This window comes from Novosphingobium sp. NFX11 (assembly GCF_057376415.1).
Map to the genome: position 1 here is coordinate 2266576 of NZ_CP080384.1, position 54415 is coordinate 2320990.

Here is a 54415-nt window from a genome sequence, read left to right on the forward strand (position 1 = left end):
TGTACACTGACCGTGCGCGCATCGTTGGCGCTCATGACCGTGACGTGCCAGCGCAAGGTGCCGTCGAGCGAGTTGCCGCCGGTGAAAGTGCGCGCGTCCGCAGGCGGCGTACCCGGAGGCGGCGCGTCCGGGCGCCGGCCGCATTTCGCGACCCGCGCGGTGAGCATGTCGGGCTCCGGCAAAGCGCTCGGCAGGGTGTCGCCGTGGTCGAGCACCCAGCGATACTCGCCCTTCTTCTGCCGCTGCCAGATCGTGGTGTACCAGCCGACCGAACCGTCCGGGCGCTGCCAGGCGCCCTTGGTGACGCCCAGCGTGCCGTCGCAGCTCATCCAGACCTGATGCGGCTCCCACTGCACAGGAGCGGCGGGATCGGCCTGCTTCTTCAGCCAGTCCTGCGCCTGCACTTCCTGCGGCACGAACATGATTGCGGTATCGTCCGCGAATTCGCGGAACGCCTTCCACTGACCCTTCTCGCGCGCGAGCCGGGCGAAGGCGATCTCCTCGGCAACGAGGGCGCTGGGGTTGGCCGTTCCCGTACCGGGCGGGAGGCGGCGCCTGGGCCGCGCATCGGTCTGGGCTGACGCAGCGAAAACCGCTACCAGCGCTAGACCGAGCGCGATCCGCTTCAAAGGCCAGTCTCGTCGAAGGCGAGGCCCGCATTGCGGTGCGCGGCGACGATGGTGTTACGCAGAAGTACCGCGATAGTCATCGGCCCGACCCCGCCCGGAACCGGCGTGATCGCACCCGCGACTTCGGCGGCCGAGGCGAAATCGACGTCGCCGACGAGCTTCGTCTTGCCTTCCTCGGCACCGGGAACGCGGTTGATGCCCACGTCGATCACGGTCGCGCCGGGCTTGAGCCAGTCGCCCTTGACCATCTCGGGACGGCCGACCGCCGCCACCACGATGTCGGCGCGGCGCACCACCTCGGGCAGATCCTTGGTGCGGCTGTGCGCGACAGTGACGGTGCAGCTTTCCGCGATCAGCAACTGCGCCATCGGCTTGCCGACGATGTTGGAGCGGCCGATCACCACCGCGTCGAGGCCCGAGAGCGAACCCAGCCGGTCCTTCAGCAGCATCACGCAGCCCAGCGGCGTGCAGGGCACGAAGCCCGGCAGGCCGGTCGCCAGACGGCCGACGTTGACGACATGGAAGCCGTCGACGTCCTTGTCCGGGTTGATCGTGGCGATGACCTTCTGCTCGTTCATGTGCGCGGGCAGCGGCAGCTGGACGAGGATGCCGTCCACAGCCGGGTCATTGTTGAGCTGCTCGACCACGGCCAGCAGATCCGCTTCGGACGTGTCTGCGGGCAGCTTGTGCTCGAAGCTGTTCATGCCCGCCGCGAGCGTCTGCTTGCCCTTGTTGCGCACGTAGACCTGGCTGGCCGGGTCCTCGCCCACCAGCACCACGGCGAGACCCGCCTTGCGGCCGCTCTTCGCCTCGAAGCCCACCGCAGCGGTGCCGACGCGGGCGCGCAGGCCCTCGGCGAAAGCCTTTCCGTCGATGACCTGGCTCATCAGTAGCCCGCCATGGCAAGGTTGCCGAAGATGATCTGCAGGATCTTGAGACCGATGATCAGCACCATCGGCGAGAAGTCGATCGCGCCGGTGTTGGGCATGATCTTGCGGATCGGCCGCAGGAGCGGCTCGAGGATCGCGTTCAGCGCGGTATAGACCGCCGACACGAACTGGTTGTGCATGTTGACTACGTTGAACGCGATCAGCAGCCCGAGCACGAACTGCACGATCACCACGAAGACGATGATGTCGATCAGGTAGCTGACGATCTGGAAAATGGTGAGGAACAGCAAGGCCGGCTCCTAGAATGACGTTGGGACAGCACGTTCGCACATGCGGCATGGTTCTGCGCGCGCTGATAGCCGAGCGGGTGGTCGGTGGGCAAGGGCGCGTCTGCAGGAGTTGGATCGGGATCGACCACCGCCAACCAGCCTACCTCGTCATTGCGAGCGAAGCGAAGCAATCCAGGGCCGAGTAAGCCGCTCTGGATTGCTTCGCTTCGCTCGCAATGACGAAACGAGGTATTACTGCGTAAGCGTCGAAGTCCGCTCGATCCGCCAGTTGAGCTGGCTGCCGCTGGCGCCCGGCACGTCGTTCACGCGGCGCAGAACGATGGTTCCGCGCTTCGAGGTGCGCCCGTCGCCGAAGTCCACGACGATCGGCGCCTCGTAATAGAGCGAGCCCGCCGCGCCCTCCATGTCGCCCTTGCCGACCGCGAGGCGGGGCTTGGAACCGCCGAATTCGCCCTGCAGCTTTTGCGCCGTCATCTCGGCATCGAGGCTCCAGGCCTGAGCCGCGGCGTTCCAGTCGCCGATGCGCACGGCACTGACGTAGTAGCGCAGCAGTCGTTCGGGATCGCGGCGCTCGGTCAGGGCGGGGGTGTCGAGCGTGCTTGCGGCAGGCGCTGCCACGGACGTCGCGCCGTCCACCGGCCCGACATCGACCACCGCATCGCCGGCATCCGCCGCCGCACTTGCGCTGTCGAGCACGGCCGGGTCCTCTCCCGCCTTACCGCAGGCGGCAAGGGCCAGCAACGAGCCGGAGAGCAGGACGGCGAGTGCAGCTTTGGTGCGCATGTGCTTCGAGACGCCTTTCAGTTCCTTGATCCCCTCGCAAGGGTAGTTCAGCCCGCCCGGATGAGCGTACCTGCACCTTCCTGCGTGAATATTTCCAGCAACATGGCATGCGAAACCCGTCCGTCAAGGACGACGGCCGCCTCGCAGCCCGCCTCGACCGCGTGAATGCAGGTCTCCAGCTTGGGGATCATGCCGCCCGAGATGGTGCCGTCTTCCTTCAGGCCCGCGATCGCGGCGGGGGTCAGGTCGGTCAGCAGCTCGCCCTGCTTGTCGAGCACGCCGGGCACGTCGGTCAGCAGGAACAGGCGCGATGCACCCAGCGCCGCGGCGATGGCGCCCGCCATCGTGTCGGCGTTGACGTTGTAGGTGCCGCCGTCCGGCCCGGCCGCGATCGGGGCGATGACCGGGATCATCCCCGCGCCCGAGATCGTCTCGATCACCCGGGTGTCGATGTGTTCGGGCTCGCCCACGAAGCCGAGATCGACCACCTGCTCGATCAGGCTGTCGGGGTCCTTGCGGGTGCGCGAGACCTTGCGCGCGGTGACCATCCCGCCGTCCTTGCCCGACACGCCCATCGCCTTGCCGCCGGCCTTGGCGATCCAGCCGACGATTTCCTTGTTGATCGCGCCCGACAGCACCATCTCGGCCACTTCGGCGGTCGCCTTGTCGGTAATGCGCAGGCCATCGACGAACTGGCTCTCGACGCCGACCTTCTTGAGCATCGCGCCGATCTGCGGCCCGCCGCCGTGCACGACGACGACGTTGATGCCCACCGCCTTCAGCAGCACCACGTCCTCGGCGAAGTCCACCGCCTTTTCGGGATCGCCCATGGCGTGGCCGCCGTATTTGACCACGAACGTGCGCCCCGCATATCGCTGCATGTAGGGCAGCGCATCGACGAGGGTTTCGGCCTTGGCCAGCAGGGCGGGGTGGTGCGGATTCGACATGAGGGCGCTAATACGCCCCCACGCGCAATTTTGAACCCGCTTAACGTGATTTTTTCGGCGTAATCGTGCCGTTAATCGGCTCAGGAATCCAGTTTCCTGCCCAGCTTCACGAAGAACCAGATGAACGGCGGCACCATGATCGTCGAGAGCACCAGCTTCGAGATGATCTGGCCCTCCATGATCTGCACGATCGGCAACCCGGTTCCGACGAAGGAAATGGTGATGAACAGCACCGTGTCGATCACCTGCGACAGCATCGAGGCGATCCACGCGCGCACCAGCAGCAGCTTGCCGCCAGCCTGCGACAGCTTGGAGAAGATCAGGACGTTCAGCGTCTGCGACACGCCGTAGGAGATCAGCCCGGCGAACTGCATCCGTGCGCCCTGCCCGAGCAGGCGGGCATAGGCCTCCTGGTCGCCCCAGAACGCAGCCGGCGGGACCACGTGGATCACGAAGGTCAGCAGCAGCATCGAGACGATCAGCGGGATGAACCCGAAGCGCACCAGCTTGTTGGCGGTGTCCGGGCCGTGGAGTTCGGCGATGGCGCTGGAAAGCACAACCAGCAACAGGAACGCGAAGATCCCCGATCCGACCGCGAGGTCGCCCAGCACCGGCCAGTGGCCGAGCGAAGCCAGCTTGGTCCCGAGCACTCCCGCCAGCACGACGAGGCCGCCGTAGAGCAGCGAGAAGACGAAAAGCGAGCGGGTGATGATGGGCGCGGGCGCAGTGACGGATCGATCCATCGCCTCCCTGTAACGGGCAAAGCGGCGTTGGACTAGGGTTCGGTGGAGAAAATGCGAGCCCCGTCGCATCCTCCCTGTCGCGAAGCGATGGGGAGGTGGCAGGCGCGCAGCGACTGACGGAGGGGCTTTCCGACTCCTCCACCACCGACTGCGTCGGCGGTCCCCTCCCCATTGCTGCGCAACGGGGAGGATGCGGCGGGGTCATCGCTATCGTCTAGCCGCCGTGCTAGCCGCCTCGCCATGACCGAAGACGAAGACAATGCCCTCACCCGCCCCCAGCGCCGCCTGCTGCGCCGCCTCTACAACGGCCGCACCGAGCCTGTCGTCGCGGATGACAAGCCTTTCCTGACTTACAAGGAGGCCAGTCGCTACCTCCTGTCGCTTGACGCCGAAGCGCGCGAGGCAGCCTATCTGGAGATGAAGCGGCAGGCGGGGTAATCCCGACGTCGTCATTGCGAGCGTAGCGAAGCAATCCAGGGCAGCCTGACACCGCCCTGGATTGCTTCGCTACGCTCGCAATGACGAAAGAGGGTAGGCGGACGCGATACCCTGTCCGGTAAGCCATGGTTTCCTACAAGGGCGCCGCCGCGTACTATTCCCGTCGCCCGTCCCCCGGCCACAAGGTTACACCCGATGCCCCGCAAGGTGACACATCGCTGTCCCCAGGTTACACTTTTCACGCACAAGGTGACACCCGCACTCACGCATTTGCGCCAATCACGCCCCTACCCCGTCGCAAGGTGACACCTTCTTCGCCCTGGACAGTGTAAACCGTGTAAACCTGTCACCTTGCGGGGCACCCGCCGCAAAACCCTCTAGCCCTGCGTCCGTCGCGCCTCTAGGGTCGGCGGCTGTTTCCCCTTCCTCTCCCGGAGCCAAGCGCCTCGATGCATGTCGCCTACAGCCTGATCGGCATCGTTCTCATCATGGCGGCAGCCTTCCTGCTCTCGACCGACCGCAAGGCGATCCGCCCGCGCGTCGTCTGCGCGGCCTTCGCGCTGCAGGCGGGCCTTGCCGCGCTGGTGCTCTACGTGCCGTTCGGCAACCGCATGCTGCGCGGCGCCGCCTCGGGCGTCGAGGGGCTGCTGAGCTACGCGCATGAAGGCGTGACCTTCCTGTTCGGCCCGCTCGCCTCGCCGGAAATCGGCGGCACCAGCTTCGCCATCGCGGCGCTGCCGGTGATCATCTTCTTCGCCTCGCTGATCTCCATCCTCTACTACCTGAAGATCATGCCGCTGGTGGTGCGCTGGCTGGGCGGTGCGCTGGAGAAGGTGACCGGGATCAGCAAGGTCGAAAGCCTTTGCGCGGCCTCCAACATCTTCGTGGGCCAGAGCGAGGCGCCGCTGGTGATCCGCCCCTACCTCGCCTCGCTGAACCCCTCGCAGCTGTTCTGCGTGATGACGGTGGGCCTGGCAGGCGTGGCGGGCACGATCCTGGCCGCCTATGCCTCGATGGGCATCCGCATCGACTACCTCGTCGCCGCCGCCTTCATGTCGGCACCGGGCGGCATCTTCATGGCCAAGATGATCATGCCCGATCCGCGGCCCGGCGTGGCTTCGAACGCCGAGGTCCATGAGAGCACCCTGCCCCCGCAGGCGCCGCCGCCGCCGCGATGAACCGCGCCGACGTCACCCATCTCCCCGGCGTCCACGTCGACGAGCCCGAAGCCGTCGAGCACGAGGAGGAAAAGCCCGCCAACATCATCATGGCCGCATCGCAGGGCGCGCAGACCGGCGTGAAGCTGGCGGTCGCGGTGGGCGCGATGGTTCTCGCATTCGTGGCGCTGATCGCGCTCGCCAACGGCTTCGTCGGCTGGGCGGCGGGGCTCTTCGGCTTCCAGGGGGTGACGTTCCAGTCGCTGCTGGGCTACATCTTCGCGCCGATCTTCTACCTGCTGGCGACCCCCGACTGGACCGAGGCGCTGCACGCAGGCGGCCTGTTCGGCACCAAGATCGTGCTCAACGAATTCGTCTCGTTCATCGAACTGGGCAAGGACGGCCTGCTTTCGCCCCGCACCGTGGCGGTGGTGACGTTCGCGCTGTGCGGCTTCGCCAACTTCTCCTCGATCGCGATCCAGATGGCCGTGACCGGCGGACTTGCCCCCAACCAGCGCCCGATCATCGCGAAGCTGGGCATCCGCGCGCTGGCGGCGGGCAGCCTGTCGAACCTGATGAGCGCGGCGCTGGCGGGGCTGTTCCTCACCGTCGCCTGAAGCATTTTCTAATCAGGTGGAAACACCTGATGACTCGGAAAATGCGATAAACAATTGACTTAGAGCGGTCCGTCCCGGCGATGTTGCCCCGGGGAAACTGGACACCGGCCTGAGGCTTGGGTCTTCTCTCCCCTTGAGAGGACCAGAGCATGACCGACCGATTCCGCGAGACTTACGGCCCCACCGCGCTGGTGACGGGCGCTTCTTCAGGGATCGGCCTCGCCTTCGCCGAGGAACTGGCCGACCGGGGCTTCCACCTCGTCCTCACCGCGCGCCGGACCGACCCGCTCGATGCGCTGGCGGAGCGGCTGGCGTCCTCGCACGGCACCCGGACCACCGTGCTCGGTGCGGACCTCGGTGACCCGGCGACTCCCGCGCGGATACTCGAGGCGACCGAGGGCACCGACATCGGCCTCGTCGTCAGCAATGCCGGCTTCAACATCAAGGGCGCGTTCGAGGCGCAGGACCCGGCCGCGATGGCGCGGATGCTCACCGTCAACTGCCACGCGCCGATGCAGCTGGCCCACGGTCTGATCCCCGCCTCAAGGCACGGGCGAGCGGAGGTCTGATCTTCACCGCCTCGGTCGAGGGCCTGATCGGCTGCCCGTACTCAGCCGCATACTCCGCCACCAAGGCACTGGTCGTGGCGCTGGGCGAGGCGCTCTGGGGCGAGATGCAGGGCAGCGGCGTGGACGTGCTGACGCTCTGCCCCGGCGCTACCGAGACAGAGGCGACCGCCGGGATGGAGGGCATCGCCAACCTGCAAAGCCCGGCCGAAGTCGCGCGCCTAGCCCTCGACAACGTGCGCGAGGGACCGACCTTCGTACCACACGCGCATTACCGCGCCATGTTCGATGCGCTCCGCGCCCGTCCCCGCCGCGAGGCACTGGCGGGCATGGCGGAAGGGATGCGCCAACGCCTCGGCTGAGCCGCCTCAGACGGAACGCCTGCGCATCAGTTCCGCGGGCGACAGCACGATCCCCGCGAGGATCAACGCCATGCCGAGGAAGTGGTAGCCTTCCAGCCGCTCGCCCAGCAGCAGCGCGGAGAGCAGTGCACCGAACAGCGGCATCAGCGTGATCGCCTGCCCGGCCCGCGCCGCGCCGAGTTGCACTGTAGCGGCGTTGTAGATGAAGTAGGCCAACACCGACGGAAAAATGCCGACGTAGAGGAAGGCCGAGAGCACCTTCGGGCTCCAGGCGACTGCAAGCCCCTGCGCCGCTTCCCAAGCTGCCAAAGGCGCCATGAACACCGCGCCGATCAGGAACACCATAAGCAAGAAGCTCGCCGGCGCGATCGGCGGCCGCTTGCGCAGGAGCACAGTGTAGAGCCCCCATACCACGACGCCGCACAGCACCAGCGCATCGCCGATGCCAAGCCGCAATGTCGCCAGCGCGGATACGTCCCCCGGAACACGATGGCGACGACCCCGACGGTGGACAGTGCGACGCCCGCCTGGTGCAGCACCCCCGCCCGCGTTCCGAAGATCATGCGATCGAGCACCAGTACCAGAGCCGGAATCGACGCCTGCAGCAGCAGGGCATTGGCCGCGCTCGTATGATGTAGCCCGGAGTAGACGAACGAATTGAAGCAGACGATGCCGAGGAACCCCAGCGCCGCGATCCAGCGCCATCCCGCGACTATCGCCGCGCGCTCCGCCCAGGCCTGCCGCGCCGCGAACGGCAGCAGGATCAGCACCGCGATGAGCCAGCGCCCGAACGCGAGCGTGAACGGCGGAATGTCGTCCCGCACCGCGCGGCCGGTGATCGAATTGCCAGCCCAGAACAGCATCACAAGGCCGAGCAGCAGAAACGCGCGGGTGTGAGAGGGAGACTTGGGCACGGCTGCTCCATTCGTCGTCCCGGACTTGATCCGGGACCGTTGGCTATCTTTAGGCACAACCTCGCTGCCGACGCCGCAGGATGGGCTGTTCACGGCCAGCGGTCCCGGATCAAGTCCGGGACGACGCCATTATGCCAGCGCCTTGTCGAGCATCTGCGCCAGACGCAGCCCCGCCCGCTCGATGCGTTCATCGACGATCGGAATCGTCTGTTCGATCGCTGCGTTGGTCCAGACGATCTTCTGCGGCTCCTTGACGTCGCCCCCACGTGACAGGGCAGCTTGCCGCCGAACGCCAGCGGATAGAGCACGTCGCGGCTGATCTCGTAGCTCTCGCGGGTCCAGTCTTCCAGCGTGCCGGTCGCCAGCCGCGCCTTTTCGGCCGCGCTGTAGACGCGCACCAGCGGCGGGCGGGCGGAGGTGATCGCGCGCTCGGCCAAGGTCGTGTCCCAGATCGAGTGCAGGTTGCGACCCGGCGCGTCGCCGTAATCGGCCTTCACCGCGTTGCCGCCCTGGTCCTCGTTCTCGCCGATATGCAGCGGCTGGTGGATGTCGCCGACGAAGTGGACGAGGAAGACCAGCGCCTCAAGCCGCAGCACCGGCGCCAGCTTGTGGTTGGCCAGCAGCTTCTCGTCGCGCTCGATCTGCGCGGTGGCGCACATGCCGTCGCGGCACAGTTGCTTGAGGTCGAACGTCCCGCAGACCGGCTGGTCGTGGTAGTGCCAGGAATTCTGGTAGGCCCAGCGCCAGCGCTCGCCCTTGATGCAGTCGGGCCAGGTCGCGGCGTCCTCGATCGTGCGCATCGAGCACTTGGGCGTGTCCATCTCGCGCTCATGGGCGAGCAGCTTGCGGATGGCGACGCGGGTGGCAGGGCGAACGTTGGCCATGGCGATGCCCGCCACGGTTCGGTGCCCCATCGCACCCCAGGCGAAGGCCGGGCTGGATACGATCGTCGCAAGAGCGGCTAGGAGAAGGAGAACTTTGCGCATCATCAGACCACCGGGTGCTCGTACTGTTCGATGACCCAGTCCTCCGCCTCGGCCGCGGCGATCCAGGCCTGCATCCATTCGTGCTCCCACACCGCCTGCATGTAGGCCTGCGCGAAGCCGGGCACGCCGATGCCGTACGTCAGGAAGCGGCTGACGACGGGGGCGTAGAACACGTCCGCCGCGCCGAAGGTGCCGAACAGGAACGGCCCGCCTTTGCCGAACCGCGCCCGCGCCTCGGCCCAGAGGGTGAGGATGCGCACGATGTCGGTGCGGGTCTCGTCCTCCAGCCCCGGCAGTTCGACGCGCGAGCGGATGTTCATCGGGCAATTGCGGCGCAGCGACAGATAGCCGGAGTGCATCTCCGCCACCATCGATCGCGCCATGGCGCGCGCCGCGTCGTCCTTGGGCCAGAAGCGATCGCGGCCGACCTTGTCGGCAAGATAGTCGACGATGGCGAGCGAATCCCACACCACCGCCTCGCCATCCCACAGGATCGGCACTTTGCCGTGGCTGGGGGCGAGGTCGTCGGAGGACTTCTTGAAGGCTTCCCATTCCTCGCCGAACAGGGGGACGGTGATCTCGTCGAAATGCAGGCCCGACTGTTTGCAGGCGAGCCAGCCGCGCAGCGACCAGCTGGAGTAGTTCTTGTTGCCGATGATGAGCTTCACGGGGCGGCGTTCCTCGGGATTGCTGAACGAGCGGCCTAGAGGCTGGGGCGCGATGTGTCGAGCCTGACCCTTCGACAAGCTCAGGGTGAGCGGACGTTGGCTGATGCCCCCTCAAATCCGCTCAGGCTGAGTGCCGAGCCTGTCGAAGCACCGAAGCCCCGCCGCCCTCAGAACGCCCGCGTTATCAGATAGAACAGCGCGCCCACCGCCGCGCTGGCGGGGATCGTCACGAACCATGCCACGATCACCCGGCTCGCCACCGACCAGCGCACCGCGCTCGACCGCCGCGCCGCGCCGGTGCCGACGATCGACCCGGTGATGGCATGCGTGGTCGAAACCGGAATGCCCAGCGCCGAAGCCCCGAACACCACGATCGAACCGGCGGTCGAAGCGCAGAAGCCCGAGTGGTGATTGAGCTTGGTCAGCTTGGAACCCATCGTCTTGATGATCTTCCACCCGCCCGACAGCGTCCCCAGCGAAATCGCCAGATAGCACGACAGCACAACCCAGTGCGGCACATGGAAGCCCCCGACATGTGCCCGGTCGAGTAGAGCAGCACCGCGATGATCCCCATCGTCTTCTGCGCATCGTTGCCGCCGTGGCTGATCGAATAGGCGGCGCTGGAGAGCAGGTGGAGGCTCTTGAAGATGCCGTTCGACTGGCGCGGGGACGTGCCCTTGAACAGCCAACTCGTCACCAGCATCAGCAACATGGCGATGGCAAAGCCCAGCACCGGCGAGACGAAGATCGCCGCGATGGTCTTCACCGTGCCCGAGCTTTCGACCACCGCGAAGCCGCCATGCGCGATCCCGGCGCCCAGCAACCCGCCGATCAGCGCGTGGCTGGAGCTGGAAGGAATGCCCTTGATCCAAGTCAGCACGTTCCAGAACATCGCACCGACCAAGGCGCCGAACACCACGGCCGGGGTGACGGCATCGACGTCGATGATGCCCTTCCCCACCGTCTCGGCGACGTGGAGGCCGACGAAGAAATAGGCGAGGAAGTTGCCGGCAGCGGCGAACAGCACCGCGAAGACCGGCGAGAGCAGACGCGTCGCCACCACCGTCGCGATGGCATTGGCCGCATCGTGCAGGCCGTTGAGGAAATCGAACGCCAGCGCGAGCGCGACGAGGCCGATCAGCAGCGGCAGGGCAAGGCTGTGGTCCACGAAGTTAAGCCCCTGGCTTCGTCATTGCGAGGAGGTGAAACCGACGAAGCAATCCAGGCCTGCGCAAACCGCCCTGGGTTGCTTCGCTACGCTCGCAATGACGAGGAATGGTGATGAACATCGATCCGGCTTCGCGCTTACGAGTGGTCGATGACCAGCCCGTCGATCTCGTTCGCGAGGTCTTCGAAACGATCGACCACGCGCTCGAGGCGCTTGAACATCTCCTGCCGCACGAAGAAGTGCATCGGGTTGGTCAGGTCCGCCTTGAACAGGCGCTTGAGCCCGGCCGCGTGGATTTCGTCGGCATGGCCTTCCATGCGGACCAGACGCTCGGTCAGTTCGTGGAGGCGGTGGCCGTTGTCGCCGATCTTGCGCAGCAGCGGGATCGCTTCGGCGGTCAGGCGTGCGGCATCGACGATGATCGCGGCCATGTCGATCATCTCCGGCTCGAACTCGCTCACCTCGTAGAGATCGCAGGCGTTGGCCGTCTGCTGCATCTCGTCGATGGCATCGTCCATCGTGTTGATGAGGCTGGTGATGGCCGAGCGATCAAACGGCGTCAGGAAGCTGCGGCGCACCGTCTGCAGCACTTCGCGGGTGATGTCGTCGGCGTCGTGCTCGCGCTCGGCGATCTCGCGGATGTGCTGGGCGCGGCCCGGACCACCCTGCGCGAGGCGGGCGAGCGCGTCGGCGCCGGCCACCAGCGTGGCGGCCTGCTTCTCGAACAGGTCGAAGAAGTTGCCCTGCTCGGGCAGCAGCTTCTGGAACCAGGCGAACATGGCATTGACCCCTGTCTTGCTTGCCACCGTGTCCACGGCTGCGCCCAGGAAGCGCGCGGGACTGGCGGCGGCGCGGAATTCACGTGCGCCGAAGGAACGTATGAGGGCGCGAAGGTCCTCTTCGTCGACCGCCCTAGCCGCTTCCTCCAGCGAGAACCAGCGTCGTTCGCGCTGGTGCTGCTCGTCCCATGTGGAAAGCTCGTCGGTGACCGCGAAGGGATAGACATCGACGTCCGCCCATACCGAAGCGCCCGAATTGCGCTGCTTACGGTAGCGGTAAGAGCCCAGCGGCACCGGGCAGGTCGCGCCCAGCACGCCTGCTTCCTCTTCCGCTTCCTTCGAGGCGGCGGCATGCGGTTGCAGGCCCTTCATCAGCCCGCCCTTGGGAATCACCCAGCGACGAGTGCTGCGCGAAGTGATGAGCAGTATCTGGATGGGCGCGTCGACGGCGGGACCGACGGTGCGGTAAGGAAGAACGGCAATCTGGCGCATATGGGCGAGATTCCTTTCATCCCTCGACGCGTGAAGCTGCGCCCCATAGGGGACGGCGCGCCGTCATGCAAATGTCACAAATAGAGACGCGGTCTCGATTGTGGACTCGAATGATGAAAGGATGATTTCCAAGGGCTGGGCAATTTACCGAAGGCCGTCCCGTCCGTCATTGCGAGCGAAGCGAAGCAACCCAGGGCGGCGTAGTGCTGCCCTGGGTTGCTTCGCTTCGCTCGCAATGACGAAAGTGTGAAATCAGAGTTCCGAATCGCCCAGCACGGCGGCGCGCAGTTCCTCGATCCCCATGCCCTTTTCAGAGCTGGTGACGTGGACCACGGGGAACGCGGCGGGATGCTTGCGGGCTTCGGCGATGGTGGCGGCGTGGACCGCCTCCAGTTCGCTGGCCTTGATCTTGTCCGCCTTGGTCAGGACGAGGCGGTAGCCCACCGCCGCCTGATCCAGCATCTCCATCATGTCGAGATCGACCTGCTTCACGCCGTGGCGCGAATCGATCAGCACCAGCGTGCGCTTGAGTTCCACACGGCCACGCAGGTAGTCGCGCACCAGACGGCGCCAGGTCTCGACGACCTTGGGCGGCGCCTTGGCGAAGCCGTAGCCCGGCATGTCGACGAGACGGAACTTGAGCGGCTCGGCCACGTCGAAGAAGTTCAACTCCTGCGTGCGGCCCGGCGTCACCGAAGTACGCGCGATCGCCTTGCGGCCGACCAGTGCGTTCAGCAGCGAGGACTTGCCCACGTTCGACCGGCCCGCAAAGGCGATCTCCGGCGCATCGGGATCGGGCAGGAACTGCAGCGACGGTGCCGACTTCAGGAACGTCACCGGTCCCGAGAACAGCTTGCGCGCGCGCTCCGTCAGTTCTGCCATTTCTTCATTCACGCGATCATCACTCACTTTGTACGGGCCGCCGCGCGTGCCTTGTCGGCCGTATCCTTCTCGGCTTGCGCCTTGAGCTGCGGATGGCGGCTGTAGAGGAACTTCTGCTGCGCGATGGTCAGGATGTTGGAGGTGATCCAGTAGACCAGCAGGCCCGAGGCGAAAGGCGCCATCACGAACATCATGAACCACGGCATCAGCTTGAACACCTGCTGCTGCGCCGGGTCCATCTGGGCCGGGTTGAGCTGGAACTGCAGGTACATCGTCGCGCCGAGCAGCAGGGCGAGCAGGCCGATCGCCAGGAAGCTGGGCGGATCGAAGGGCAGCAGGCCGAACAGGTTCAGGATGTGCAGCGGATCGGGCGCGGACAAGTCCTTGATCCACAGCACGAAGGGCTGGTGGCGCATCTCGATGGCCAGGATCAGCGTCTTATAGAGCGCGAAGAACACCGGGATCTGCAGAAACATCGGCAGACAGCCTGCGAGGGGATTGACCTTCTCCTGCTTGTAGAGGGCCATGATCTCCTGCTGCTGCTTCTGCTTGTCGTCCTTGTAGCGCTCCTGGATCGCCTTCATCTTCGGCTGGATCGCGCGCATCGCCGCCATCGAGGCGAACTGGCGCTGGGCGACCGGGAACATCATGCCGCGCACGATGAGGGTCAGCAGGATGATGGCGACGCCGAAGTTGCCGACAAGGCTGAACAGCTTGGTGAGCAGCCAGAAGATCGGCTTCTCGAACCAGCGGAACCAGCCCCAGTCTATCGCGAGGCCGAAGTTGGCGATGCCCTGCGCCTCGTAGGCGTCGAGCACCTTGTGCTCCTTGGCGCCCGCGAAGATCTTGGTCGTCACGCTCTGGCGCGTGCGCGGCTGGATCACGGCCTGATCGTATACCACGTCGGCGCGGAAGATCTGGTTGCCGAGCGAACGGAACGTGCTCTCCGCCTTCGCGCCCACGGGAATGAGGGCCGACATCCAGTAGATGTCGGTGAAGCCGATCCAGTCGGTGCGGCCCGCTTCGTTGACGGTGCCGGCTTCGGCCACGTCCTTGTAGTTGGTGCCGAAGGTCACCGAACCGTCGAAGGCGCCGATCGGCCCCGAATGGACGTTCCAGGTATCGAGGCTTGCAGTCTTCTCGGTACGGTTGACGAGCGCGAAGGGCTTGACCGAAACCGCGCCGCCGCCCGCGTTCTCGACGGTCTGCTGCGCGGTGATCATGTAGTTCTGGTCGATCGAGTACGTGATCGCGAAGCGCTGGCCGGTGGGGTTCGCCCAGGTCAGGGTCACCGGGGTGGTCGGGGTCAGCGTGGCGTTCGCGGGCGCGGTCCAGACGGTCGAGGCGGTCGGCGCGGCGACGCCGCCCTCACCCAGCCAGCCGACTTGCGCGAATTGCTGCGCGGGGGTGCCCGCGGGCGAGAAGATCCGGACCGGGCCGGAATTCTTCTCGACCGTCTCGCGGTGGCGATTGATCACGAGGTCGTCGACGATCGCACCGGTCAGGTTGATCGAGCCCGAGAGGCCGGGCGCGGAAATCTTCACGCGGCCCGGAGCAGCCAGCTCGGTCTTGAGGTCGGTAGCTTCCAGCGTGCGGTCGGCGGCATCCATCAGGCCACCTTCGCGCGTCGGCTTGGTGGGACTGGAGGCGTTCTTGGCGCCGCCGGACTCGACGATCTGCGTCGGGGTCTTGGCCTGCGGATAGAAATAGCCGACCCCGGCCTCCCAGCCGAAGAGCACGAGCGCGGTCAGTACGACCGCAAGGATGATGTTACGCTGGTTTTCCACGAAAGCCTGTTTCCTGCCCGTATCTTCGTCTCGGCGGCGGCCATGTGGGGCCGCCGGCATCACTTCGCCAGTATCTAAGGTTCAGTCCGGCACGGGATCGTGCCCGTGCCCACCCCAAGGATTGCAGCGCAATAGACGCCACAGCGCCAGCAATCCACCCTTGATCGCACCATGCTTGCGAACCGCGATAATCGCGTACTGCGAACAGGAGGGGGAGTAGCGGCAGGTGGGCGGCATGATCGCCGAAGGACCGAGTTGCCACAATCGCGCGACACCGATGATCGCCAGCCCCGGAAGCGAGACGAGGAAGGCGAGAACCTTGGTCATTTGCGAGGGCCACGCCTGCGATTCGGCTGGCGGGGCGCATCACCCTTCCCGTCCCGCGCCCGCCCCAGAGCGGCGACGAGTTCGCCGCGCAGCTTGTCGAAGTCGCGCTCGACCCCGCCTTCACGGCCGATCAGCACATGGTCGGTGTCGGCAAGGCCATGCTCGGGCAGCAATTCGCGAAGCAGCGCGCGGAAACGCCGTTTCATGCGGTTGCGCACGACGGCATTGCCGATCTTCTTGGTCACCGTGATCCCGGCGCGCCGCCCCAGCCCGTCATTGCGGTTGGCCAGCAGCACGAAACCGGGGCGCGCGACTCGCAGGCCGCGATTGGCAGCGAGAAAGTCCGAACGACGGCTCAGGACCGTGTAGGCGTCAGCCTGCTTCATGACAGCTCGAACGTCGGGACATGGCGATTCGCGCCAAAGCAAAACGGCGCCAGCCCATGCCCTCGCGCAAGGCGAGAGCGTGGGCTGGCGCCGCTTATGGCAGGAGCTTTGCGCCCCTGCCGATCCCGGCGGATTAGGCCGAGAGCTTGGCGCGGCCGCGAGCGCGACGCGCGCGCAGAACCTTGCGGCCACCGACGGTCGCGGTGCGGGCACGGAAGCCGTGACGACGGGCGCGAACAAGGTTGCTCGGCTGGAAAGTGCGCTTCATGTCAGTCCTCGAAAATCTAACAAAAAGGGCCGCCCAAACCGGACGACCATGGAAATCGTTGGCCGCCGTTACTGGAACGACGGGATTGAGTCAACAACAGCCGCAAGCTGGAGGAACTGAAAACGCGGACTCACATCCACTTTCACCTCGTCCAGTTGCACCCACGCACTCATCTCCCCCGCGTCGAGCCAGCGCGCCGAAGCGAAGGGCACGGAATTAGTCATGGCATAGAACGCCTGCGCCTCGGCCGCATTCATGCCCATGGCGCGGTAGTAGTCGATGTAGCGACGATTCTCGGGCGCATTGGCGGCATAGTCCGAGGGCTCGAGCCCGGTGTCGTCCTGCCAGGAATGCACCGCGAACTCGGAGCCCGGATCGGCGTAGCGCCGCGCGCCCGCCAGGAACAGTTCTACCCCGCCCGAACGCACCGACCCTCCCGCCGGAACATGGGTGACGATGCCGCTGCGGCGAATCATCTGGCCGACCTGCAGGTTGGCGAGGTCGTCCTCGGTGCCGGGGCAGTCGATCATCTCGATCGTGGCAATTCCGGGATGGTCGCGCAGCATCGCGGTGAACTGCCCGGGCGTGCGCGCGTCGGTGACATCGACCAGCGCCGCCCGGCCCTCGTCCAGCACGCGGAACGGACCGTAGGCCGGACCTTGCGGCATCGCAGGCGCTTCGATCGCGGTAGTGAAGAGGGTGCGCTCGCCCCCGGTAACGACGGAATCGGTGACCTCGTCGACAGTCTCGTACTCGATCACCTGCGCCGACAGGGGGACACGGCGAAAAGGGCGACCAGAGCAAGACTTGCGGAAAGCGAGCGCATCACAAGTCTATGCCGGGAACACCCTTACCCTCTTCCTCACGGGTCCGGTTAAAGTGCTGTAAGGTATATTTTTGAACATGGCGCCGCCGCGAGCGGGCCTTACTAGACGAGGTCTTCTTCGCAATTCTTGCAGAAAGGCCCTTCCCTTGGTCGCCATCGTCTCGACCGTCGCGTACCTCGGGCTCGAGGCGCGTGCCGTCGAGGTGCAGTGCCAAATCGCACCGGGAATGCCCGGCTTCACGCTCGTCGGCCTGCCCGACAAGGCGGTGCGCGAAAGCACCCAGCGGGTGAGCGCGGCGCTCACCGCGATGGGGTTGGCGTTGCCGCCCAAGCGAATCATCGTCAACCTCTCCCCCGCCGACCTGCCCAAGGAAGGCTCGCACTTCGACCTGCCGGTAGCGCTGGCGTTGCTGGCGGCGATGGGCGTGGTCGATGCCGAGCAACTGGGCGATTTCGTGGCGGTGGGCGAACTCGCGCTCGATGGCCGGGTGATCCCTCTCCCGGCGTATTGCTGGCGGCGATCCACGCCAGCGAGCACGAGAAGGGTCTGATCTGCCCGGCCTCGCAAGGCTCGGAAGCGCGCTGGGCCAGCGGGGTGCCAGTGGTCGCGGCGCCCAATCTCATCAGCCTGCTCAACCACTTGCGCGGCATCCGAGTGCTGCAGACGCCACCGCTGGGCGAGGTCGAAACGCGGGCAGGCGGCCCCGATCTCCGGCAGGTCAAGGGACAGGAAACCGCCCGCCGCGCACTAGAGATCGCGGCTGCGGGCGCGCACAACCTGTTGATGGTCGGGCCACCGGGCGCGGGCAAGTCGCTGCTCGCATCGTGCCTGCCCGGCGTCTTGCCCGAACTCACCCCGGCCGAAGCGCTGGAGGTATCGATGGTCGCCTCGGTAGCGGGCACGCTGGAGGGCGGGCGGATCAGCCGTGCCCGGCCGTTCCGCGCGCCGCATCACTCCGCCTCGATCGCCGCTCTGACCGGTGGCGGGATCAAGGTGCGGCCGGGTGAAGTTTCGATGGCGCACCTCGGCGTCCTGTTCCTCGACGAACTGCCTGAATTCCAGCGGCAGGCCCTCGATTCGCTGCGCCAGCCGCTGGAATGCGGCGAAGTCACCGTCGCCCGCGCCAATGCCCATCTCACGTATCCCGCACGAGTCCAGTTGATCGCGGCGATGAACCCATGCCGGTGCGGCTACATGGGCGACCCCGCCCTTGCCTGCAGCCGCGCGCCGCGCTGCGGGGCGGATTACCAGAGCAAGGTTTCCGGGCCGCTGCTCGACCGGATCGATCTTCACGTCGAGGTAGATCCCGTCCGCGCCGTCGATCTCGCCCTCCCGCCACCAAGCGAAGGCAGCGTGCAGGTCGCCGCCCGGGTGGCTCAGGCGCGCGAGATTCAGGCGGAGCGACTGAACGGCACCAAGGCGCGCACCAATGCCGAACTCGACGGCGACCTGCTGGAAGCCCACGCCACTCCGGACGAGGCCGGACGCCGCCTGCTGATACAGGCCGCCGAAACGATGCGCCTCTCCGCGCGCGGCTACACCCGCATCCTGCGCACCAGCCGGACGATCGCCGATCTGGCGGGGGCGGGTCAGGTCACCCGCATCCATGTCGCCGAGGCGCTGAGCTATCGCCGCCGTGCTCCGGTGGGGTGAGAGCCCGCGCAAGGTGACAGGGTTTACACGGTTGACACGGTCCAGAGAGAAAAGGTGTCACCTTAGAGCCGGAAAGTGTCACCTTAGAGCCGCAAGGTGACACATTTTGCGTGCGATGTGTCACCTTGTGCGAGTGAGGTGTCACCTTGCGGTGTAACCTTGTGATGGGAGTTGAGCGACGGACGGTCATGAGCGCAGTGTATCGGAGTGCCCGTTGTGTAGGAAAGCCGACCTTCGGCAAGCGCCCCGTTGCGGTCGTTGATGCCCATTGCCTATGCGCGTATTGCAGCCGCTGTTAACCGAAGGCACACAAGGTGGCATGAAGCATGATTTATCTGCCGATCTACGCCGCGAGCGCCGCGCTGTCCTGCGATTGTATTCGGCATCTTTCATGTCGAATACTAAGTGGCGGTCTGTCTTCACTGCCTTAGAGAACGATGGCCTTGGCATACGACAGCTTGTCATCAAGTTCATCGAGGCCGAGAACGAAAAAGCTATCAGTCTACCATGGCTCAATGCGCCCCATGCTTTCGTGGACAGTATCGATTTCGGCCCATTTCCTCTTGTCGGGATCGAATGGATGGAGGTTCCAGCGGTAGCTATTTTTCCACGAAAAAATAATGTGCCCGCCGAGCACTACCCGCAAGATATTGCGGCCGTCCGTTCTGCGCTTTTGGCGCTCGGCAGGAAACTTCCTTTGGAGGATACCTCGACTGGCTTACGGATTGTTGGTCACGCTCGCTGAAGCATCCAATACAGTCTGTCGGCCATCCACACTTTGCCGTCATTCCCGCGAAGGCGGGAACCCATCTTCTGACGCTTCGTGTTGCACGGGCATCAGTTGGGTCCCCGCTTTCGCGGAAATGACGGGGTTGGTTTAGAGCCGTTAAAACGGCAGATAACCACTCAAATCCGTTATTCGAACACCGTCGTCATCCCAGCGAAGGCTGGGACCGCTATGACCATGATATGCAATCTCGGCAGAGTTGCGGCAGCTTTTTCCCAGCCTAGCCGAGATGTCGCGACAGAACGAGAGCGGTCCCGGCCTTTGCCGGGATGACGGTCTGGTTCTGAGACGGCAGATAGCCCTTACTCCCGCACATCCAGTTGCCGCAGGACCTCCGCCACTACCTTGGGCGAACTCGAAAAGTCGAGGTGGCTGCAGCGTATCGCCACCGCACGATCGCGCTCGTGCGGCCAGCCCGCAGCGGCGCGGGGCTGGATGATGCCGTCGCGCGGGCTCCATAGGGCGATCGTCGGTACGGCGGGTTTCTCCGAGAAATCGCAGTCGATCGGCGGGCTGTCCACCGAATGGCCGGTCACCACCTGATAGGCCTTCCACGCATTGTTGGCCCGCGGATCGCCCGAAAAGGGCGTGCCCATGGTAATGACCTTGGCCACCAGATGCGGCTCGCGCCGGGCGATCTCGCGCGCGAAGAGGCCGCCGAGCGACCAGCCGACCAATGCGACCGGGTGCCAGTTCTCCCGCGCGATGATCGCCACCCGGCGCATGAGGTAGGAGAAATTGCGCTCGTTCGGCCCGAGGTTGAGGCCCAGGCCCCACTGGTGGACATGGTGCCCGGCGGCGGAGAGCGCGTCGGCCATCGGCTTCATCCGCTTGGGATGCGCGCCGAAGCCGGGCAGCAGCATGACCGGCATCGGGCTGACTGCCGGCTGCACCCGCTGCCCCGTGAACCGCACCTTGTGGCCGCCCCGATAGAGCGAGCGCAGTTCCGCCCACAGCAGCTCGAGCGGCGGCTTGCCGACCCCCTCGGGGTGCTGCTCGCGCGCGAAGGCGGCGCGCCGCGCGATCGCGGCGCGCAGGGATCCCGCGAAGCGTTCCTGTTCCTCGTTCAGCGGATCCATCGCTCTCTTCGCGTTACCCCATCATGTCTTGCAGTCGCCGAGGCGAGTGGTGGTCAGGTGCATCGTCATCTTCATTGAACCCGTGGGCGCAGGTCCGCCGGTGGTATCCATGTCGACCGTGACATCTGAACCATCGCGCCTGACCGTGCCATTAAGCGTCATCGTCGATTTGCCATCACCGGCGGACTGGCAATCCATCTGGGCATCAAGCCTGCCGCCATCAACGTCGAACTTCGAATAGGAGCACTCGTTCCCCTTGCCCACACCCCTGAACATGTCGCGATAGCCTTTTTCGGCGTCCGCCCTGGTCAGGCAGATGGTGCTTTCCTGCTTCGCCGCCATCATCGACTTCATCTGTTCGGCGGCTTCCTTCGGCATGCCCGGCACTTCGAGACGGGTGATCTCCACCGTCTGCCGATACTGGCCCGGCTGCGGAGTATCGAGCTTGGCCGCCTCGTGCTTCACCTCCTCCGCCGACTTCGGTGCACCGCCGCTCCCGGCTTGCTCGCCGTCGTCCTTCGATCCGCAGCCGCCCAGAACCAGCGCGCCCGTCATCATGCTCAGCGCCGCGATCATGATCCTGCCCTTCATGGCCTTCTCCTCTCCCTGAGATGCACCGAGGGCTATCACCGCCCTGCCCCAACGCCAACGCCCTGTTGCCGCGGGAACGGATATACCCCATATGTTCCGCCATGGCAGAGATCATCATCCGGCGCGGCCTCGAAGAACCCGATACTTCGGAGAACTTCGTCCCCCACAAACCGCAGCGGCCCGAGAAATCGATGCCGGGCAAGCCGTTCAAGATCGTCTCGGACTATGCCCCGGCGGGCGACCAGCCGACCGCCATCGCCGAACTCGTCGCCAGCGCGGCCGATGGCGAGAAGACTCAGGTGCTGCTGGGGGTCACCGGCTCGGGCAAGACCTTCACGATGGCCAAGGTGATCGAGGAACTGCAGCGCCCCGCGCTGATCCTGGCGCCGAACAAGATCCTGGCCGCGCAGCTCTACGGCGAGTTCAAGGACTTCTTCCCGGACAACGCGGTCGAATATTTCGTCTCGTACTACGATTATTACCAGCCCGAGGCCTACGTGCCCCGGTCGGACACCTACATCGAGAAGGAAAGCTCGGTGAACGAGGCGATCGACCGGATGCGCCACTCGGCCACCCGCGCGCTGCTGGAGCGCGACGACGTCATCATCGTCGCCTCGGTGTCGTGCCTCTACGGCATCGGTTCGGTCGAGACCTATTCGGCGATGATCTTCGACCTCGTCACCGGCAAGGCGCAGGACCAGACCGAGATCATCCGCAAGCTCGTCGCCCTGCAGTACAAGCGCAACGACGTGGCGTTTGCGCGCGGCAACTTCCGCGTCCGCGGCGACAATCTGGAGCTGTTCCCCAGCCATCTGGAAGACGTGGCCTGGCGCATCAGCTTCTTCGGCGACGATATCGAGGAGATCGCCGAATTCGATCCCCTCACCGGCAAGAAGGGCGCGGTGCTGGAAAAGGTGCGCGTCTATGCGAACTCGCACTACGTCACGCCCGGCCCGACGATGCGGCAGGCAAGCGAGGCGATCCGCTTCGAGCTGACCGAGCGGCTCAAGGAACTGGAGGCCGAGGGCAAACTGCTGGAGGCCCAGCGGCTTGAGCAGCGCACCAACTTCGACCTGGAGATGATCGCCGCCACCGGATCGTGCAATGGCATCGAGAACTACAGCCGCTTCCTGACCGGGCGCATCCCCGGCGAGCCGCCGCCGACCCTGTTCGAGTACCTGCCTGACAACGCCCTGCTCTTCGTCGACGAAAGCCACCAGACGGTGCCGCAGATCGGCGCCATGTCCAAGGGCGACCACCGCCGCAAGATCACGCTGGCCGAATACGGCTTCCGCCTGCCCAGTTGCATCGACAACCGCCCTCTCCGCTTCAACGAGTGGGACGCGATGCGTCCGCAGACTTTCGCCGTCTCGGCCACCCCCGGCCACTGGGAGATGGACCAGACCGGAGGCGTCTTCGCCGAGCAGGTCATCCGTCCGACCGGCCTGATCGACCCGCCGGTGGAAATCCGCCCGGTCGAGGATCAGGTGCAGGACTGCATCGCCCAGTGCAAGGACGTGGCGGCCAAGGGCTACCGCACTCTCGTCACCACCCTCACCAAGCGCATGGCCGAGGACCTGACCGAGTTCATGCACGAGCAGGGCGTGCGGGTGCGCTACATGCACTCCGACGTGGAGACGCTGGAGCGCATCGAACTGATCCGGGACTTGCGCATGGGCGTCTACGACGTGCTGATCGGCATCAACCTGCTGCGCGAGGGGCTCGACATTCCCGAATGCGGCCTCGTGTGCATCCTAGACGCGGATAAGGAAGGCTTCCTGCGCAGCGAGACTTCGCTGATCCAGACGATCGGCCGCGCCGCGCGCAACGTGGACGGGCGGGTGATCCTCTACGCCGACCGCATGACCGGATCGATGGAGCGCGCGATCGCCGAAACCGACCGCCGCCGCGCCCGGCAGGAGCAGTTCAACCTCGAAAACGGCATCACCCCGCAAACGATCAAGCGCCGCATCGCCGACATCGTGGCGGATACCGCCAGCCGCGACGGCGTGGTGGTGGACCTCGAGGATGACAGCACCAGCAACCTCGTCGGCCACAACCTGCGCTCGTACATCGAGGACCTGGAGAAGCGCATGCGCGCGGCCGCCGCGGACCTGGAGTTCGAAGAGGCCGGACGCCTGCGCGACGAGATCAGGCGGCTTGAGCAGAATGAGCTTGGTTTGCCCGAGGCGGAGCACAAGGCGCCGAGGGTGGGGCGTAGCAACGAGGGCAAGCCGGGCACACGCAAGATGCGGTACGGGAAGACGCAGCGGAAGTTCGGGAAGTAGCCGGCTTTTCCATAAGGGGGCTTGTTGCGAATCACTTAGTGGCCAGTATTAAAAGTGCTGCGCATTACTGAGGGCAGCCATGATAAAACCGACAAGACTTTACACTCAACTCCTCGAATCCCGAAACCGAACCGTCGCCTTCCGGGATTTCGAGCGGTTGCTGAAAGCCTTCGGCTTCGAGCATGTCCGCACGAAGGGCAGTCACCAGATCTGGACGCATCCGTCCCTGCAACGGCCCTTCCCCGTCCAGCCCAGCGACAAGGACGCGAAGCCCTATCAGGTTCGCGAGTTCCTTGAACTGGTTGAGCAACACGGGCTATATATCGTCCTGTGAACGAGCCACATTACCACATCAACCTGTTTTGGTCGGACGAGGACGCGAGCTGGATCGCGGACGTTCCCGACCTCAAGCCCTGTTCCGCGCACGGCGATACGCGCGCCGAAGCGCTCGCCAACATCGACGATGCCATCGCAGGCTGGCTGGACGTGGCGGCCGAAAAGGGCTTGGCCATTCCCGAGCCCCGGTATCGGCCCGCGATCTACGCGGCGGTCTGATCCCTCACACCGCCACCCCGCGCGCCTTCGCGAAGGCCGCCAGCTTCGCCTGATAGTTCGCCTTGCGCTCGGGCGTGATCCACGCCGTGTCGAAGGCATTGCGCGAAATCCGCACCAGTTCCGCCTTCGTCAGCGATGAGCGCGTCTGCGCCTCGATCATGGCCTGGGTGATGTAATTGCTGCCCATGTAGGCCGGGTCGTCCGAGTTGATCGAGACCTTCAGTCCCTGATCCAGCATCCCGCGCACCACCTCCACCGGCTGCCCGTCCACCACGACCTTGCCCGAGAACGAGGGGCAGACGGTGAAGGCCATGTCCTTCGCCTTGGCGATGGCGATCAGTTCGGGCGACTGCAGGATGTTGCCGCCGTGGTCGATGCGATCGACGGCGATGTCGACCAGCGCCTCGCGCAAGTGTTCCAGCGTATCCTTCTGGTTGACGTCGCAATGCGCCGTCACCTTCAGCCCGGCCGCGCGGGCCTTGGCGAAGTGGGCGGCGAACTTGGCGGGCGGGTTGTCCTTCTCGTCCGAATCGAGGCCGACGCCGACCAGCTTGTCCTTGTAGGGCAGCGCCGCGTCGAGCGCGGCCATCGCGTTGTCCGCCGTCAGGTCGCGCATGAAACACAGGATCAGCTGTGAGCCGATGCCCAGCTTCGCCTCGGCATCGGCGCGGGCGCGGGTGATGCCGCCGATCACCGCCGCGATCGGCACGCCCCGGTCGATGTGCTGCTGGGGGTCGAAGAACATCTCGGCATAGAGCACGTTCTGCGAATGGGCCTTGGCGAGATAGGCGTAGCACAGATCGTAGAAGTCCTGCTCGGTCAGCAGCACGTTCATGCCCTCGTAGTAGACCTTCAGGAAGGTGGGCAGGTCGTGGAACACGTAGCTGCGCTTCATCGCCGCGACGTCGGCATAAGGCAGCTTCACGCCGTTGCGCCTGGCGAGGGCGAACTTCATCTCGGCTTCCAGCGTGCCTTCGAGGTGCACGTGGTACTCGGCCTTGGGCATGGCGGCGATGAAGGTGGCCATGTCATCCGGCGCGGCGAGGGCACGCATCGGCAGCAGCGGCATGGCGGCAGCGCACAGCGCGCCGCCGATGAGGGAACGTCGATCCAGATTCATGTTGATGGCCCACCCCTGAGTTAACGAGGCGGATCATCGAGGCCGGCGCAGGGCTTGTCCAACCGAGAAAACCGGGCGCGGCGTTGCAGAAAACGGCGAGGCCGAGGGACGCCATCGCAGTGTCGAAATCGACCTGCCGCGTTCCCCTTCATCGTCATTCCCGCGAAGGCGGGAACCCATCTCCTGACGGTGCCTGCATCACTGGAATCAGTTGGGTCCCCGCCTTCGCGGGGATGACGGGATTGAGTCAGGGCTGCCGGCGATGCACTCTAATACCTCAGCTCCAGGTCGCTTCGGGCGGCAGACTCATCAGGATCGCGTCGATATTGCCGCCGGTCTTCAGGCCGAACAGCGTGCCCCGGTCATAGACGAGGTTGAATTCGGCATAGCGCCCGCGCCATTCCAGCTGCTGCGCCTTGTCGGCGGGGGTGAAGTCCATGCCCATGCGGCGGCGCACCAGCCGGGGAATACCGCAAGGAATGCCTCGCCCACCGCCTTGGTGAAGGCGAAGTTCGCCTCCCACGCGGCTTCGTCGCCGCATTCGAGGTGGTCGTAGAAGATGCCGCCGACGCCGCGATGGACCTTGCGGTGGGGGATGTAGAAATACTCGTCCGCCCAGGCCCTGAAGCGGTCGTAGTAATCCCCGCCGTGGACATCGCAGGCGGCCTTGAATTCCGCATGGAACTCGGCCGTGTCCTCCTCATAGGGCAATGGTGGGTTGAGATCGGCGCCGCCGCCGAACCACGCCTTGGTCGTCGTCAGGAAGCGCGTGTTCATGTGAACCGCCGGGACATGCGGGTTCGCCATGTGCGCGACGAGGCTGATGCCGGTGGCGGTGAAGCCGTTGTTCTCGGCCGAGGCCCCGTTGATGGTCGCGGCGAAGTCCTTGGCCAATCCGCCCGAGACGGTCGAGATGTTGACGCCGACCTTCTCGAACACACGCCCTTTCATGAGCCCGCGTGTGCCGCCTCCGGTTTCGCCGCCCTGTTTGTCTTCGGCACCCTCCACGGCGGCGCGCTGCCAGGGCGTGTAGCCGAACACCGCATCGGAGCCCGCCTCGCGCTCGATCGCCTCGAATTCAGCGCAAATGCGATCGCGCAAGGTGCGGAACCAGTCGCTGGCGCGCGTCGTGTAGGGGGTCCAGTCCGTCATCCGTGTCCTCATGGCAGGTTGCCGTAACGTGGCACCCTTCGCTTTGCACGGCGCTTGCCAAATTGGACAAGCTGCGGCAAGGAAAAGCCATGGTTCCCTTTTCGTTCTGCGGTCAGGAGATGGTTCTGGTGGACGGCGCCATGCGGGGTGCCTGCGCGCTCTACTGGCCGCGCGAACAGGCGCTGCTGGTCGCAGACCTCCATCTGGAGAAGGCCAGCTTCTTCGCCCGCACCGGCCAGATGCTGCCCCCTACGACAGCCGCGAGACGCTGGAACGGCTTGCCTCGGCAGTGCGGACCACGGGCGCGCGGCGGGTCTTCGCACTGGGGGACAATTTCCACGACAGCGCCGGACCGGACCGGCTGGAGCCGCACGCCGCCGGGATGCTCGCCGCGCTGACCCGCGCGCTCGACTGGGTGTGGATCGCCGGCAATCACGACCCGCATCTGGGCGCCGAGGCAGGTGGCACCCGAGTCGAGGAACTGATGCTGGCAGGCCTTGCCCTGCGCCACCAGGCTTTGCCGGGCACATGCGAAGCGGAAGTCTCGGGCCACTTCCATCCGCGCCTGATGATCGAGGCGCGCGGACGGCGGATTGCGCGCCCTTGTGCGGTGCGCAGCGAGAAACGGCTGATCCTGCCGGCCTTTGGAGCGTTGACCGGCGGTATGAATGCGGCCGATCCGGCGATCCTGTCCGCGCTTCAGCCGGCCGATGCGATCGAGGCGCTGGTGCCTGCTCGCGGGCAGTTGATACGCTATCCGCTCTGGCGCAAAGCGGCCTGAATACCTATATGGCGCGCAAGGCCGGTTTTCCGGTCGGGGCGTTCCATCTGCAATCTCGTGAAATCGCGCTTTGCGCGCGAGGACGAATCGCATTAATGACCGCCGAATCCAGCCACGTCGACTGTAACGACTCAGGAGAACGCATATAGCACCCCCACCCCGGCGCATGATGACGCCACCGGTCAAGAGTGGACCGCGCTACAATAACATGATCCAGTCGGACAAGGTCCGCGTCATCGACCATGAGGGCGAGAACCTGGGCGTCATGTACACGCGCCAGGCGATCGAGCAGGCAGCTGAGGTCGGTCTCGACCTCGTTGAGGTCTCCCCGAACGCCGATCCGCCGGTGTGCAAGTTCCTCGACGTGGGCAAGTACCGTTACGAGGCGCAGAAGAAGGCAAACGCCGCTCGAAAGACGCAGAAGACGCAGGAGATCAAAGAGATCAAGATGCGTCCGAACATCGACGACCATGACTACGACACGAAGATGCGCAATGTCGTGCGCTTCATCGAGGACGGCGACAAGGTCAAGGTGACGCTACGCTTCCGTGGTCGCGAGCTTTCGCACCAGCAGCTTGGCATGGACCTCCTGCGCCGTGTGCAGCAGGATGTGGAAGAGATCGCCAAGATCGAAGCCTATCCGCGCATGGAAGGCCGCCAGATGCTGATGGTGCTGTCGCCGAAGTAAGCGATAGCTGTCGGTTTCGACGCAAACGAGGGGCGTGGCCGATGGCCGCGCCTTTTGTCGTTTGAGGATGGGGCTTCGAGACGGCAGAGCGCCATGATCATACCTCCAATCGTCATTGCGAGCGAAGCGAAGCAATCCAGGGCGGTTTATGCTGCCCTGGATTGCTTCGCTTCGCTCGCAATGACGAAGGGTGGCTTAATCCGATACCATCTCAACCCCGCTCAGGCTGAGCTTGTCAAAGCCCCGTGAGCGAAAAGCCGCCGCTCAGCCCTTCCACTCGCGGCGTTCTTCCGCCGCGCGCAGGACTTCGTAGGCAAGTTGGTACGTCTGGAACGCCTTCGCCGCCTCGGCATCATTGGGCTTCACGTCCGGGTGGACTTCCTTGGCCCTGGTGCGCCACGCCTTGCGCACCGCATCGAAGTCCGCGTCGGGATCGAGGCCCAGCGCTTCCAGCGCCCGCAGTTCATCCCGGCTGCGCGACCCGTCGCCCGAGCCGCCCCAGCCGTAATGCTGCGCTTCCTTGTAGCCGGAGGTCTCGGCCTGCTCGCTCGCTTCGCGCGCGGCGGCTTCCTCGGCGTCCAGCCCGGCGAAGTAGTCCCAGCCCGAATTGTATTCCGCCGCGTGCTTCTGGCAGAACATCCAGCGATCGGGGCTGTTGGGGCTCTTGGGAGCGGGGCACTCGCCGCGATCGTTGCAGCCGTGGCGATCGCACAGACGAACTTCCACGGCCTCGCGCGCGCTGCCATAGCCGCGCCAGCGCGGAAAACCCCAGTCTGCGGATCGACGTGCGCGGCTCATCAGATCGGCGATACGCTGCGACTCGACGGGGACGCAACCCCCGTCTGACGCAAAAATATCAATCCAGCGCGCTGGGCACGCCCGCGCGCTGGAAACGGCATCAATCGATGGTGACGGTCACCGCGCGGCGGTTCTGCGCCCACGAAGCCTCGTCCGAACCGAGCGCGATCGGGCGCTCCTTGCCGTAGCTGACGGTGGTGATGCGCGAGGGGTCGATGCCCAGGCTCGCCAGATAGTTCTTGGCGGCGTTGGCGCGGCGTTCACCCAGCGCGATGTTGTATTCGCGGGTGCCGCGCTCGTCACAGTGGCCCTCGATCGTGGCGCGCTTGTTGGGGTACTGCTGCAACCACTGCGCCTGCTTGGCGAGAGACGCCTGATCCTGCGCATCGACGGTCGATCTCGTCGAGGGCGAAGTAGATCGTGTCCGCGCCCATCATCTTGGCGACGAAGTCCGCCTGGCTGCCGGGCTGGGCCATGCCGTAGCCGCCGCTCGACTGGCCGGTGTCGGTGCTGGTCGCCGGGCCGGGATCGGGCGGAAGCTGGGCCGGAGCCTTCTTGCCGCAAGCCGAGATGGCAAGAGCGCCGGCCACGACCAGCGCCGTCGCGCCGACGCGGGTGATGCGCATGGATGAGAGGGAAGAAGGCATCGGCAATCTCCTATGTCGCCGCCATGATACGACTGGCCTGTTGAATGGGCGGCATGGTGTGATGGTTCCGTTCAATTCTCTACACAGTCAAGATGAACGTCGGGCAACCTGAATGCGAGAAAACGGCCCCGGATTTCGCCGGGGACGCCAACTTGCTGCATTCGCCTGCAAATCAGGGGCGGATCGGACCCCAGGCCGGATCCGAGGCGCCCACCGGGGTCGGCAGCTTGCGCTCGTTGCGGCCGGTGAGGTCGACCTGCCAGATCGAGGCGAGGCCGGTGCTCTTGGTCGTGCGGAAGAACTGCACGATGCGGCCGTTAGGCGACCACGTCGGCGCCTCGTCCTGCCACGAATCGGTGAGGTGGCGCATGCCGCCGCCGTTCGGGTTCATCACGGCGACGCGCAAGTTGCCCGCGATGTGCGTGAAGGCGATCTGGTCGCCGCGCGGGCTCCATTCGGGCGTCGCCGCGCGGCCGCCGAAGAAGCTGATCCGGCGCTGGTTCGACCCGTCCGAATTCATCACATAGACCTGCTGGCTGCCCGAGCGGTCGCTCTCGAACACAATCTGCGAGCCGTCGGGCGAATAGCTGCCGCCGATGTTGATGCCCGGGCCGTTGGTCAGGCGCTGCGGGGTGCCGCCGCCTGCCGAGGAGATGCGGTAGATGTCGGTCGTGCCGCCCTTGGCCATCGAATAGAGCACCCACTTGCCGTCCGGCGACCAGCGCGGCGCCAGCGTCGGCGCACCGGTGCGGGCGATCAGCGTCTGGCGGTCGGTCGCAAGGTCGTAGGCGTAGATGCTCGGCTGTCCGTTGAGGTAGGACAGGTACATGATCTTGCTGTAGTCCGGCGAATAGCGCGGGGTGAGCGCCATCGACTGGCCGCTGGTCAGGAAGCGGTGGTTGGCCCCGTCCGAATCCATGATCGCAAGGCGCTTCATGCGATGGTCCTTGGGACCGGTCTCGGCGATGTAGGCGATCTTGGAATCGAAGAACGGGCTTTCGCCCGAGAGGCGCGAATAGACCATGTCGGCGCACTTGTGCGCGGCGCGGCGCCAGTCGGACGGGGAACCTGCCAGCCGCCCTTCACCAGCTGCTGCTTGAGCTGCACGTCGTAGAGATAGCAGCCGATTGTCAGGTTGCCGTCGCCGCCTGCGCGCACGAAGCCCTGTACCAGCATGTCGGCGCTGCGCGCGGCCCATGGCGTGTAGTCGGGCGCCTGGATCTGGCCATAAGCGGGCTGCGGCAGGCCATCGGGGCCGGAGGGCTTGAACAGGCCGTTGTTCTTGAGATCGCCCGCCACGACTTGCGCCAGCGCCCGGCCCAGCTGGCCGGTGGTGCCCGCATTGGTGCGCGTCGGCACGTCCTGATCGGTGGCGAAGGTGGTGATGGCGATGCCGAGGTCGTTCCACGCGCTGTCGTCGGAAACGGTGACTTCGAGGCCACCGTCCTGCGGCGCGGGGGCGTGATGACCGGTGCCGTCTGGGCGAAGGCCGTACCCGAAACCGTCAGCATCAATCCCAAGGCGAGAACACGGGTTATCTTCATTGCGATAGCCTTCTGTCAAACGTGGTCGTGACGACCTTCCAGCCCTCGTAGAGATCGTCGGGCAAGTTGAATGGCGCCGCAAGCCTTACCGCACGCACGGCCTGTTCCTGATGGCGTTCCACCTGCGCGCGGTTGGAGGCGTTGACGCCGCTGGTGCCGATCACCTCGGGCGCGCCGGCAAGGCTGCCGTCGCGGTTGAGGCGGAAACGCACCTTGGTAGTCAGCAGTTCGACGTCGGCGCCCTGCGGCGCCTGCCAGTGCGGCTTGAGCTGCCGGTTGATCGCAGCGCCCAGCGCCGAGCGGGCCGAAGGACCGATCTCGGACGCAGGCGTGCCGGTCGGCTTGGGCGCGCTGGAAGTGGCGCCCGGCGTGCCTGGCTTGAACGCATCGTCGAAAGCACTGGTGCCTGCCTTCTTCGGCGGCGTCGCCGAATTGCTCGATCCCGAAGACTGCCCTGTGGTGGCCGGCTTGGTCGCGGGCCTTGTCGCAGGCTTCGCCGCGGGTTGGGGCGAAGGCTTGCGAACGATGTCGTCGATCGCGCTGGACTTGCGCGGCGGCGCCTTGGGCGCGGGCTTTGCCGCAGGCTTGGGCGGCGTCGGCTTCGCTTTGGGCGGAGTCGGCTTGGGGGCGCGGGCTTGGGCTTGGGCTTCTCGACCGGCTTGGGTTTCGGAACCGGTTTCGGAACCGGTTTCGGCTCGGGTTTCGGCTCAGGCTTGGGCTTTTCCACCACGCGCGGCGCGGGTTCGGGAGCGGGAGCCGGTTCGGGCTCCGCCGCAGGCGCGGGTTCGGGTGGCGGCGGTGCCGCCGCCGGCGCGGGCTGGCCCAGTTCCGGGCTCTTGTCCGGAGACGCCTCGCCGGGATTCGGGGCAGTCGAAGTCGCCGCGACCTCGTCGCTGATCGTCACCTCGATACGCTCGGGCGGCTTGACCACGTTGTTCGAGCGCGGGCTGTACAGGATCGCAGCCAGCACCGCGCCGTGCAACAGCACGGCGACGACGAGGCCGATCCTCTCATCCTTGCGCACACCCAGTACCGCCATCAGACCGACCCTACCCGGCGCGCCTTAACCGCCGCTGACATCGGTAACCAGCGAGATCGAGGTGAAGCCTGCGCGGTTGAGTTCGCCCATGACTTCCATCACCCGGCCATAGTCGAGCGCCTTGTCGGCGCGCAGCGTCACCAGCGGCGGCTTGCCGTCGGGACCGGCGGGCGTGGAGGCCAGACGCTCGGGCAGTTCGCCGGACGCGAGTTCGTCCTGCTCGTAGAATACCGCGCCGTCGCGGCGCAGGGTGATGGTGATCTGGCCCTGCTCCTCGCTCATCGCCTTGGCGCGGCTTTCGGGCAGTTCGATCGGCACCGCCGCCTTCAGCAGCGGCGCGGTGACCATGAAGATGATCAGCAGCACCAGCATTACATCGACGAGCGGCGTGACGTTGATCTCGGCCATGGGGCCGCGACCGCCGCGTCCGCGACGCCGACGTCCGCCGCCTCCGGACATCCCCATCGCCATCAGCGCTGCTCCAGCTGGCGCGTGAGGGCTGCGTGAAGATGGTCGGCGAAGCGCTGCAGCCGGGCCTCGAAGCCGTTCACCTTATGCGAGAAACGGTTGTAGGCGATGACCGCCGGGATCGCCGCGAACAGGCCGATCGCAGTGGCGAACAGCGCCTCCGAGATGCCGGGGGCGACGACCGCGAGCGAGGAATTCTGCTGCTGGCCGATATCGAAGAAGCTCTTCATGATGCCCCACACCGTGCCGAACAGGCCGACGAAGGGCGCCACCGAACCGACGGTTGCCAGGAAGTTCAGACGGTCGGAGAGCTTGTCCGCCTCCTCGCCCACCGAGGAATTGAGGATCGTGGCGATGCGCTGGCGGGCACCCTCGGCATCGATGCCGGGGCCGACGTTGCGCTTGAATTCACCGAGGCCCGCGCCTGCGACCTTGCCCATCGGCACGTCGCCGCGCTTGCGCTCCTTCTGGTAGGTGTCGAAGTTCTGGGCCTCCCAGAAGCCTTCCTCGTACTCGTCGCAGCGACGGCTGATCGCCCCCATGCGCACGATGAAGGTGACGATGATCATCCATACCCACACGCTGGCGAGGACCAGCCCGGCCATGATCGCCTGCACCACGATGTCGGCATCGAGGAACAGTTTCACCGGGTTGAGATGGTTGTCGTCACCGGCGAAGCTGATGGTCGAGGCAAGCAGGTCGAGCGTCATTCTGGTCCTTCCGGGGCCGGAGCGGCGATGGGTTCAAGTGTGGCGAAAGCCTGTTGCCAGGCCTCGGGCTGTCGGCGCGGTCGTCCTTCAGGGCTGATGAACGCGACCTTTACGGCCGCCTCGCATAGCCTGACATCACCCCGCAATGCGACCTGTCGCAGCACACTGGCGACGCGGCCGGTGCTTTCGGCCCAGGTCTCGATGATGATCGTGTCGCCAAGGCGCGCGGGCGAGAGGTAGCGCAAGTTCGCCTCGGCCACGGTGTAGAGTCCGGTGCCCGCCTCCAGCGAGGCGCGCTGGTCGATGCCGAGCACGTCGAGCAGGTCGGAGCGGGCACGCTCGAACCAGCGCAGGTAGTTGGCGTGATAGACCACTCCGCCCGCGTCGGTGTCCTCGTAGAACACGCGCAAGGGGTAGCGGTGGACTTTGCCGTCGATCACGCCCGATTGAGGCATGAGGGGGAGGATGGTGCGTCCGTCATTCCGGGCGGTTGTGTAACGGGGAGCAGGGCGACTTCAACCCCGGGAGCGCAGGAACCGGCCTTGGAGGCTGTATTGCGGGGTAAATTTTCGGTGGACAGCGGTGGAAGTGCCCACCCCTGCCCCCTCCCGCTTGCGGGAGGGGAATGAGAGACCTGCACTTCGCCCTCCCGCTCGCGGGAGAGCCGGGAGGCTTATGAGCGAAGTGAATTAGCCGGACGGTGTGGGCAAAAGGCCCTATTCCCCGATCATCTGGAAGAACTGGCGCCCGCCGAAGATGTGCACATGCAGATGCGGCACTTCCTGATGGCCGTTGGTGCCCATGTTCACCATGAGGCGATACCCCGGCCCGTCCAGCTCAAGCTGCCGCGTCACGGTGCCCACCGCGCGCATGAACCCGGCGATCTGAGCATCGTCGGCCTGCGCGGTGAAGTCGTCCCACGAAACGTAAGCGCCCTTGGGGATTACCAGCACATGGACCGGCGCCTGCGGGCGGATGTCGTTGAAGGCGAGCGCATGGTCGTCCTCGTAGACCTTCGAGCACGGCAGTTCGCCGCGCAGGATCTTCGCGAAGACGTTGTTGTCGTCGTAAGGCAGCTTCGGATCGATGGGCATCGGGTTCTCCACTCGAACACTTCGTCTTGCGAGCGTAGCGAAGCAATCCAGCGAAGCGCAACTGTGCCTTGGGTTGCTTCGCTACGCTCGCAATGACGGATTTGGGACGGATCAGGACTTGCGTGCAGCTTTCTCGGCAATCCCCGAGACACCTTCGCGGCGGTCCAGTTCGGCCAGCACGTCGGCCAGCGGCACGTCCTTGGCGCCGAGCAGGACCATGAGGTGGAAGATGAGGTCCGCCGCCTCTCCGACCAGCGCCTTGTGATCCTCGGTCAGCGCCGCGATCACGGTTTCGGTCGCCTCCTCGCCCAGCTTCTGCGCGATCTTGCGCAGGCCCCTGGCGTTGAGCTTGGCGACATAGCTGGAATCGGGATCGGCCGCGCGGCGCTCGGCAATCGTGGCTTCGAGGCGTGCGAGAGTGTCGAGGCTGCTCATGCCCTGCCCATGCGGTGCAGGGGCCGCGCGGTCAAGAGCGCGTCAGTCCTCGCCGCGCTTGGACGACAGCTTGCGGCCCACGGCGACGCCGACGACGCCAAGGCCAAGAAGCAGCATGCTGCTGGGTTCGGGAAGCGGGATGCCCCCTGCGGCATAGGCGGGAACCGGCGCAACGAAAGTCGCGACGAACGCCGGAATGAATTTCAAAACGGGCACCGCGAATCCTCCTGTTGATCCGATGGCCTAGATTTTGCCATCGACCACCGGGTGCGCTGCAGCAAGCGCCGATTCGGGGTTGTCCCGATGTGGTTCACTCCGTTAGTCGCATTCGACTAACAATGAGCCGTTAACCTTGGCGTGCCTTCACCCGCGCGCAGGGATCCCTGCCGCTCGCAGCGCCGAGTGCGCCTCGGCGATGGTGTGCTTGCCGAAGTGGAAGATCGAGGCGGCCAGCACCGCGCTCGCCTTGCCCTCGGTCACACCGGCCACGAGGTGATCGAGATTGCCGACGCCGCCACTCGCCACCACCGGGACCGAGACGGCCTCCGCGATCATGCGGGTCAGGGCGAGGTCGTAGCCGTTCTGGGTGCCGTCGCCATCCATCGAGGTGACGAGCAGTTCACCCGCGCCGTAGTCGGCCAGCTTGATCGCATGTTCCAGCGCGTCGATGCCGGTCGCCTTGCGGCCGCCGTGGGTGAAGATCTCCCACTTTCCGGGCGAAACCTGCCGCGCATCGACCGATGCGACGATGCACTGCGAGCCGAACTTCTCGGCGATATCGGCCACCACTTCGGGGCGGGAGACGGCCGCGGAGTTCACTGCAACCTTGTCCGCGCCCGCCAGAAGCAGCGCGCGGGCGTCCTCTGCGGTGCGGACGCCGCCGCCGACGGTGAGGGGCATGAAGCAGACTTCGGCGGTGCGCTGGACCACGTCGAGCAGGGTTCCGCGGCCTTCATGGCTGGCTGAGATGTCAAGGAAACATAGCTCATCAGCGCCGGCCGCGTCGTAGGCGCGGGCCTGTTCGACGGGGTCTCCGGCGTCCTTGAGGTCGACGAAGTTGACGCCCTTCACCACCCGTCCGTCACGGACGTCGAGGCACGGAATTACGCGGATTCGCACGGTCATTCGGCTTACTCCGGCTTGAAGAACAGCAGCACGGCGAAAACCGCCACAATGCCACACAAAGCGACATTGAACGCCGTGTAGAGCGCAAACTTGCGCGGATCGGCGGCTTTTGTCGTCAAAATCGGATTACGCGCACGGCTGAACAGCATCAACCGCGCCTTGCCCTCGCGCCAGTCGCGAAACGCGAAGATCGCAGCCGGCACGAAGATGACGAACGCCAGTACCGCCATGAGGCGATTTTCGTTCACCCCTCGCGCTCCGCGAACTGGATCGCGGCGGCAAGGTCGAGGCGACCGTCGTAGAGGGCGCGGCCGGTGATGACGCCCTCGATCCCGTCCTTGGCGTGAAGCGCCAGCAGGCGGATGTCGTCAAGGCCCTTGACGCCGCCCGATGCGATCACCGGCAGGTCGGTGCGGCGGGCGAGATCGACGGTGGCATCGATGTTGACGCCCTTGAGCAGACCGTCGCGACCGATGTCGGTGAACAGCAGGCTGGCAACGCCCGCGTCCTCGAACCGGCGCGCCATGTCGACGATCGAGACGTCGGAGACTTCGGCCCAGCCCTCGGTCGCGACCATGCCGTCGCGCGCGTCCACCGCGACGACGATGCCGCCGGGGAACTCCTTCGCCATGTCCTTGACGAACTGCGGGTCCTTGAGTGCAGCGGTGCCCATGACCACGCGCGAAACGCCCAAGTCGAACCAGCCCGCGACCGCCTCGGGCGTGCGAATGCCGCCGCCGAGCTGGACGTGGCCGGGGAACACTTCGAGGATGGCTTCCACCGCCTCGCGGTTCTCTGCCCGGCCCGCGAAGGAGCCGTCGAGATCGACGACGTGGAGGAACTGCGATCCGGCCTCGGCGAACAGCATCGCCTGCGCGGCGGGGTTGTCACCGTAGACGGTGGCGCGGTCCATGTCGCCTTCGGCGAGGCGCACGACCTGCCCTTGCTTGAGGTCGATGGCGGGGAAGACGATCATGATGCGATCCTGAGGGTCTGAGGGCAGCGCGCGGGCTTCGACAAGCTCAGCCTGAGCGGGGTTGGCACGGTTGTTATACCACCCTCGTCATTGCGAGCGCAGCGAAGCAATCCAGGGCGGTTTGCCCGGCCCTGGATTGCTTCGCTGCGCTCGCAATAACGAACGGGGGTGCGTGATATCTCGCATGAAGACGAACGGGGTGGCGTGATATCTTGCATGAAAGCGCATTCCCGACCGCCCCCCGATAGAGGTGCGTCACGGCTTCCATTCCAGGAACCGCGCCAGCAGCGACAGCCCGTAGCCCTGGCTCTTTTCCGGGTGGAACTGCACGCCGACGACATTGTCCTTGGCCACCGCCGCGACAAGGCCGCCGCCGTGGTCGGTCATCGCCGCCACGCAGGCGCCGTCGTCGGGCTGGAAGTGATAGGAGTGCAGGAAGTACGCCTCGCCCGGATCGATCAGGCCCTGCGCCGGGTCCTTGCGGCCGAGGTTCACGTCGTTCCAGCCCATGTGCGGGATCTTGATCTCGGGATCGGTGCGCTCGATGCGCTGCACCTGCCCCTCGATCCAGTCGAGGCCGCGCGTCACGCCATGCTCAAGCCCGCGCGTGGCGAGAAGCTGCATGCCCACGCAAATGCCGAGGAACGGCGCCCCGCCGACATGGACACGCTCGGTCATCGCCTCGACCATGCCGTGAATGCCCCACAAGCCCTCCGCGCAGGCGCGAAACGAGCCCACACCCGGCAGGACGATGCGGTCGGCCGCGCGCACGACGTCGGGGTTCGCGGTGATCGCCACGTCCTCGGCCCCCGCCGCTCGCAGCGCATTGGCGACCGAGTGCAGGTTGCCCGCGCCGTAGTCGATCAGCGCGAGGGTCATTGGGCCAGAGCCTCCAGCCCTTCGCCGAGGAAAGTCGGCACCCATTCGATCACGTCGACTTTCGCGACGCCGCCCGCGATGAACGGATCGGTGGCCGCCAGTGCCTCGACCGCTTCACGGCTATCGCCCTTCGTGATGATCGCGCCGCCTTCGCGCGGGACCTTGCGGCCCCAGGCGAGGAAATGCCCCTCGCCGCGCCCGGCTTCCAGCCATGCAAGGTGGTCCGCCAGCAGCGCATCGACCTGCGCGATGTCGGTGGTGACATACGTGAGGTTGAGGATGAAGATCGCCATCAGAGGCTCGCCTGCCCGAGAATGCCCTTGGTCGAGGGGATCGCCCCGCCCTTGCGCGGGTCCAGTTCCACCGCGCTGCGCATGGCGCGGGCGAAGCCCTTGAAGATGCCTTCGCAGATGTGGTGGTTGTTGGTGCCGTAAAGCAGTTCGATGTGCAGGGTGATGCCCACCGCCTGCGCGATCGAGTGGAACCAGTGCTCGACCATCTCGGTGTCGAACTCGCCCAGCTTGTCCTGGGTGAAAGCGGCCTTCCACACGAGGTAGGGACGACCCGAAATGTCGAGCGACACGCGGCTCAGCGCCTCGTCCATCGGCGAGTTCACGTCGCCGTAGCGGCCGATGCCCGCCTTGTCGCCCAGCGCCTGGGTGATGGCCTGGCCGATGGCGATGGCGCTGTCCTCGGTCGTGTGGTGCTGGTCCACATGGAGGTCGCCCTTGATGTGGCACTTGATATCGATCAGCGAGTGGCGGCTGAACTGCTCGATCATGTGGTCGAGGAAGCCGATGCCGGTGGACACGTCATAGGCCCCGGTGCCGTCGAGGTTCACCTCCACGGCGATGTCGGTCTCATGGGTCTTGCGGATGATCGAGGCGGTACGCATGGCCCGTGCCTATATACCTGTACGCGCCGGAATCAATTCGGTCGCGGCACAAGAATGCGCGTCGGGCGTTTATATAGCAATCTTCGGTCGCAAGTGCTTCGAGCTAGGGAAAACCCGGCCCGACATGTTATTTTACGCTCGAACACGCTTGACCGGCCGGAGAACCATGAGCACGTAGGGCGCGATGAACGATACCACAGACAGCCTGATCCCTTACGACGAGATCGTGCAGGAGGCCCTGCGCGCCGTCGTCGGCCGTGTTCTCGGCCAGGTCGAAAGCTCCGGCGGCATGCTTCCGGGCGGCCACCACTTCTACATCACCTTCAAGACCGGCGCGCCCGGGGTCAGCATTCCCGCCGACCTGCGCGCGCGGTTCCCGGACGAGATGACGATCGTGCTCCAGAACAAGTTCTGGGATCTGGGCGTCTCGGAGAACGGCTTCACCGTCAGCCTCTCGTTCAACGCCATGCCCGCCAAGCTGGACATTCCCTTCTCGGCGATCACCGCCTTCGTCGATCCGGCGGTTGACTTCGGCCTGCAGTTCCAGGCCATGGTCGAGGACGAGGCAGACGAGCCCGCAGCGGCCGAGAACGATGCGGAACGCGATGTGGCGTCGCGCATTACTCCCAGCGAAGACGGCTCGAACGTCGTCTCGGTGGATTTCGGCAAGAAGAAGTAACCGGGCTCGCCCGGTAAGAGCAGGGCGAAAAATGGCAACGGTTCTGAAAGATAGCGCCAGGAAGGCCGCCAGCGTCGTCGCGCCCCCGCCAAGGGGCTGAAGACGCTGGCCGACAATGGCGGGGAACTCCACGGGCCGAGCCCGAACCCCGCCACCAACCTCATCATCGCCGACATCGCCCTGCGCACCGCGACCACCATCATGCGCCGCAGCGTGGAACGCGGCGTGCTGGGCGCCAGCTACTCGCCGAAAAAGGCCAAGTCGATCCTCAAGGGCCGCACGGTGGCCGAAACGCTGCTGCACGGCGCGCTGGCCCGAGTCGCGCTGGGATCGGTGCCGGGGGCCGTGGTCATCGGCGGAGTGCTGGTGGCCAAGACGCTCTACGATCGCAGCCGCGCCCGGCAGGCGCGCGCCGAGGGCGCCGCGCAGTTGCAGGACATGGCCGAGGGCGGGGCGGAAGAATAAATCGCATCGTCATTGCGAGCGCAGCGAAGCAATCCAGGGCCGCATAAACCGCCCTGGATTGCTTCGCTGCGCTCGCAATGACGAAGGATTGGATCAGGTTCCGCCTTGATTCCCGCGCCAACCATCGGCATCGGGGGCCATGGTCCAGTCCACTCCTTCTCCCGACACCACCGGCACGCTCGCGCGTCGCGGTCTTATGTTCATCCTGTCCTCCCCTCGGGCGCGGGCAAGACGACGATCGCGCGCATGCTGCTGGAGCACGATCCGCAATTGCGCAACTCGGTGTCTTGCACCACCCGCCAGCCCCGCCCCGGCGAGATCGACGGCGAGCACTACCACTTCATCACGCACGAGCAGTTCGACGCCATGGTCGAGGCGGGCGAGTTCCTGGAGTGGGCCACCGTCTTCGGCCAAAGCTACGGCACCCCCAAGGCCCAGGTGAAGGCAGGCCTCAAGGACGGCGTCGACTACATGTTCGACATCGACTGGCAGGGCACCCAGCAGCTTTACCAGAAGCTGGAGCGCGACGTCGTGCGGGTGTTCCTGCTCCCCCAGCATCGAGGAACTGCGCCGCCGCCTGACCGGGCGCGGCACCGACAGCGCCGAAGTGATCCACGGCCGCATGGAGCGCGCGCGCTCGGAGATCAGCCACTGGGACGGCTACGACTATGTCGTGGTCAACGATGACATCGCCAGCTGCTTCGAGGAAGTGAAGAAGATCCTCCACGCCGAACGCCTCCGCCGCGCAAGGCAGACGGGGCTGATCGGGTTCGTGCGCGAACTGATGCAGCCGGACGATTGACCCATTCGCTTCGTCATTGCGAGCGCAGCGAAGCAATCCAGGACAGCGCTGAACTCCCTGGATTGCTTCGCTGCGCTCGCAATGACGCATTGTGGGTACGGGACGCAAAGTTGCGCGGCAGACTTCTCTTGTCCCCGCCGCCATCTCCCTCTAGGCCGCGCCGCGACAGTTTCATCCCTTCCGGAGACCAGCCAATGTCCGACCTCGCCGCCCAGATCGAAGCCGCGTTCGACGCACGCGACACCGTCACCCCCGCGAGCGCGGACGTTCGCAAGATCGTCGACGAGGCGCTGGAACTGCTCGATTCGGGCCAGGCCCGCGTCGCCGAGAAGATCGATGGCGAATGGGTCGTCAACCAGTGGCTCAAGAAGGCGGTGCTGCTCTCGTTCCGCCTGAATGACAACGCGGTGGTCGAATACGGCGCGGCGGGCGCCCCGGCCTACGACAAGGTGCCGCTCAAGTTCACAGGCTGGGACGATGCCCGCTTCAAGGCGGCAGGCGTGCGCGTGGTCCCCGGCGCCGTGGTGCGCCGCAGCGCCCACATCTCCAGGGGCGTGGTCCTCATGCCGTCGTTCGTGAATCTCGGCGCCTACGTCGGCGAAGGCACCATGATCGACACCTGGGCGACCGTCGGTTCTTGCGCGCAGATCGGCAAGAACGTCCACATCTCGGGCGGCGCGGGCATCGGCGGTGTGCTTGAGCCGCTGCAGGCCGGCCCGGTCATCATCGAGGACGGCGCGTTCATCGGCGCCCGTTCGGAAGTGGCCGAGGGCGTGATCGTGGGCGAAGGCGCGGTGCTGTCGATGGGTGTGTTCATCGGCGCCTCGACCAAGATCGTCGACCGTGCGACCGGCGAAGTCCACATCGGCCGCGTGCCGCCTTACGCCGTCGTCGTCCCCGGCGCGATGCCCGGCAAGCCGCTGCCCGACGGCACCCCGGCCCGTCGCTGTACTGCGCCGTGATCGTCAAGACCGTGGACGCGCAGACCCGCTCGAAGACCGGCATCAACGAACTCCTGCGCGACTAAGCCGCGCAGACGCGGGACGGGCGGCGGAACATTCGCCCGTCCCGGCGTGTTGACGAAGGAAACGGGCCGCAACCGGCCGCCTTCGGAGCACGCCATGGAAACCCGAGGACAGGAAGTCCATCTCGACAAAGAGGAAGCCCGTGGTGGCGAGACGTCCGGCGTCGTGCGCTACGTCCTGCTCATCAGCCTCGCCCTCGTCATCATCGCGCTTTCGGCCATCTGGATCACTGGCGCGCTGACCACGCCAGAGACCAGCGGCCACGCCGATACCGAAAAGGCAGTGGCGCAGCAGCAAGACCAGCCGCAGTGACCGCCACCTTCCGCAAGGGAGCACAGGTCAGCTGGAATTGGGGCACCGGCACCGCTACCGGCCACATCGCCGAACGTTTCGAACGCCGCGTCAGCCGCACGATCGAAGGCAAGCGCATCGTGCGAGTCGGAACGCCTGAAAACCCCGCATACCTTGTCGAGCAGCCTGACGGCGGCCGCGCCCTCAAGCGCGGGTCCGAACTGCACCACGCATGATGGACCTGGAGCGCTTCGTCACCGCGCAGGACGCCATCTTCGGCGAAGTGCGCGCCGAACTTGCCCATGGCGAAAAGCGCACGCACTGGATGTGGTTCGTGTTCCCGCAAGTCGCCGGGCTGGGCTCCAGCCCGATGGCACGCCGCTACGCCGTGGAGACGCTCGACGAAGCGCGGCGTTATCTGAGCCACCCTGTGCTTCGCCAGAGGCTCGACGAAACGACTCGTCTCATGCTGGGCTGGGCGGGAAGGCGCAGCGCCACGGGTATCCTCGGCGCGGTCGATGCGATGAAGTTCGCCAGTTCGATGACCCTGTTCGAGCTTGCCGCCATGGGCACCGATGGCGCCGGTCAATTCGCCCACGCCCTCGATGCCTTCTGCCAGGGACGAAGGGACGAACGCACTCTCCAACTGCTGCACCTCACATCCCATCACGCAAGTTGAACACTGGGGAACTTTCCCGCGCCCATCCTCGTTCCATCAGACGGCCCGAATCGATAATGCGGCCATAAAGGCCACCGTCGGGTCGACGGGAGAGCAGTCATGTATCGTTCCGGTGACGAAGTTCATCTCGACGATGACGAAGCACGCGGGGGCTCTACGCCGCATATCGTTCGCTATGTGCTGATCGTCAGCCTGGTGCTGGTGGTACTGGCGATGTCGACCATTTGGATCGCCCGTGCCTTGTCCGACCGGCCAAGCAGTACGCCGGTGACTGCGGAACAGCACGCGCTGGGAAGCTGACGACAGGCTTGGGAAGAGTTACGGGAAATGCCAGGAGCCGTCGTCGAAGGCGGTAATCGAACGTGCCCGAAAGCAGCGTTCCCACCCCGGATTCGGACCATTCGCCCCCCGACGATCGGTCCATCCGGCTCGCCGGCGGCTCCTGTCAATCCGGTGGCCGAAACCACCGTCTCCTGTGCCGACAGGGATTAGGCACAATCCGTTGCCAACTCGTTAACAGCGCGCTTACCTTGCGGGCGAAATTCAAGCCAGCGCCTCTGCCAGCTCGCGCCATTGCTGCAGCAGCTGGTCGAAACTGCCGCCCCTCGGCCCGGCGATGACCTGAAGACAGACGTGGTCGGCTCCCGCATCGAGGTGCGCCGCGACCCGCCGCGCCGCCGCCTCCACCCCGCCGATCGCGAAAAGGGCATCGAGCAGGCGGTCGTCCAGCGCCTCGATCTCCCCTTCGCTGAAGCCCAGTCGCACCCAGTTGTTGCGATAGTTGGGAAGCCGTCGATAGTGCTCCAGCGCCGCCACCGCCAATTCGCGGGCCTTGGCCGGATCGGCTTCCAGCACCACGCCCTGTTCGGGCGCCAGCAGAGGTTCCGGGCCGAGTATCGAGCGGGCGCGGCGCGAGTGCTCGGGCGTCGCCAGATAGGGATGCGCCCCGGCGGTCCGCTCGCCCGAAAGCGCCACCATCTTCGGCCCGAGTGCGGCGAGACACAGGTTGTCGCGCGGCATCCCGGCGGCGGCGAGCCGGTCGAGGAAGGCCGCCGTCACCTCCAGAGGCTTGCCCCAGGAATCGCCGATGAGCGGGCCATGGCTGATGCCGAGTCCGATCAGCGTACGCGCCCGCCACTCCTGCGGCAGCGCGAGGAACCAGGCTGCCAGTTCCTCCGGATCGTGCTTCCAGATGTTGAGGATGCCGGTGGCGATGGTCATCCGCGAGGTCACTGCCAGCAGCCGCTCGACCTCGGCCGGGGCACCGTCGTCGATACCGCCGGGAATCCACAGCGCACCATAACCCAGCGCATCGAGCTGCGCCGCCGCCGCGTTCGACTGCGGCTTGTCGCCGAAGCGCATCTCCATCGACCATATGCCCAGCCTGCCGATCGCGGGTGTCGCCATGGTACTTTTCTCCTCGTCTCCTGCGGTCATGGTGGGTTCGCCTGCCCTCTCCGGCAAGATTCTTGGCCGGAATCCAAGCCGGCATCGCCCCGGCGTGCAATGATCCACGGCATTCACCTGTCCAAAGCGCGTGCTTGATCGCGCCCCAATCACGGCATAGCCCTGCAGGATGGGAGAGTTCGACTATATCATCGTCGGCGGGGGCAGCGCGGGCTGCGTCCTCGCCAACCGGCTGAGTGCCAACCCGGAGACACGCGTGCTGCTGCTGGAGGCGGGCGGCAAGGACGACTACATCTGGATCCGGGTGCCGGTGGGCTACCTCTACTGCATCGGCAACCCGCGCACCGACTGGTGCCTGTCCACCGAGGCAGAGGAAGGGCTCGGCGGCCGTGCGCTCAAGTATCCGCGCGGGCGCGTGCTGGGCGGCTGCTCGTCGATCAACGGCATGATCTACATGCGCGGACAGGCGGCCGACTACGACGGCTGGCAGCAGGCAGGCAACCTTGGCTGGGGCTGGGACGACGTGCTGCCCTACTTCACCCGCGCCGAAGACCATTACGAGGGCGCCAGCGCGTTCCACGGCGGCGGCGGCGAGATCCGGGTCGAGAAGCAGCGCCTGCGCTGGGACATCCTCGAAGCCTTCCGCGACGCCTGCGGACAACACGGCATCCCGCATTCCACCGACTTCAACACCGGCGACAACGAGGGCGCGGGCTTCTTCCAGGTGACCCAGCGGGGCGGCTGGCGCTGGAGCGCGGCCGACGCCTTCCTCAAGCCGGTCCGCTCGCGCAGCAACCTGAAGGTCGAGACCGGCGCGGTGGTGGACCGGGTGATCGTCGAGGCGGGCCGCGCGGTCGGCGTCACCTACTCTGTCGGCAACCAGCAGCGCGTGGCGCTCACCCCCGGCGAAGTCGTGCTGGCGGCGGGTGCGATCGGCTCCCCGGCGATCCTCGAGCGCAGCGGCATCGGCGACGCGGCGCGGCTGGCGGACCTCGGCATCGCGCCGGTGCTCGACCGGCCCGAGGTCGGCGCCAACCTGCAGGACCACCTGCAACTGCGCTGCGCCTACCGCGTCTCGGGCGTGGCGACGCTCAATGCGCGGGCGAGCAACCTATTCGGCAAGGCGCTGATCGGCATGGAATATGCGCTGCGCCGGACGGGACCGATGGCGATGGCGCCCAGCCAGCTCGGCGTCTTTACCCGCAGCCATGCGCGCTATGCGACGCCGAACCTCGAATACCACGTCCAGCCGCTGAGCCTTGCCGCCTTCGGGGGAGCGCTCGATCCGTTTCCGGCCTTCACCGCCAGCGTCTGCAACCTCAGGCCGGAAAGCCGGGGCAGCACCCGCATCACCGCCGCCGATCCTGTCGCCGCGCCGTCGATCCGACCCAATTACCTCTCCGCCGAGGAAGACCGCCGCGTCGCCGCCGAGGCGATCCGCATGACGCGCGGCATCGTGTCGCAGCCCGCTCTGGCCCGTTACCGGCCCGAGGAAGTGCGCCCCGGCCCAGCGTTCGAGAGCGAGGAAGACCTGCAGCGCGCGGCGGCGGAGATCGGCACGACCATCTTCCACCCGGTCGGCACGGCGGCGATGGGCAGCGTGGTCGATAGCCGGTTGCGGGTGATCGGGCTCGACGGGCTGCGGGTGATCGATGCCTCGGTGATGCCCAAGATCACGTCGGGCAACACTAATGCGCCGACGATGATGATCGCCGAAAAAGGCGCGGAAATGCTGCTGGATCGAACCTAGTTCCTCCCCGAGCTTGCTCGGGGAGGAATACGCTAGGCCAGAAACTCCCGCGTGCGCTTCACGATCTCTCCCACGTAGTCGCGCACGTCGCGCCCGCTGGCGGCGGCCGCCATGAGCGGCACTTCCAGCCCCAGCACCTGCCCGCGCGGCAGGGCCTCGACGAATTCGCGCAAGGGCAGTTCCCCTGCCCCGGGATCATGCGACCGCTCATCGCCTCGGTCATGTAATCGTCGTCGCCCTTGCGCGGCACGTCGCTCAGCTGGACATGCCCGATCAGCGCCGGGTCGAGCTGCGCCACCTGCCGCACCGTCCCACCCGAGCGGAAGAAGTGCATGGTGTCGATCAGCACCGTGGCCTTACCTGCGCCGATGTATTCGACCGCCTCCAGCGCCTCGGGCAGCGAGCGGATGGTGAAGACCGGCGTGAACTCGATCGAGAACTCCATCCCGCGCTCGGCCGCCATCGTCGCCAGCGTGGCCAGCTGGTCGAAGGCGCGCGCGCGCTCCACGCCCATGTCCACCGCATTGACCCGCAGCGCGCCGAGATCGGCGAAGATGTCCATGTCGCCCGCCCGCTCGGCAGCGTCCAGTTCAGCGGACACGCCGAGGCCCTCGGCGATGCTGATGGCGATCCCGCGATCGGCGAGCACCGCCTTCAGTTCACGCCGCAAGGCCGGATCCTCGCGCAACGACCAGGGGCATAGCCATGCGGGTTGAAGCGTTCGGGCAACTGGCTCAGGCCCATCGACACTGCCTTGCAGCCGAGGTCGGCGGCCAGAGTGACGTGCTCGACCGGGCCGAGCCCGAGCACCGTCAAAAGTTCGATACCCAGCGGATGTGGCATGGTCGTGATTCCCTCTCCCGTCGCCGCTGCCATACCGCGTGGACGGCGGGCAAGGAACGTCATTCCCGTGTCGGTCACTCAATTCAGTGGAGTACGCCTGCGCGCCGCTTGTCCCAGGCGAACCACAATAGCCCGAGTGCGATGACCCAGATGCAGGCAGTCATCGCCAGCATCCCCGGCGTGGTCATGCTTTCCGGCATCCCGGCGGAGAACTGCCAGGCCTGCGACACCGCCAGCCCGATCAGCGACACCGCGAAGGCAGGCACCGCCCAGCCCGACCGCGCGAGCAGCAGCAGGCTTCCCGCCAGCCCGCCCCACACGCCCAGAGCCCAGGGCACCAGCGTCCAGCTCGGCGCGGAATCGAGCCAGTCGATGATCTCGGGCGGGACTTGCGCAAGATAAGTCGGATTGCGCGAAGCCGTCATCGTGAAGTCGAGGCAGCCGAAGGCATTCCACAGCACCGCCAGCACCGCGATGAGCCAGAAGGTCCACCCCGGCCTCGTCACGTATCTGTCCGTCGTAGCCATCGCGCCTCTCCCTGCCGGACCCAAGGATACTCCCGCGACGAGGCCGATGCAATTCGCGCCGCGAATGGCTAAGTACCCTTTCATGGCCGACCTTTTTGCCGATGACCTGCCGCCGTCGACCCCTGACGACCTGCGCGAGGATGCCCCCTCGCCGACCGCCTGCGCCCGCAGGGCCTCACCGAGGTTGTGGGACAGGAGCACCTGACCGGCCCCGAAGGCGCGATCGGGCGCATGGTGGCGGCGGGGCGCCTCTCCTCGATGATCCTGTGGGGGCCGCCCGGCACCGGCAAGACCAGCATCGCCCGCCTGCTCGCCGCCGCCGTGGGCATGCGCTTCGCCGCCGTCTCCGCCGTGTTCTCGGGCGTGGCGGACCTCAAGAAAGCCTTCGCCGAGGCCGACGTCGCGGCGAAGGCGGGCCAGCGCACGCTGCTGTTCGTGGACGAGATCCACCGCTTCAACCGCGCCCAGCAGGACGGCTTCCTGCCCTTCGTCGAGCGCGGCACGGTGACGCTGGTGGGCGCGACGACCGAGAACCCCAGCTTCGCCCTCAACGCCGCGCTGCTCAGCCGCGCGCAAGTGCTGATCCTCCACCGCCTCGACGCCGCCGCGCTGAATGCGCTGCTGGCCAAGGGCGAGGAGTTGGAAGGCCCGCTCCCCGTCACGACGGAAGCGCGCGAGGCGCTGGTCGCCTCGGCCGACGGCGACGGGCGGTTCCTGCTCAATCAGGCCGAGACGCTCTATGCGGCGAAGATTCCGCAGGCGCTCGATCCGGCAGGGCTCGGCCAGTTCCTGCAGCGGCGCATGGCGGTCTACGACAAGGACCGCGACGGGCACTACAACCTCATCTCCGCGCTGCACAAATCGGTGCGCGGATCGGACCCGCAAGCCGCGCTCTACTACATGGCGCGGATGCTGACGGCGGGCGAGGAACCGCTGTTCGTGCTGCGCCGCCTCGTCCGCATGGCCAGCGAGGACATCGGCATGGCCGACCCGCAGGCGCTGGTGCAATGCCTCGCGGCCAAGCAGGCTTACGAGTTCCTCGGCTCTCCCGAGGGTGAGCTGGCGATCGTGCAGGCGTGCATCTACGTCGCCACCGCGCCGAAATCGAACGCGGCCTACCTGGCGTTCAAGTCCTCGTTCAAGGCCGCGCGCGAGACGGGTTCGGTCAGCCCGCCGCAGAACATCCTCAACGCGCCGACCAAGCTGATGAAGGACATCGGCTACGGCAAGGACTACGCCTACGACCACGATGCGCCCGACGCCTTCTCCGGCGACGACTACTGGCCCGAGGAAATGGGGCCGCAGGTCTATTACGAGCCGGTGGAACGCGGCTTCGAGCGCGAGGTGAAGAAGCGCCTCGAATGGTGGGACAAGAAGCGCGCCGAGCGGCGGGCAGAGTGACCTCGCGACCAATACCTCGTCACCCTGAACTTGTTTCAGGGTCCATTTAGCCGCCGATACAGCGCCGTGATTCCGTAAACCGCCAGTGCCGCTGGTGACCTGCACTGGCAACCGCGGCTGCCCGATGGACCCTGAAACAAGTTCAGGGTGACGACATGGTGGATGCCATGCCATCGCCTCGCATTCCCGGTCAGGATAACCCATGCACTTCCGCCACTTCATCGCCATCGACTGGTCCGGCGCGCTGGGCGAGCGCCAGAAAGGCATCGCCGTCGCCCTGTGCGAAAGCGGCGACGCCCCGCCCCGCCTGCTGCGCCCCGCCGCCCACGCCGCATGGTCCCGCGCCGACGTGCTCGACCTGCTGCTGGGCCACTTGCCGCAAGACACGCTCGTCGGCCTCGACCTCGGCATATCATTGCCCTTCGCCGACGCGGGCGCGTTCTTTCCCGGCTGGGCGGACAGCCCGCCGAACGCCCGCGCGCTCTGGGCGCTGATCGACGCCATCTGCGCCGAAGACCCGCACCTCTCGGCCGCCAGCTTCGTCGATCACATCGATCTCAGCGCCTACTTCCGCCGCCACGACGGGCGCGAGGGGCGCATTTCCACCTCCCCGGCGCGCTCCACAAGCGCGGCCGCATGCGCGTGACCGAGGAGGCGCAGGCCCGCGCCGGATGTCGTCCCTACTCCAACTTCAACCTCGTCGGCGCCGCGCAGGTCGGCAAGTCCAGCCTCACCGGCATGCGCCTGCTCCACCGCCTGCAAGGCCGCGTGCCGGTCTGGCCGATCGACCCGCTACCTGCGAGCGGCTCGGTGGTGACCGAGATCTACACCACCCTCGCCGCCGTGGAGGCGGGGCGCACCGCAGGCCGCGCCAAGATGACCGACCACGCCGCGCTCGATACCGCCCTCTCGGCGCTGGGCTCGCGCCCGACCGGCGGCAGCGGCCCGATCGACGACCACAGCGCCGACGCCATTCTCACCGCCGCCTGGCTGCGCGTCGCGGCCCCGCGCGCGGACCTGTGGCAACCCGCTGAACTCACGCCGGAACTCGCCCGCACCGAGGGCTGGACCTTCGGCGCGCGCTGACGCACAACCGCTCCCATAAGCACAGGGAGCCTCCCCCAATGAAGTCCATCCTGCTGGCGGGCATCGCCTGCCTCACCCTTTCCGCCTGCGCCACGACGATGGCCGACGATCGCCGCGCCGACGCCGCCGTGGATGCCGCGCAAGTGGCGGAGCGAACCCCTCCCGCGCCAACGTGGAAGAGCTTCGTCGACGGCACCATCGAAGACTGGTTCGAGACCGACCCCGCCTTCGCGATCTACGAAGGCGCGCACAAGTACGACGGCCGCCTGCCCGACTGGAGCGACGCCGGGCTCAAGGCGCGCGCCGCCTTCCTGCACTCCGTCATCGACAAGGCAGGCCAGTTCACCGCCCTTTCCGACGCCGACCGCTTCGAACGCGACTATCTGGTGCAGGTCGCCAAGGGCCAGCTGTTCTGGCTGGAGGACGCCGACCAGCCGCACACCAACCCCGCCTACTACATCAACGGCGGCCTCGACCCGAACGTCTACGTCAGCCGCGACTATGCCGACAAGCCGACGCGGATGAAGGCGATGATCGCATTCTTCAAGGCGGTGGCGGCGCAGGCCCCCAACATCCGCGCCAACCTGCCCGCCGCGATGCCCGCCAGCTTCATCAAGCTGGGCACCGACGGCTTCGGCGGCTTTGCCGACTACTACCGCGGCGATGCCCGCACCGCCTTCGCCGATGTCGCCGACCCGGCGCTGCAGGCCGAATTCAAGGCCGCGTCCGAAGCCGCCGCCGTCGCCATGAAGGGCATCGCCGACCAAGTCGCCAAGGCCACCCCGACGCAGGATTTCGCGCTAGGCGCCGACACGTTTGCGCGCATGGTGCTTGCGACCGAAGGCGTCGATGCCACGCTCGATACGCTGGAGGCGGCGGGGAAGGCCGACGTCCTGCGCAACCAGCAGGCGCTGAAACTGGCCTGCGCGAAGTACACGCCGGGCAAGACCATCCAGCAGTGCTTCGACAAGATGCGCGCCGACAAGCCCAAGGACGGCCCCGTCGCCGAGGCCCGGCGCGAGATACCCGAACTCGCCGCCTTCGTACGCAGCCACGACATCGCGACGATCCCGGGCACGAAGATGGCGATGGTCGAGGAAAGCCCGCCCTACAACCGCGCCAACTCGGCCTACATCGACCCGCCGGGGCCGCTGGAGAACGGCGGCTCGTCGATCTACTACATCTCGCCGCCGGACCCGGCGTGGTCGAAGCAGATGCAGATGGACTACATCCCCGGCAAGGCGGACCTGCTGTTCACCACGGTCCACGAGGTGATGCCGGGCCACTACCTGCAGTTCCTCCATTCGAACGCGGCGCCCTCGATCGTGGGCAAGCTGTTCGTCGGCTACGCCTTCGCCGAAGGCTGGGCGCACTATGCTGAGGAGATGATGCTGGAGGCAGGCCTCGGCGACGGCGATCCCGGCGTGCAGGTGGGCCAAATCTCCAACGCGCTGCTGCGCAACTGCCGCTATCTCTCGGCGATCGGCCTGCATGCGCGCGGGATGACGCAGGCGCAGTCGAAGACGATGTTCATGGAGCAGTGCTACCAGGACGCCGGCACCGCCGAACAGCAGGCCGCGCGCGGCACGTACGATCCGGCCTATCTCAACTACACGCTGGGCAAGCTGATGATCCGCAAGCTGCGCACCGACTGGACCGCGACGCGCGGCGGGCGCTCGGCCTGGAAGGCGTTCCACGACGAATTCCTCAGCCACGGCGGCCCGGCGATCCCGCTGCTGCGCCAGACGATGATGCAGGAGGCAGCCCCGCACGCGGTATTCTGATTATAGGCTTTACCGGCGCCCCCGCTCGCGGTAAGGGCGCCGGACTTGCTTGATGAAGCAAGCGCCGGCTTAGCTCAGTTGGTAGAGCACCTGATTTGTAATCAGGGGGCCACGGGTTCGAATCCTGTAGCCGGCACCACCTTTCGCCTACTTTTCCGCCACCCACTCCCTGCGCAGGCCCGGCCCCGCCAGCGTCATCAGCAGCGCCGCCAGCAGGTAGAGCACCAGCGCGAACAGCATCGAATAGCGCAGCGATTCGGCACCCCACACCGGCGCCAGCGCCTTCGACAGCGCGCCCAGCGCATAGATGCCGCCGCCAAGGCCGATCAGGTTGTTGATCAGCAGGAACAACGCCGAGGCCGTCGCGCGGGCGGGCGGGTCGACGAGGTGCTGGATCGCGCCGGTCACCGGGCCGAGCCAGAAGTAGGCCAGCACCTGCGGGATCAGGAACAGCACGAAGGCCACCGGCACGCTGGTCGTCCAGATTCCGCCCGCATAGAGCGGCACCGCCAGCACGAAGCCGATCGCGGGGACGCGGCCGTACCAGGCGCGATCGCCCTTCCCCAGCCGGTCTGCCAGCGCGCCGCCGGTCAGCACACCGACCGTCCCGCCCAGCAGCAATACCGCGCCGAAGAACCATGACGTCTCGACAAGGGTGAGGTGGAAGCTGCGCTGAAGCAGGCTCGGCAGCCAGAACGCGACGCCGTAACCCAGCATCGAGCTGGACGCCGCCCCGAAGCTGAGGAACCAGAACGCCCGCTTGCGCACCAGCGTGGCGAAGACCTCTCCGAAGCGCACGGTCGGCGCGGAGACGGGGCGCGGCTTGTCCTTCACCACCAGCTTGAACAGCGGCGCGATCAGGATGCCACACAGGCCGACGATGAGGAACGCCGTGCGCCAGTCTACCGCCTGCGCCACGTAACCGCCCGCCATCACCCCCGCCGCAGAGCCGAGCGGAATACCCAGCGAATAGACCGAGAGCGCGAAGGCGCGGCGCTCGCTGGGGAAATGGTCGCCGATGACCGCATAGCTGGGTGCGACGCCGCCCGCTTCGCCCACGCCGACGCCGAGGCGGGCAAGGAAGATGTGCCAGAACCCCGTCGCCAGCGCGCAGGCGGAGGTGAACACGCTCCATACCACCAGCGACCCGGTGATGACCCAGGACCGGCTCGTGCGGTCGGCCACCCACGCCAGAGGCACGCCCAGCGTGGAATAGAGGATCGCGAAGGCCAGGCCGCCCAGCATGCCCATCTGCGCGTCATCGAGATCGAGGTCGGCCTGGATCGGTGCCGCGAGGATCGAGAGAATCTGCCGGTCGACGAAGTTGAACACATAGACCAGCAGGAGCATCGCCAGCACCAGTCGGGGCGACGTCCCTTGCGGGAGGTTAGCGGTCCGGGGTTCGTCGAAGACGGCGGTATCGCTCATGTCAGGTCACGTGCTCCTTGAGGAAAGCCTCTATCGCGGCGAGCGCCAGCGGTTCGTCGAGGATCGGGGCATGGCCGACGCGCGGCACCTCGACTGCGGCATAGAACCCCGAATGGCGATGCGCCATCTCTTCCACGGTCGCCGCGCTCAGCAGGTCCGACAAAGCGCCGCGCACGACCAGTACCGGCACCGCGTCCAGCAGGTCCCACAAGGGCCACAGGTCCGGCGGCACGGTCGAGGGGCGTCACCCGCGATGCTTTCCGAGATCGCCGGGTCGTAGGCGAAGGATACGGTGCCGTCCGCATTCTCCCGCGCGACGCGGCGGGCGAAGGCATCCCACTGCCCGCCGCCATAGTCGGGGAAGGCGGAGGCGTTGATCGCGCGCGTTCGGGCAGCGGCTTCTGCCCAGTCGGCCATCTTGCCGCCGGGTCCGACGTAGCCCTGTATCCGCGCGAGGCCCGCCGGGTCGAGCACCGGGCCGATGTCGTTGAATATCGCCGCCTGCGCGAGGTCAGGCCGCAGCGCCTGCATCACCATCGCCATGAGCCCGCCCATGGAGGTGCCGACCAGCCCGGCGCGGCTGATGCCAAGGTCATCCATCAGCGCCAGCATGTCCTGCGCGTAGACGTCCGGCCGGTACTGTGCGGGGTCCGGATCCCACTGCGAGGCCCCTCGCCCGCGCTGGTCGGGCACGATCATGCGGTAGCGCCCGGCGAGCTTGTCCAGCAGCGGCTCGAAGTCCGCGCTGTTGCGGGTGAGGCCGTGCATCATCAGCAGCACAGGCGCGCCCTCATGTGCCGGGTAGTCCCGGGCGACGAGGTCGAGCCGGCCGTCGGCGCTGCGATAATGATGGACGCGGTAGTCCATGAAATGTCCTTTCAATGCGCGGCTGCCCGACCTCTCCTATCCCGCCTTCGCGGGAATGACGGGAAAAGGGATGCTCCCCTCAGAACTCCAGCGTCGCGGTCGCGAAAACCTGGCGCGGGTTGCCGTAATAGGCGGTCAGCGTGCCCTCGGTGCCGAGCGAGGGAATGAACCGGCCGTTGGGTGCCGTCAGGAGCGCCCCGGTCACCGGGTTGGTCGCCAGGAACGTGTAGCCCGAGGTCTTGTAGCGCTTGTCGAACAGGTTCTTGCCGTGGACGCCAAGGCTCCAGCGGCCGCCCGGCGCGGTGTAGACGAGGCTCGCATCGACCAGCCCGAAGCCCTTCTGGTCGAGATAGGGGTTGGGAATCTCGAACTGGTAGACCTTGCTGCGATACGAGTAGGTCGTGCTGAGATCGAGATCGCCGCCGCCCACCGGCGTCGAATAGGCGAGCGTGCCGCTGGCGGTCCACTTCGGCGTGTTCTGCACCTTGCGGTTATCGGCCACGTCGGTGGGCGTCGAGGCGATGTTGGCGATATATTCCTTGTACTGCGCATCGATGTAGCCGAGCGCGCCCGACAGGCTCAGCCGGTCGCCCGATGACATCAGGTCACGCCCCAGCCGCGCATTGGCTTCCAGTTCGAAGCCCTTGAAGCGCGCCTTGCCGGCATTGGTGATGACGCCGCAGAAGGTCGGCAGCCCGCCCACGGTGCAGCCTGCCGAACCGGGAATCTGCACGTCCTTGTAATCCATGTAGAACCCGGCCGCCGCGATGTAGAGCCCGCCGCCGAAGAAGTTGCCCTTGTAGCCGACCTCGTAGCTGTCCACCGTCTCCGGCTGGAAGCTCAGGTAATCGGCGATCTCGGCGTCGGTGGGCGCTCCCGGCGTCGCGGCGGGCGCGTTGACGCCGACGCCGCGCGGATCGAAGCCGCCGCCCTTGAAGCCCTGGCTATAGCTCGCGTAGATGTTGTGATCCGGCGTCGGCTTGAAGCTGAGCGAGGCGCGGGGCGTGAACTTGTCGAACTTCGCCTTGCCGGAGAAGTTGGTGCTCGGCGCGCCCAGCGGCACCCCTGCGCCGCCGAACACCGGCGAGCCACCGCCGAGGTAGTTCTGCCGCAGGATCTGCGCCTTGCGCTCGTCCCAGGTGTAGCGCCCGCCGACCGCGAGGCTCAGTTG

57 protein-coding genes, 1 tRNA gene and 12 pseudogenes (2 of these 70 running past the window's edge) are annotated in these 54415 nt (G+C 66.3%); 24 read left to right on the forward strand and 46 right to left on the reverse strand.

What is annotated here, in order from left to right; translation table 11 throughout:
* The 6 genes from KZO24_RS11580 to KZO24_RS11605 all read right to left on the reverse strand — a co-directional run.
* Positions 1–629: the 5' portion of a Cif family virulence factor gene (locus KZO24_RS11580; RefSeq protein ID WP_271181965.1), read on the reverse strand. 61 nt of this gene lie to the left of the window's left edge; 629 of the gene's 690 nt are visible here — the first part of the coding sequence; it begins with the start codon at positions 627–629; the stop codon falls past the left edge of the window.
* Positions 626–1516, reverse strand: coding sequence for a bifunctional methylenetetrahydrofolate dehydrogenase/methenyltetrahydrofolate cyclohydrolase FolD (gene folD / locus KZO24_RS11585; RefSeq protein ID WP_271181966.1), 891 nt, complete (start codon positions 1514–1516; stop codon positions 626–628). Before folD ends, KZO24_RS11580 begins: the two co-directional genes overlap by 4 nt.
* Positions 1516–1809, reverse strand: a complete 294-nt coding sequence (locus tag KZO24_RS11590; protein ID WP_008832920.1) for a YggT family protein — start codon at positions 1807–1809, stop codon at positions 1516–1518. The genes folD and KZO24_RS11590 overlap by 1 nt, the downstream gene beginning before the upstream one ends.
* A gap of 231 nt (positions 1810–2040) precedes the next feature.
* Positions 2041–2592, reverse strand: a complete 552-nt coding sequence (locus KZO24_RS11595; RefSeq protein WP_271181967.1) for a hypothetical protein — start codon at positions 2590–2592, stop codon at positions 2041–2043.
* Positions 2593–2639: 47 nt separating this feature from the next.
* Positions 2640–3539 carry an acetylglutamate kinase gene (gene argB, locus KZO24_RS11600; RefSeq protein ID WP_008832918.1) on the reverse strand — a complete coding sequence of 300 codons (900 nt, stop codon included), beginning with the start codon at positions 3537–3539 and terminating at the stop codon, positions 2640–2642.
* Between the two features lie 80 nt (positions 3540–3619).
* Positions 3620–4282 (reverse strand): queuosine precursor transporter, encoded by a 663-nt coding sequence (locus KZO24_RS11605; RefSeq protein WP_486486229.1) that lies wholly within the window; start codon positions 4280–4282, stop codon positions 3620–3622.
* Between the two features lie 240 nt (positions 4283–4522).
* Here KZO24_RS11605 and KZO24_RS11610 point away from each other — a divergent pair, with 240 nt between their 5' ends.
* The 3 genes and pseudogenes from KZO24_RS11610 to KZO24_RS11620 all read left to right on the forward strand — a co-directional run bounded on the left by KZO24_RS11610 (position 4523) and on the right by KZO24_RS11620 (position 7422).
* Positions 4523–4720: a hypothetical protein gene (locus KZO24_RS11610; RefSeq protein ID WP_069709049.1), complete on the forward strand. Its 198-nt coding sequence runs from the start codon at positions 4523–4525 to the stop codon at positions 4718–4720.
* 449 nt (positions 4721–5169) lie between these two features.
* Positions 5170–6494 (forward strand): annotated as a pseudogene (locus KZO24_RS11615) (NupC/NupG family nucleoside CNT transporter).
* A gap of 149 nt (positions 6495–6643) precedes the next feature.
* A pseudogene (locus KZO24_RS11620) lies at positions 6644–7422 on the forward strand (SDR family NAD(P)-dependent oxidoreductase).
* 6 nt (positions 7423–7428) lie between these two features.
* On the opposite strand, the gene KZO24_RS11625 reads toward KZO24_RS11620, so the two are convergent.
* The 12 genes and pseudogenes from KZO24_RS11625 to KZO24_RS11680 all read right to left on the reverse strand — a co-directional run bounded on the left by KZO24_RS11625 (position 7429) and on the right by KZO24_RS11680 (position 16840).
* The gene (locus tag KZO24_RS11625; protein ID WP_486486230.1) at positions 7429–7851 is read right to left on the reverse strand and encodes an EamA family transporter; all 423 of its coding nucleotides are present in this window, start codon (positions 7849–7851) and stop codon (positions 7429–7431) included.
* Positions 7755–8336 carry a DMT family transporter gene (locus KZO24_RS11630; RefSeq protein WP_486486231.1) on the reverse strand — a complete coding sequence of 194 codons (582 nt, stop codon included), beginning with the start codon at positions 8334–8336 and terminating at the stop codon, positions 7755–7757. Before KZO24_RS11630 ends, KZO24_RS11625 begins: the two co-directional genes overlap by 97 nt.
* Before the next feature lie 89 nt (positions 8337–8425).
* On the reverse strand, positions 8426–9325 hold the full coding sequence (locus tag KZO24_RS11635; RefSeq protein WP_486486232.1) for a S1/P1 nuclease: 900 nt from the start codon (positions 9323–9325) through the stop codon (positions 8426–8428).
* Positions 9325–9990 (reverse strand): glutathione S-transferase family protein, encoded by a 666-nt coding sequence (locus KZO24_RS11640; protein WP_271181972.1) that lies wholly within the window; start codon positions 9988–9990, stop codon positions 9325–9327. Before KZO24_RS11640 ends, KZO24_RS11635 begins: the two co-directional genes overlap by 1 nt.
* Before the next feature lie 167 nt (positions 9991–10157).
* A pseudogene (locus tag KZO24_RS11645) lies at positions 10158–11158 on the reverse strand (inorganic phosphate transporter).
* Between the two features lie 137 nt (positions 11159–11295).
* Entirely contained in the window at positions 11296–12429 is a 1134-nt protein-coding gene (locus tag KZO24_RS11650; protein ID WP_008831757.1) for a DUF47 family protein, read from the reverse strand.
* 252 nt (positions 12430–12681) lie between these two features.
* Entirely contained in the window at positions 12682–13311 is a 630-nt protein-coding gene (yihA, locus tag KZO24_RS11655) for a ribosome biogenesis GTP-binding protein YihA/YsxC (protein ID WP_271181974.1), read from the reverse strand.
* Between the two features lie 23 nt (positions 13312–13334).
* Positions 13335–15098, reverse strand: coding sequence for a membrane protein insertase YidC (gene yidC / locus KZO24_RS11660; protein WP_271181975.1), 1764 nt, complete (start codon positions 15096–15098; stop codon positions 13335–13337).
* An 81-nt stretch (positions 15099–15179) separates the two neighbouring features.
* Positions 15180–15425, reverse strand: coding sequence for a membrane protein insertion efficiency factor YidD (gene yidD, locus KZO24_RS11665; protein WP_069709045.1), 246 nt, complete (start codon positions 15423–15425; stop codon positions 15180–15182).
* Complete coding sequence (gene rnpA / locus KZO24_RS11670) at positions 15422–15811, reverse strand: ribonuclease P protein component (protein ID WP_271181976.1); 390 nt, start codon at positions 15809–15811, stop codon at positions 15422–15424. Before rnpA ends, yidD begins: the two co-directional genes overlap by 4 nt.
* A gap of 133 nt (positions 15812–15944) precedes the next feature.
* A complete protein-coding gene (rpmH, locus tag KZO24_RS11675) occupies positions 15945–16079 on the reverse strand; it encodes a 50S ribosomal protein L34 (protein ID WP_008831762.1) in 135 nt (44 codons plus the stop codon).
* Positions 16080–16147: 68 nt separating this feature from the next.
* On the reverse strand, positions 16148–16840 hold the full coding sequence (locus KZO24_RS11680; protein ID WP_486486233.1) for an alpha/beta hydrolase: 693 nt from the start codon (positions 16838–16840) through the stop codon (positions 16148–16150).
* A gap of 211 nt (positions 16841–17051) precedes the next feature.
* Here KZO24_RS11680 and KZO24_RS11685 point away from each other — a divergent pair.
* Both KZO24_RS11685 and KZO24_RS11690 read left to right on the forward strand, forming a co-directional pair.
* Positions 17052–18559, forward strand: a pseudogene (locus tag KZO24_RS11685) (YifB family Mg chelatase-like AAA ATPase).
* A gap of 319 nt (positions 18560–18878) precedes the next feature.
* Complete coding sequence (locus KZO24_RS11690; protein WP_271181979.1) at positions 18879–19304, forward strand: hypothetical protein; 426 nt, start codon at positions 18879–18881, stop codon at positions 19302–19304.
* 344 nt (positions 19305–19648) lie between these two features.
* Here KZO24_RS11690 and KZO24_RS11695 read toward each other — a convergent pair whose 3' ends face one another.
* Complete coding sequence (locus tag KZO24_RS11695; RefSeq protein ID WP_008831766.1) at positions 19649–20425, reverse strand: esterase/lipase family protein; 777 nt, start codon at positions 20423–20425, stop codon at positions 19649–19651.
* A 21-nt stretch (positions 20426–20446) separates the two neighbouring features.
* Positions 20447–21001: a DUF3617 domain-containing protein gene (locus tag KZO24_RS11700; RefSeq protein ID WP_231958076.1), complete on the reverse strand. Its 555-nt coding sequence runs from the start codon at positions 20999–21001 to the stop codon at positions 20447–20449.
* Between the two features lie 116 nt (positions 21002–21117).
* On the opposite strand from KZO24_RS11700, the gene uvrB reads away from it, so the two are divergent.
* The 3 genes from uvrB to KZO24_RS11715 all read left to right on the forward strand — a co-directional run bounded on the left by uvrB (position 21118) and on the right by KZO24_RS11715 (position 23859).
* Positions 21118–23304, forward strand: a complete 2187-nt coding sequence (uvrB, locus tag KZO24_RS11705; RefSeq protein ID WP_271181980.1) for an excinuclease ABC subunit UvrB — start codon at positions 21118–21120, stop codon at positions 23302–23304.
* 157 nt (positions 23305–23461) lie between these two features.
* Positions 23462–23638 (forward strand): type II toxin-antitoxin system HicA family toxin, encoded by a 177-nt coding sequence (locus tag KZO24_RS11710; protein WP_486486234.1) that lies wholly within the window; start codon positions 23462–23464, stop codon positions 23636–23638.
* Positions 23635–23859: a type II toxin-antitoxin system HicB family antitoxin gene (locus KZO24_RS11715; protein WP_271181982.1), complete on the forward strand. Its 225-nt coding sequence runs from the start codon at positions 23635–23637 to the stop codon at positions 23857–23859. The genes KZO24_RS11710 and KZO24_RS11715 overlap by 4 nt, the downstream gene beginning before the upstream one ends.
* Before the next feature lie 4 nt (positions 23860–23863).
* On the opposite strand, the gene add is transcribed toward KZO24_RS11715, so the two are convergent.
* Both add and hemF read right to left on the reverse strand, forming a co-directional pair.
* Entirely contained in the window at positions 23864–24979 is a 1116-nt protein-coding gene (gene add / locus KZO24_RS11720; RefSeq protein ID WP_271181983.1) for an adenosine deaminase, read from the reverse strand.
* Positions 24980–25256: 277 nt separating this feature from the next.
* Positions 25257–26131: pseudogene (gene hemF, locus KZO24_RS11725) on the reverse strand (oxygen-dependent coproporphyrinogen oxidase).
* A gap of 89 nt (positions 26132–26220) precedes the next feature.
* Here hemF and pdeM point away from each other — a divergent pair.
* Positions 26221–26912, forward strand: a pseudogene (gene pdeM / locus KZO24_RS11730) (ligase-associated DNA damage response endonuclease PdeM).
* Positions 26913–27078: 166 nt separating this feature from the next.
* Complete coding sequence (gene infC, locus KZO24_RS11735; RefSeq protein WP_036528118.1) at positions 27079–27600, forward strand: translation initiation factor IF-3; 522 nt, start codon at positions 27079–27081, stop codon at positions 27598–27600.
* 264 nt (positions 27601–27864) lie between these two features.
* Here the strand turns inward: infC and KZO24_RS11740 are convergent, their stop codons facing one another.
* From KZO24_RS11740 to KZO24_RS11755, 4 genes and pseudogenes are all read right to left on the reverse strand, one after another.
* Entirely contained in the window at positions 27865–28398 is a 534-nt protein-coding gene (locus tag KZO24_RS11740; RefSeq protein ID WP_008831775.1) for a J domain-containing protein, read from the reverse strand.
* 100 nt (positions 28399–28498) lie between these two features.
* Positions 28499–29024: pseudogene (gene pal / locus KZO24_RS11745) on the reverse strand (peptidoglycan-associated lipoprotein Pal).
* A gap of 193 nt (positions 29025–29217) precedes the next feature.
* Positions 29218–30589, reverse strand: a pseudogene (gene tolB / locus KZO24_RS11750) (Tol-Pal system beta propeller repeat protein TolB).
* Positions 30586–30801: a hypothetical protein gene (locus KZO24_RS11755; RefSeq protein ID WP_486486235.1), complete on the reverse strand. Its 216-nt coding sequence runs from the start codon at positions 30799–30801 to the stop codon at positions 30586–30588. The pseudogene tolB and the gene KZO24_RS11755 overlap by 4 nt, the downstream one beginning before the upstream one ends.
* 501 nt (positions 30802–31302) lie before the next feature.
* Here KZO24_RS11755 and KZO24_RS11760 point away from each other — a divergent pair.
* Positions 31303–31656 carry a hypothetical protein gene (locus KZO24_RS11760; RefSeq protein WP_486486236.1) on the forward strand — a complete coding sequence of 118 codons (354 nt, stop codon included), beginning with the start codon at positions 31303–31305 and terminating at the stop codon, positions 31654–31656.
* Here the strand turns inward: KZO24_RS11760 and KZO24_RS11765 are convergent.
* From KZO24_RS11765 to hisB, 12 genes are all read right to left on the reverse strand, one after another.
* Entirely contained in the window at positions 31653–32099 is a 447-nt protein-coding gene (locus tag KZO24_RS11765) for an ExbD/TolR family protein (RefSeq protein WP_036528115.1), read from the reverse strand. The two genes, KZO24_RS11760 and KZO24_RS11765, sit on opposite strands and share 4 nt — an antisense overlap.
* On the reverse strand, positions 32099–32806 hold the full coding sequence (gene tolQ, locus KZO24_RS11770) for a protein TolQ (RefSeq protein WP_008831780.1): 708 nt from the start codon (positions 32804–32806) through the stop codon (positions 32099–32101). Before tolQ ends, KZO24_RS11765 begins: the two co-directional genes overlap by 1 nt.
* Positions 32803–33261, reverse strand: coding sequence for a YbgC/FadM family acyl-CoA thioesterase (locus KZO24_RS11775; RefSeq protein ID WP_271181988.1), 459 nt, complete (start codon positions 33259–33261; stop codon positions 32803–32805). Before KZO24_RS11775 ends, tolQ begins: the two co-directional genes overlap by 4 nt.
* Before the next feature lie 261 nt (positions 33262–33522).
* A complete protein-coding gene (locus tag KZO24_RS11780) occupies positions 33523–33900 on the reverse strand; it encodes a histidine triad nucleotide-binding protein (protein WP_211149740.1) in 378 nt (125 codons plus the stop codon).
* A 111-nt stretch (positions 33901–34011) separates the two neighbouring features.
* On the reverse strand, positions 34012–34335 hold the full coding sequence (locus tag KZO24_RS11785) for a phosphoribosyl-ATP diphosphatase (RefSeq protein WP_271181990.1): 324 nt from the start codon (positions 34333–34335) through the stop codon (positions 34012–34014).
* 42 nt (positions 34336–34377) lie between these two features.
* Positions 34378–34551, reverse strand: a complete 174-nt coding sequence (locus tag KZO24_RS11790) for a PEP-CTERM sorting domain-containing protein (RefSeq protein ID WP_069709032.1) — start codon at positions 34549–34551, stop codon at positions 34378–34380.
* A gap of 147 nt (positions 34552–34698) precedes the next feature.
* A complete protein-coding gene (gene hisF, locus KZO24_RS11795; protein ID WP_069709031.1) occupies positions 34699–35460 on the reverse strand; it encodes an imidazole glycerol phosphate synthase subunit HisF in 762 nt (253 codons plus the stop codon).
* A 5-nt stretch (positions 35461–35465) separates the two neighbouring features.
* Positions 35466–35708, reverse strand: a complete 243-nt coding sequence (locus KZO24_RS11800) for a hypothetical protein (protein WP_271181991.1) — start codon at positions 35706–35708, stop codon at positions 35466–35468.
* A complete protein-coding gene (gene hisA / locus KZO24_RS11805; RefSeq protein ID WP_008831786.1) occupies positions 35705–36436 on the reverse strand; it encodes a 1-(5-phosphoribosyl)-5-[(5-phosphoribosylamino)methylideneamino]imidazole-4-carboxamide isomerase in 732 nt (243 codons plus the stop codon). Before hisA ends, KZO24_RS11800 begins: the two co-directional genes overlap by 4 nt.
* A gap of 255 nt (positions 36437–36691) precedes the next feature.
* A complete protein-coding gene (hisH, locus tag KZO24_RS11810; protein ID WP_271181992.1) occupies positions 36692–37315 on the reverse strand; it encodes an imidazole glycerol phosphate synthase subunit HisH in 624 nt (207 codons plus the stop codon).
* Positions 37312–37608: a YciI family protein gene (locus tag KZO24_RS11815; RefSeq protein WP_271181993.1), complete on the reverse strand. Its 297-nt coding sequence runs from the start codon at positions 37606–37608 to the stop codon at positions 37312–37314. The genes hisH and KZO24_RS11815 overlap by 4 nt, the downstream gene beginning before the upstream one ends.
* Entirely contained in the window at positions 37608–38210 is a 603-nt protein-coding gene (gene hisB / locus KZO24_RS11820; protein WP_271181994.1) for an imidazoleglycerol-phosphate dehydratase HisB, read from the reverse strand. The genes KZO24_RS11815 and hisB overlap by 1 nt, the downstream gene beginning before the upstream one ends.
* Before the next feature lie 184 nt (positions 38211–38394).
* Between hisB and KZO24_RS11825 the strand changes: the two genes are divergently transcribed.
* From KZO24_RS11825 to KZO24_RS11860, 8 genes and pseudogenes are all read left to right on the forward strand, one after another.
* Positions 38395–38889, forward strand: a complete 495-nt coding sequence (locus KZO24_RS11825) for an SspB family protein (protein ID WP_271181995.1) — start codon at positions 38395–38397, stop codon at positions 38887–38889.
* Positions 38890–39090: 201 nt separating this feature from the next.
* The gene (locus KZO24_RS11830; protein WP_486486237.1) at positions 39091–39354 is read left to right on the forward strand and encodes a hypothetical protein; all 264 of its coding nucleotides are present in this window, start codon (positions 39091–39093) and stop codon (positions 39352–39354) included.
* A 139-nt stretch (positions 39355–39493) separates the two neighbouring features.
* Positions 39494–40156: pseudogene (gmk, locus tag KZO24_RS11835) on the forward strand (guanylate kinase).
* A gap of 194 nt (positions 40157–40350) precedes the next feature.
* Positions 40351–41183: pseudogene (gene dapD, locus KZO24_RS11840) on the forward strand (2,3,4,5-tetrahydropyridine-2,6-dicarboxylate N-succinyltransferase).
* A gap of 94 nt (positions 41184–41277) precedes the next feature.
* On the forward strand, positions 41278–41493 hold the full coding sequence (locus KZO24_RS11845) for a hypothetical protein (RefSeq protein WP_285021156.1): 216 nt from the start codon (positions 41278–41280) through the stop codon (positions 41491–41493).
* A complete protein-coding gene (locus tag KZO24_RS11850) occupies positions 41490–41708 on the forward strand; it encodes a hypervirulence associated TUDOR domain-containing protein (RefSeq protein WP_285021154.1) in 219 nt (72 codons plus the stop codon). Before KZO24_RS11845 ends, KZO24_RS11850 begins: the two co-directional genes overlap by 4 nt.
* A complete protein-coding gene (locus KZO24_RS11855; protein WP_271182000.1) occupies positions 41705–42151 on the forward strand; it encodes a DUF1810 domain-containing protein in 447 nt (148 codons plus the stop codon). The genes KZO24_RS11850 and KZO24_RS11855 overlap by 4 nt, the downstream gene beginning before the upstream one ends.
* Positions 42152–42250: 99 nt before the next feature.
* Positions 42251–42451, forward strand: a complete 201-nt coding sequence (locus KZO24_RS11860) for a hypothetical protein (RefSeq protein ID WP_008831797.1) — start codon at positions 42251–42253, stop codon at positions 42449–42451.
* A 243-nt stretch (positions 42452–42694) separates the two neighbouring features.
* Here the strand turns inward: KZO24_RS11860 and KZO24_RS11865 are convergent, their stop codons facing one another.
* Positions 42695–43588, reverse strand: coding sequence for a TIGR03620 family F420-dependent LLM class oxidoreductase (locus tag KZO24_RS11865; protein ID WP_486486238.1), 894 nt, complete (start codon positions 43586–43588; stop codon positions 42695–42697).
* A 139-nt stretch (positions 43589–43727) separates the two neighbouring features.
* Here KZO24_RS11865 and KZO24_RS11870 point away from each other — a divergent pair, with 139 nt between their 5' ends.
* Entirely contained in the window at positions 43728–45308 is a 1581-nt protein-coding gene (locus KZO24_RS11870) for a GMC family oxidoreductase (RefSeq protein ID WP_486486239.1), read from the forward strand.
* Positions 45309–45366: 58 nt separating this feature from the next.
* Here KZO24_RS11870 and KZO24_RS11875 read toward each other — a convergent pair whose 3' ends face one another.
* The 3 genes from KZO24_RS11875 to KZO24_RS11885 form a co-directional block, all read right to left on the reverse strand.
* A complete protein-coding gene (locus KZO24_RS11875; protein WP_486486240.1) occupies positions 45367–45978 on the reverse strand; it encodes a sugar phosphate isomerase/epimerase family protein in 612 nt (203 codons plus the stop codon).
* Positions 45963–46151: a hypothetical protein gene (locus KZO24_RS11880; RefSeq protein WP_486486241.1), complete on the reverse strand. Its 189-nt coding sequence runs from the start codon at positions 46149–46151 to the stop codon at positions 45963–45965. Before KZO24_RS11880 ends, KZO24_RS11875 begins: the two co-directional genes overlap by 16 nt.
* A gap of 83 nt (positions 46152–46234) precedes the next feature.
* Positions 46235–46678, reverse strand: a complete 444-nt coding sequence (locus KZO24_RS11885) for a hypothetical protein (protein ID WP_486486242.1) — start codon at positions 46676–46678, stop codon at positions 46235–46237.
* An 82-nt stretch (positions 46679–46760) separates the two neighbouring features.
* On the opposite strand from KZO24_RS11885, the pseudogene KZO24_RS11890 reads away from it, so the two are divergent.
* From KZO24_RS11890 to KZO24_RS11905, 4 genes and pseudogenes are all read left to right on the forward strand, one after another.
* Positions 46761–48079, forward strand: a pseudogene (locus KZO24_RS11890) (replication-associated recombination protein A).
* A 202-nt stretch (positions 48080–48281) separates the two neighbouring features.
* A pseudogene (locus KZO24_RS11895) lies at positions 48282–49165 on the forward strand (hypothetical protein).
* A 38-nt stretch (positions 49166–49203) separates the two neighbouring features.
* The gene (locus KZO24_RS11900; protein ID WP_486486243.1) at positions 49204–50949 is read left to right on the forward strand and encodes a DUF885 domain-containing protein; all 1746 of its coding nucleotides are present in this window, start codon (positions 49204–49206) and stop codon (positions 50947–50949) included.
* A 63-nt stretch (positions 50950–51012) separates the two neighbouring features.
* Positions 51013–51088 (forward strand) — tRNA-Thr (locus KZO24_RS11905).
* An 8-nt stretch (positions 51089–51096) separates the two neighbouring features.
* On the opposite strand, the gene KZO24_RS11910 is transcribed toward KZO24_RS11905, so the two are convergent.
* The 4 genes from KZO24_RS11910 to KZO24_RS11925 all read right to left on the reverse strand — a co-directional run.
* Positions 51097–52377, reverse strand: coding sequence for a spinster family MFS transporter (locus KZO24_RS11910; RefSeq protein WP_486486244.1), 1281 nt, complete (start codon positions 52375–52377; stop codon positions 51097–51099).
* Between the two features lies 1 nt (position 52378).
* Positions 52379–52588, reverse strand: coding sequence for an alpha/beta fold hydrolase (locus tag KZO24_RS11915; RefSeq protein WP_486486245.1), 210 nt, complete (start codon positions 52586–52588; stop codon positions 52379–52381).
* The gene (locus tag KZO24_RS11920; protein ID WP_486486246.1) at positions 52525–53244 is read right to left on the reverse strand and encodes an alpha/beta fold hydrolase; all 720 of its coding nucleotides are present in this window, start codon (positions 53242–53244) and stop codon (positions 52525–52527) included. Before KZO24_RS11920 ends, KZO24_RS11915 begins: the two co-directional genes overlap by 64 nt.
* 79 nt (positions 53245–53323) lie before the next feature.
* A protein-coding gene (locus tag KZO24_RS11925; protein WP_486486247.1) for a TonB-dependent receptor crosses the window boundary here: on the reverse strand, positions 53324–54415 show its 3' portion. It continues 1251 nt past the right edge of the window; 1092 of the gene's 2343 nt are visible here — the last part of the coding sequence; its start codon lies off the right edge, out of view; its stop codon occupies positions 53324–53326.

Bases quoted from the DNA above. Each gene is read 5' to 3' on its own strand.
- folD (WP_271181966.1), bottom strand. From the start codon at position 1,516: ATGAGCCAGGTCATCGACGGAAAGGCTTTCGCCGAGGGCCTGCGCGCC.
- KZO24_RS11595 (WP_271181967.1), bottom strand. From the start codon at position 2,592: ATGCGCACCAAAGCTGCACTCGCCGTCCTGCTCTCCGGCTCGTTGCTG.
- argB (WP_008832918.1), bottom strand. From the start codon at position 3,539: ATGTCGAATCCGCACCACCCCGCCCTGCTGGCCAAGGCCGAAACCCTC.
- KZO24_RS11605 (WP_486486229.1), bottom strand. From the start codon at position 4,282: ATGGATCGATCCGTCACTGCGCCCGCGCCCATCATCACCCGCTCGCTT.
- KZO24_RS11610 (WP_069709049.1), top strand. From the start codon at position 4,523: ATGACCGAAGACGAAGACAATGCCCTCACCCGCCCCCAGCGCCGCCTG.
- KZO24_RS11635 (WP_486486232.1), bottom strand. From the start codon at position 9,325: ATGATGCGCAAAGTTCTCCTTCTCCTAGCCGCTCTTGCGACGATCGTA.
- KZO24_RS11650 (WP_008831757.1), bottom strand. From the start codon at position 12,429: ATGCGCCAGATTGCCGTTCTTCCTTACCGCACCGTCGGTCCCGCCGTC.
- yihA (WP_271181974.1), bottom strand. From the start codon at position 13,311: ATGGCAGAACTGACGGAGCGCGCGCGCAAGCTGTTCTCGGGACCGGTG.
- yidD (WP_069709045.1), bottom strand. From the start codon at position 15,425: ATGACCAAGGTTCTCGCCTTCCTCGTCTCGCTTCCGGGGCTGGCGATC.
- rnpA (WP_271181976.1), bottom strand. From the start codon at position 15,811: ATGAAGCAGGCTGACGCCTACACGGTCCTGAGCCGTCGTTCGGACTTT.
- rpmH (WP_008831762.1), bottom strand. From the start codon at position 16,079: ATGAAGCGCACTTTCCAGCCGAGCAACCTTGTTCGCGCCCGTCGTCAC.
- KZO24_RS11690 (WP_271181979.1), top strand. From the start codon at position 18,879: ATGAAGCATGATTTATCTGCCGATCTACGCCGCGAGCGCCGCGCTGTC.
- KZO24_RS11695 (WP_008831766.1), bottom strand. From the start codon at position 20,425: ATGGATCCGCTGAACGAGGAACAGGAACGCTTCGCGGGATCCCTGCGC.
- KZO24_RS11700 (WP_231958076.1), bottom strand. From the start codon at position 21,001: ATGATCGCGGCGCTGAGCATGATGACGGGCGCGCTGGTTCTGGGCGGC.
- uvrB (WP_271181980.1), top strand. From the start codon at position 21,118: ATGGCAGAGATCATCATCCGGCGCGGCCTCGAAGAACCCGATACTTCG.
- add (WP_271181983.1), bottom strand. From the start codon at position 24,979: ATGAATCTGGATCGACGTTCCCTCATCGGCGGCGCGCTGTGCGCTGCC.
- infC (WP_036528118.1), top strand. From the start codon at position 27,079: ATGATGACGCCACCGGTCAAGAGTGGACCGCGCTACAATAACATGATC.
- KZO24_RS11740 (WP_008831775.1), bottom strand. From the start codon at position 28,398: ATGAGCCGCGCACGTCGATCCGCAGACTGGGGTTTTCCGCGCTGGCGC.
- KZO24_RS11765 (WP_036528115.1), bottom strand. From the start codon at position 32,099: ATGGCGATGGGGATGTCCGGAGGCGGCGGACGTCGGCGTCGCGGACGC.
- tolQ (WP_008831780.1), bottom strand. From the start codon at position 32,806: ATGACGCTCGACCTGCTTGCCTCGACCATCAGCTTCGCCGGTGACGAC.
- KZO24_RS11775 (WP_271181988.1), bottom strand. From the start codon at position 33,261: ATGCCTCAATCGGGCGTGATCGACGGCAAAGTCCACCGCTACCCCTTG.
- KZO24_RS11780 (WP_211149740.1), bottom strand. From the start codon at position 33,900: ATGCCCATCGATCCGAAGCTGCCTTACGACGACAACAACGTCTTCGCG.
- KZO24_RS11785 (WP_271181990.1), bottom strand. From the start codon at position 34,335: ATGAGCAGCCTCGACACTCTCGCACGCCTCGAAGCCACGATTGCCGAG.
- hisF (WP_069709031.1), bottom strand. From the start codon at position 35,460: ATGACCGTGCGAATCCGCGTAATTCCGTGCCTCGACGTCCGTGACGGA.
- hisA (WP_008831786.1), bottom strand. From the start codon at position 36,436: ATGATCGTCTTCCCCGCCATCGACCTCAAGCAAGGGCAGGTCGTGCGC.
- hisH (WP_271181992.1), bottom strand. From the start codon at position 37,315: ATGACCCTCGCGCTGATCGACTACGGCGCGGGCAACCTGCACTCGGTC.
- KZO24_RS11815 (WP_271181993.1), bottom strand. From the start codon at position 37,608: ATGGCGATCTTCATCCTCAACCTCACGTATGTCACCACCGACATCGCG.
- hisB (WP_271181994.1), bottom strand. From the start codon at position 38,210: ATGCGTACCGCCTCGATCATCCGCAAGACCCATGAGACCGACATCGCC.
- KZO24_RS11825 (WP_271181995.1), top strand. From the start codon at position 38,395: ATGAACGATACCACAGACAGCCTGATCCCTTACGACGAGATCGTGCAG.
- KZO24_RS11830 (WP_486486237.1), top strand. From the start codon at position 39,091: ATGCGCCGCAGCGTGGAACGCGGCGTGCTGGGCGCCAGCTACTCGCCG.
- KZO24_RS11845 (WP_285021156.1), top strand. From the start codon at position 41,278: ATGGAAACCCGAGGACAGGAAGTCCATCTCGACAAAGAGGAAGCCCGT.
- KZO24_RS11855 (WP_271182000.1), top strand. From the start codon at position 41,705: ATGATGGACCTGGAGCGCTTCGTCACCGCGCAGGACGCCATCTTCGGC.
- KZO24_RS11860 (WP_008831797.1), top strand. From the start codon at position 42,251: ATGTATCGTTCCGGTGACGAAGTTCATCTCGACGATGACGAAGCACGC.
- KZO24_RS11865 (WP_486486238.1), bottom strand. From the start codon at position 43,588: ATGACCGCAGGAGACGAGGAGAAAAGTACCATGGCGACACCCGCGATC.
- KZO24_RS11870 (WP_486486239.1), top strand. From the start codon at position 43,728: ATGGGAGAGTTCGACTATATCATCGTCGGCGGGGGCAGCGCGGGCTGC.
- KZO24_RS11880 (WP_486486241.1), bottom strand. From the start codon at position 46,151: ATGCCACATCCGCTGGGTATCGAACTTTTGACGGTGCTCGGGCTCGGC.
- KZO24_RS11885 (WP_486486242.1), bottom strand. From the start codon at position 46,678: ATGGCTACGACGGACAGATACGTGACGAGGCCGGGGTGGACCTTCTGG.
- KZO24_RS11900 (WP_486486243.1), top strand. From the start codon at position 49,204: ATGAAGTCCATCCTGCTGGCGGGCATCGCCTGCCTCACCCTTTCCGCC.
- KZO24_RS11910 (WP_486486244.1), bottom strand. From the start codon at position 52,377: ATGAGCGATACCGCCGTCTTCGACGAACCCCGGACCGCTAACCTCCCG.
- KZO24_RS11920 (WP_486486246.1), bottom strand. From the start codon at position 53,244: ATGGACTACCGCGTCCATCATTATCGCAGCGCCGACGGCCGGCTCGAC.